The 57,671-nt window shown below is 58.4% G+C and carries 47 protein-coding genes and 1 pseudogene (2 of these 48 cut by a window edge); 18 read left to right on the forward strand and 30 right to left on the reverse strand.

Annotated features, from left to right (window positions below; all coding sequences use genetic code 11):
• A protein-coding gene (locus QA646_RS05555; protein WP_283058034.1) for an efflux RND transporter periplasmic adaptor subunit crosses the window boundary here: on the reverse strand, positions 1–318 show its 5' portion. It extends 792 nt beyond the left edge of the window; 318 of the gene's 1,110 nt are visible here — the first part of the coding sequence; it begins with the start codon at positions 316–318; its stop codon lies beyond the left edge, outside the window.
• A 263-nt stretch (positions 319–581) separates the two neighbouring features.
• On the opposite strand from QA646_RS05555, the gene QA646_RS05560 reads away from it, so the two are divergent.
• Positions 582–1,205 carry an SDR family oxidoreductase gene (locus QA646_RS05560; RefSeq protein ID WP_283058036.1) on the forward strand — a complete coding sequence of 208 codons (624 nt, stop codon included), beginning with the start codon at positions 582–584 and terminating at the stop codon, positions 1,203–1,205.
• Between the two features lie 178 nt (positions 1,206–1,383).
• On the opposite strand, the gene QA646_RS05565 is transcribed toward QA646_RS05560, so the two are convergent.
• The 4 genes and pseudogenes from QA646_RS05565 to QA646_RS05580 all read right to left on the reverse strand — a co-directional run.
• Positions 1,384–2,022 (reverse strand): FAD-dependent oxidoreductase, encoded by a 639-nt coding sequence (locus tag QA646_RS05565; RefSeq protein WP_283058037.1) that lies wholly within the window; start codon positions 2,020–2,022, stop codon positions 1,384–1,386.
• 31 nt (positions 2,023–2,053) lie between these two features.
• Positions 2,054–3,000, reverse strand: a protein-coding gene (locus QA646_RS05570) for an IS630 family transposase (RefSeq protein WP_283055531.1) whose coding sequence is annotated in 2 segments (ribosomal slippage) — positions 2,054–2,652 and positions 2,652–3,000 — 948 coding nt in all. Because the reading frame shifts where the segments join, the coding sequence is not laid out codon by codon here.
• 127 nt (positions 3,001–3,127) lie between these two features.
• A complete protein-coding gene (locus tag QA646_RS05575; protein WP_283058038.1) occupies positions 3,128–4,054 on the reverse strand; it encodes an SDR family NAD(P)-dependent oxidoreductase in 927 nt (308 codons plus the stop codon).
• Between the two features lie 126 nt (positions 4,055–4,180).
• Positions 4,181–5,055 (reverse strand): annotated as a pseudogene (locus QA646_RS05580) (efflux RND transporter periplasmic adaptor subunit); the annotation flags it as partial.
• A gap of 202 nt (positions 5,056–5,257) precedes the next feature.
• Between QA646_RS05580 and QA646_RS05585 the strand changes: the two are divergent.
• The 7 genes from QA646_RS05585 to QA646_RS05615 all read left to right on the forward strand — a co-directional run bounded on the left by QA646_RS05585 (position 5,258) and on the right by QA646_RS05615 (position 11,982).
• Positions 5,258–5,944 (forward strand): response regulator, encoded by a 687-nt coding sequence (locus QA646_RS05585; protein WP_283058039.1) that lies wholly within the window; start codon positions 5,258–5,260, stop codon positions 5,942–5,944.
• A 2-nt stretch (positions 5,945–5,946) separates the two neighbouring features.
• Positions 5,947–7,218, forward strand: a complete 1,272-nt coding sequence (locus tag QA646_RS05590; protein WP_283058041.1) for an ATP-binding protein — start codon at positions 5,947–5,949, stop codon at positions 7,216–7,218.
• A gap of 196 nt (positions 7,219–7,414) precedes the next feature.
• Positions 7,415–8,260, forward strand: coding sequence for a DUF3313 domain-containing protein (locus tag QA646_RS05595; protein WP_283058043.1), 846 nt, complete (start codon positions 7,415–7,417; stop codon positions 8,258–8,260).
• 73 nt (positions 8,261–8,333) lie between these two features.
• A complete protein-coding gene (locus tag QA646_RS05600; protein WP_283058044.1) occupies positions 8,334–8,702 on the forward strand; it encodes a hypothetical protein in 369 nt (122 codons plus the stop codon).
• A gap of 232 nt (positions 8,703–8,934) precedes the next feature.
• Positions 8,935–9,795 carry an MBL fold metallo-hydrolase gene (locus QA646_RS05605; protein ID WP_283058045.1) on the forward strand — a complete coding sequence of 287 codons (861 nt, stop codon included), beginning with the start codon at positions 8,935–8,937 and terminating at the stop codon, positions 9,793–9,795.
• An 86-nt stretch (positions 9,796–9,881) separates the two neighbouring features.
• Positions 9,882–11,090, forward strand: a complete 1,209-nt coding sequence (locus tag QA646_RS05610; protein WP_283058046.1) for an alpha/beta fold hydrolase — start codon at positions 9,882–9,884, stop codon at positions 11,088–11,090.
• A 1-nt stretch (position 11,091) separates the two neighbouring features.
• Entirely contained in the window at positions 11,092–11,982 is an 891-nt protein-coding gene (locus tag QA646_RS05615; protein WP_283058047.1) for an MBL fold metallo-hydrolase, read from the forward strand.
• A 408-nt stretch (positions 11,983–12,390) separates the two neighbouring features.
• On the opposite strand, the gene QA646_RS05620 is transcribed toward QA646_RS05615, so the two are convergent.
• Positions 12,391–13,320, reverse strand: coding sequence for an NAD(P)-dependent alcohol dehydrogenase (locus QA646_RS05620; RefSeq protein ID WP_283058049.1), 930 nt, complete (start codon positions 13,318–13,320; stop codon positions 12,391–12,393).
• Positions 13,321–13,535: 215 nt separating this feature from the next.
• On the opposite strand from QA646_RS05620, the gene QA646_RS05625 reads away from it, so the two are divergent.
• Entirely contained in the window at positions 13,536–14,111 is a 576-nt protein-coding gene (locus QA646_RS05625; RefSeq protein WP_283058050.1) for a PadR family transcriptional regulator, read from the forward strand.
• Between the two features lie 45 nt (positions 14,112–14,156).
• On the opposite strand, the gene QA646_RS05630 is transcribed toward QA646_RS05625, so the two are convergent.
• The 6 genes from QA646_RS05630 to QA646_RS05655 all read right to left on the reverse strand — a co-directional run bounded on the left by QA646_RS05630 (position 14,157) and on the right by QA646_RS05655 (position 28,556).
• A complete protein-coding gene (locus QA646_RS05630) occupies positions 14,157–14,318 on the reverse strand; it encodes a 4Fe-4S binding protein (protein WP_283058051.1) in 162 nt (53 codons plus the stop codon).
• A 194-nt stretch (positions 14,319–14,512) separates the two neighbouring features.
• Positions 14,513–15,475, reverse strand: a complete 963-nt coding sequence (locus tag QA646_RS05635) for an aldo/keto reductase (protein WP_283058052.1) — start codon at positions 15,473–15,475, stop codon at positions 14,513–14,515.
• Between the two features lie 722 nt (positions 15,476–16,197).
• Positions 16,198–17,520, reverse strand: coding sequence for a type II toxin-antitoxin system HipA family toxin (locus QA646_RS05640; protein WP_283058053.1), 1,323 nt, complete (start codon positions 17,518–17,520; stop codon positions 16,198–16,200).
• A complete protein-coding gene (locus QA646_RS05645) occupies positions 17,514–18,218 on the reverse strand; it encodes an HAD hydrolase-like protein (protein WP_283058054.1) in 705 nt (234 codons plus the stop codon). The genes QA646_RS05640 and QA646_RS05645 overlap by 7 nt, the downstream gene beginning before the upstream one ends.
• A gap of 820 nt (positions 18,219–19,038) precedes the next feature.
• Positions 19,039–25,152 carry a DEAD/DEAH box helicase gene (locus tag QA646_RS05650; RefSeq protein WP_283058055.1) on the reverse strand — a complete coding sequence of 2,038 codons (6,114 nt, stop codon included), beginning with the start codon at positions 25,150–25,152 and terminating at the stop codon, positions 19,039–19,041.
• Positions 25,149–28,556, reverse strand: coding sequence for an STY4851/ECs_5259 family protein (locus tag QA646_RS05655; RefSeq protein ID WP_283058056.1), 3,408 nt, complete (start codon positions 28,554–28,556; stop codon positions 25,149–25,151). The genes QA646_RS05650 and QA646_RS05655 overlap by 4 nt, the downstream gene beginning before the upstream one ends.
• 780 nt (positions 28,557–29,336) lie before the next feature.
• Between QA646_RS05655 and QA646_RS05660 the strand changes: the two genes are divergently transcribed.
• Positions 29,337–29,618 carry a hypothetical protein gene (locus QA646_RS05660; protein WP_283058057.1) on the forward strand — a complete coding sequence of 94 codons (282 nt, stop codon included), beginning with the start codon at positions 29,337–29,339 and terminating at the stop codon, positions 29,616–29,618.
• 557 nt (positions 29,619–30,175) lie between these two features.
• On the opposite strand, the gene QA646_RS05665 is transcribed toward QA646_RS05660, so the two are convergent.
• Entirely contained in the window at positions 30,176–30,664 is a 489-nt protein-coding gene (locus QA646_RS05665; RefSeq protein ID WP_283058059.1) for a hypothetical protein, read from the reverse strand.
• On the opposite strand from QA646_RS05665, the gene QA646_RS05670 reads away from it, so the two are divergent.
• Positions 30,663–32,531, forward strand: a complete 1,869-nt coding sequence (locus QA646_RS05670; protein WP_283058060.1) for an AAA family ATPase — start codon at positions 30,663–30,665, stop codon at positions 32,529–32,531. The genes QA646_RS05665 and QA646_RS05670 overlap by 2 nt on opposite strands.
• Before the next feature lie 494 nt (positions 32,532–33,025).
• Complete coding sequence (locus QA646_RS05675) at positions 33,026–34,384, forward strand: hypothetical protein (protein ID WP_283058061.1); 1,359 nt, start codon at positions 33,026–33,028, stop codon at positions 34,382–34,384.
• Here QA646_RS05675 and QA646_RS05680 read toward each other — a convergent pair.
• Positions 34,374–34,712, reverse strand: coding sequence for a hypothetical protein (locus QA646_RS05680; RefSeq protein WP_283058062.1), 339 nt, complete (start codon positions 34,710–34,712; stop codon positions 34,374–34,376). The genes QA646_RS05675 and QA646_RS05680 overlap by 11 nt on opposite strands.
• Positions 34,713–34,957: 245 nt before the next feature.
• On the opposite strand from QA646_RS05680, the gene QA646_RS05685 reads away from it, so the two are divergent.
• Both QA646_RS05685 and QA646_RS05690 read left to right on the forward strand, forming a co-directional pair.
• Positions 34,958–35,971 (forward strand): thymidylate synthase, encoded by a 1,014-nt coding sequence (locus QA646_RS05685; protein ID WP_283058063.1) that lies wholly within the window; start codon positions 34,958–34,960, stop codon positions 35,969–35,971.
• A complete protein-coding gene (locus QA646_RS05690; protein ID WP_283058064.1) occupies positions 35,949–36,863 on the forward strand; it encodes a hypothetical protein in 915 nt (304 codons plus the stop codon). Before QA646_RS05685 ends, QA646_RS05690 begins: the two co-directional genes overlap by 23 nt.
• Here QA646_RS05690 and QA646_RS05695 read toward each other — a convergent pair.
• From QA646_RS05695 to QA646_RS05720, 6 genes are all read right to left on the reverse strand, one after another.
• On the reverse strand, positions 36,860–37,741 hold the full coding sequence (locus QA646_RS05695) for an ImmA/IrrE family metallo-endopeptidase (protein WP_283058066.1): 882 nt from the start codon (positions 37,739–37,741) through the stop codon (positions 36,860–36,862). The two genes, QA646_RS05690 and QA646_RS05695, sit on opposite strands and share 4 nt — an antisense overlap.
• Positions 37,742–37,953: 212 nt before the next feature.
• A complete protein-coding gene (locus QA646_RS05700; RefSeq protein ID WP_283058067.1) occupies positions 37,954–38,178 on the reverse strand; it encodes a hypothetical protein in 225 nt (74 codons plus the stop codon).
• Positions 38,179–38,356: 178 nt separating this feature from the next.
• Entirely contained in the window at positions 38,357–38,722 is a 366-nt protein-coding gene (locus tag QA646_RS05705) for a hypothetical protein (protein WP_283058069.1), read from the reverse strand.
• Between the two features lie 292 nt (positions 38,723–39,014).
• The gene (locus tag QA646_RS05710; protein WP_283058070.1) at positions 39,015–39,569 is read right to left on the reverse strand and encodes a hypothetical protein; all 555 of its coding nucleotides are present in this window, start codon (positions 39,567–39,569) and stop codon (positions 39,015–39,017) included.
• Between the two features lie 22 nt (positions 39,570–39,591).
• Positions 39,592–40,176, reverse strand: coding sequence for a papain-like cysteine protease family protein (locus QA646_RS05715; protein WP_283058071.1), 585 nt, complete (start codon positions 40,174–40,176; stop codon positions 39,592–39,594).
• Positions 40,177–40,193: 17 nt separating this feature from the next.
• Complete coding sequence (locus tag QA646_RS05720) at positions 40,194–40,433, reverse strand: hypothetical protein (RefSeq protein WP_283058072.1); 240 nt, start codon at positions 40,431–40,433, stop codon at positions 40,194–40,196.
• A 158-nt stretch (positions 40,434–40,591) separates the two neighbouring features.
• On the opposite strand from QA646_RS05720, the gene QA646_RS05725 reads away from it, so the two are divergent.
• A complete protein-coding gene (locus QA646_RS05725) occupies positions 40,592–40,990 on the forward strand; it encodes a hypothetical protein (RefSeq protein ID WP_283058073.1) in 399 nt (132 codons plus the stop codon).
• Here the strand turns inward: QA646_RS05725 and QA646_RS05730 are convergent.
• A complete protein-coding gene (locus QA646_RS05730) occupies positions 40,900–41,268 on the reverse strand; it encodes a hypothetical protein (protein ID WP_283058074.1) in 369 nt (122 codons plus the stop codon). The genes QA646_RS05725 and QA646_RS05730 overlap by 91 nt on opposite strands.
• 1,387 nt (positions 41,269–42,655) lie before the next feature.
• On the opposite strand from QA646_RS05730, the gene QA646_RS05735 reads away from it, so the two are divergent.
• The 3 genes from QA646_RS05735 (at position 42,656) to QA646_RS05745 (ending at position 45,301) form a co-directional block, all read left to right on the forward strand.
• Positions 42,656–43,786: a hypothetical protein gene (locus QA646_RS05735; RefSeq protein ID WP_283058075.1), complete on the forward strand. Its 1,131-nt coding sequence runs from the start codon at positions 42,656–42,658 to the stop codon at positions 43,784–43,786.
• Between the two features lie 280 nt (positions 43,787–44,066).
• Positions 44,067–44,459, forward strand: coding sequence for a hypothetical protein (locus tag QA646_RS05740; protein ID WP_283058076.1), 393 nt, complete (start codon positions 44,067–44,069; stop codon positions 44,457–44,459).
• Positions 44,460–44,668: 209 nt separating this feature from the next.
• Positions 44,669–45,301 carry a hypothetical protein gene (locus tag QA646_RS05745; protein WP_283058077.1) on the forward strand — a complete coding sequence of 211 codons (633 nt, stop codon included), beginning with the start codon at positions 44,669–44,671 and terminating at the stop codon, positions 45,299–45,301.
• A gap of 138 nt (positions 45,302–45,439) precedes the next feature.
• Here the strand turns inward: QA646_RS05745 and QA646_RS05750 are convergent, their stop codons facing one another.
• From QA646_RS05750 to QA646_RS05790, 9 genes are all read right to left on the reverse strand, one after another.
• Complete coding sequence (locus QA646_RS05750; RefSeq protein WP_283058078.1) at positions 45,440–45,991, reverse strand: Mov34/MPN/PAD-1 family protein; 552 nt, start codon at positions 45,989–45,991, stop codon at positions 45,440–45,442.
• Positions 45,984–47,585, reverse strand: coding sequence for a ThiF family adenylyltransferase (locus tag QA646_RS05755; RefSeq protein ID WP_283058079.1), 1,602 nt, complete (start codon positions 47,583–47,585; stop codon positions 45,984–45,986). The genes QA646_RS05750 and QA646_RS05755 overlap by 8 nt, the downstream gene beginning before the upstream one ends.
• Before the next feature lie 185 nt (positions 47,586–47,770).
• Positions 47,771–48,910, reverse strand: a complete 1,140-nt coding sequence (locus QA646_RS05760; RefSeq protein WP_283058080.1) for a hypothetical protein — start codon at positions 48,908–48,910, stop codon at positions 47,771–47,773.
• Positions 48,911–48,912: 2 nt separating this feature from the next.
• Positions 48,913–50,415 carry an SAVED domain-containing protein gene (locus QA646_RS05765; RefSeq protein ID WP_283058081.1) on the reverse strand — a complete coding sequence of 501 codons (1,503 nt, stop codon included), beginning with the start codon at positions 50,413–50,415 and terminating at the stop codon, positions 48,913–48,915.
• A 572-nt stretch (positions 50,416–50,987) separates the two neighbouring features.
• Positions 50,988–54,797 carry a vitamin B12-dependent ribonucleotide reductase gene (locus QA646_RS05770; RefSeq protein WP_283058082.1) on the reverse strand — a complete coding sequence of 1,270 codons (3,810 nt, stop codon included), beginning with the start codon at positions 54,795–54,797 and terminating at the stop codon, positions 50,988–50,990.
• A gap of 90 nt (positions 54,798–54,887) precedes the next feature.
• Entirely contained in the window at positions 54,888–55,061 is a 174-nt protein-coding gene (locus QA646_RS05775) for a hypothetical protein (RefSeq protein WP_283058083.1), read from the reverse strand.
• A gap of 502 nt (positions 55,062–55,563) precedes the next feature.
• Complete coding sequence (gpt, locus tag QA646_RS05780; RefSeq protein WP_283058084.1) at positions 55,564–56,061, reverse strand: xanthine phosphoribosyltransferase; 498 nt, start codon at positions 56,059–56,061, stop codon at positions 55,564–55,566.
• Positions 56,062–56,348: 287 nt separating this feature from the next.
• Positions 56,349–57,191 (reverse strand): universal stress protein, encoded by an 843-nt coding sequence (locus QA646_RS05785; protein ID WP_283058085.1) that lies wholly within the window; start codon positions 57,189–57,191, stop codon positions 56,349–56,351.
• A gap of 115 nt (positions 57,192–57,306) precedes the next feature.
• Positions 57,307–57,671, reverse strand: partial view of a competence/damage-inducible protein A gene (locus QA646_RS05790; RefSeq protein WP_283058087.1) — the final stretch only. 409 nt of this gene lie beyond the right edge of the window; only the last 365 of its 774 coding nucleotides appear in the window; the start codon falls outside the window, past its right edge; it ends in the stop codon at positions 57,307–57,309.

Raw genomic sequence — 57,671 nt, forward strand, 5'->3', positions numbered from 1 at the left:
CGAAAGTCGCGCCAGCGTCTGCCCCTTGGTGACCACCGACCCGACATCGACGAGGACCTCGGTGATGCGCAGGCCGCTCGTCTCGGAGGCGATGATCGCTTCCTGCCACGGTTTCAGCCAGCCGCTCGCGGGAACGGTCTCCGGCCACTCCCGCTGCGCTGGCGCTGCCAGAGAGACAGTAAGCGCGGGTGTAGGCGCGGCGACCTGCTGGGCTGCGGCATTGCAACTGTGAAGTAGAACCGCCACCGTGATGCGTGCGGCGGCGAATGCTCTGGACGGCTTTTTCAACGATGCATTCCTTGCGAGGTTCGCCGGCAAAGGCGCAGGCTTTTATGCCGCGCGACCGATGCCGCCATGCCCATGAATAACCCGCCGAACGTTAAGTACGGTCAAGCTAGTGTTAAGTTAGGTAAAGTTGGGTGGAGCGCTCGCGTTTGTGCTGTATCACGGCCGATGGGAGCGTCAGGCGACATGACTCACTGCGCCCTTGCACCAGGATCTGCGCGTCAGTGGCCGATGGTTATCGCGATCCCAACCCATAGCAATCGGCGCTCCGACCATCCGAGCTCAGGAGATGTTCCATGAAAATCGCAATCATTGGCGCAACGCGTGGCATTGGTTTGGCTATGGCTCAAGTGGCGCTGGCGGACGGCCATGAAGTTACGGCGCTCGCCCGTGTGCCAGATCGCCTGCCAATTACCCACCCGCGCTTGCGCGTCATCGCAGGAGATGCTCAGGATCCCGACGCTATCGCGCGGGTGGTCGCGGGACAAGAGGTCGTCTGTGATTGCCTGGGCACTGCGAATGTAACGAAAACGATAAGCATGTTCTCCCGCTGCGCGGAAAACCTTGCGAAAGCTCTCAAGCGGGAACAATTGCTCATCGCCGTCACTGGCATGGGCGCCGGCGACAGCAAAGGGCACGGAAGCTGGCTTTACGACCGTGTCTTCCTGCCGATTGTCCTTCGCAGAATATACGCCGACAAGGATCGCCAGGAACGCATCATCAAGAGCAAAGTCGCCCGCTGGATCATCGTCCGGCCTGGTTTCTTGACGAATGGCCCCCGTATGGGCCGCTATCGTGCGCTGACCGATTTGCGTGGTATCCACGGCGGCAGGATCTCTCGCGCCGACGTCGCCGGTTTCATGCTCTCGCAAGCCAAGTCGCCGCAGTTCATCGGTAAAACGCCGCTGCTGATCTATTGAGGCATTTGGAAAATACAGCGCTGAAGGCTGCCGCAAAGGCACCTTCATCCGTGGGCTGGACGCGCCTGTCCGACATAACGGGCCGCGTCAAACCGCCAATTTGATGCGTCGCCAGCACCCCGGCGTTATCCTGCCTTCCGTTGCCGGTCATCTCGTGCAAATCCTTCGCAATCGATGCCTATTTGTAGCTTTCTATTTGTATCCTGTCCTTCTCAATACCCGCGCGGTTCAGGGTCTTGACGACAGATGCAATGAGCCTTTTCGATCCGCATACGTAGAAAATAGCACTATCGTTGCGGCCTTCCGCTACGTTCTTGACTGTATCCGCGAATGCCTCCGGTCGGACTGCGGTGTAGTCGGAGACAAGTGGCTCCAATTCCTTGCGATAGAGGAAATCGCCTCGCTGTACCTGGATCAGCGTCATCTGATGATTGCCTGTCTTGTGAGCCGCCAGGATCATCGAGCGGAACGGTGTCATCCCAACACCGCCCGCTATGAAAACCAAGCTTCCGGTTCCCCGTTCGGGCAGTTCGACATGCGCGCCTGTCCCAAATAGGCCGATTGTATCGCCGGGCTGGAGCGCGCTCATCTTTTCCTTGAATTTGCTATTGGATCCTACGTGCATGCTGAACATCAGCTCTGAATCTCCAGGAGCTGAAGCAAAGGACATCTCGCGGATCGAGCCCAGGAAGTCGAACCGAGCGCCGACCCTCAGATGGGTATATTGGCCCGCCTTATAGCTCACGTCGGCCGCATCGAAGAAAAACGAATAGACGTCGTCGTATTCGTGAACTTTTTTTGTGAAGGTTATTTTCATCTGGTTTCTTGTTTTCTAGAGCGTTTCCCATTCATGCTGGATCGTATCCACATGAGTTGAAGTAGTTTCGGGCCTCTTGTGGGTCGACCCGCCCAATCAGCTTGCCGATGCGATCCCATAGACCGGTTACGGTTCTCTCGGCAGCTTTTCGCAGGAGTGCCTTCAGCTTGGAGAAGGCCTTTTCTATGGGATTGAAGTCCGGGCTGTAGGGCGGAAGGAACATCATGGTCGCACCTGCCGCTTCGATCATCTCTCGCGCCGCCGGTCGTTTGTGGCTGGATAGATTATCGAGAATGACGACATCACCCGGCTTCAAGGTTGGAAGCAGGACCTGAGCGACATAGGCTTCGAACCACTCACCGTTGATCGGCCCGTCGATGACAAGCGGTGCCACTATTCCCGTGCTGCGTAGGCCTGCAACCAGTGTGGTTGTCTTGCGGTGACCATGCGGAAACCCCATTCGCAACCGCTCACCCTTGCGGCATCGTCCATGAGTGCGGGCCATATTGGTTGCCGTCCAGGTCTCGTCGATGAACACAAGCCGCTCCGGGTCGAGATCGAGTTGGTCCTCGAACCAGGCTTGCCGCTTTTCCAGGATGTCCGGACGGCTCTGCTCTACCGCATGGCCAGTCTTTTTTTGCGCGTCTGGTTGTGCCGAACGAGAAACCGGTGCAGGGCCGACTTGCTCGCGATGATGCCTTGGGCCGCAAGAGCGTCACGAAGCTCAAATAGCGTCCCATCCCGGTGCTCTGCAAGCCAAGCCATTATCAGATCGGCATGAGCTTCAATCTTATGGGAACTGCGGTCGCCACCAAGCGGACCGGGACGAACGTTTCCATGCCGAATTTGCAGGTTACGCCAACGGCTCACGCTGGCTGCGCTCACACCAAAACGCTCGGCTGCCTCCCTATGAGATGCTCCGCCATCGACGGCGGCAAGCACACGTATGCGAAGATCAACGGAAAGGGCTTTCGACATATCTGCCGACCTCCATCGGCAGATAGGTTGAATCAGAATGCAAGTGATTTGAAAAGCAATTCGATTCAATCAGTCAGGGAAGCGCTCTAGCCATCCGTCTTGTGTTCACCCAGAGCACCTATTTGCCCTAGCTCGCCCGATCATCGAGACCTACCATGGTCGCGCTTTCGCGCCACAACCTGATCTGGGCGTCTCGGCTTTGCGCTAGTTCGGAGGGGGTGGGAAAGGTCAGTTCGCCCTTGACCAGGGAGACGTAAATCCGGCCCCGCGGCGGGGTGACTTCCCCGAGAGAGACTTCGGCTAGTGCTTCGCCCGAACGTTCGGGCGTACCGATGACGTATTCGGGACGGAAGAAACCGACGACACGGAAGACGGTATGCATGAGGAGCATGACGAACGCGCGCATCAGACGCGGACTGTCACGGCCCAGCGATGTGCCGCCGGTCAGGCCGGGACTGAAGGCGATCACGGTGATCTGACGGGCCTTGACCTCGTCCAAGGCGGCGAAGGACTGCGCCGTCAGCAGGTTGCATAGCTTGGACGCTGCATAGGCTCGTATTCCCGAGCCTATGCCACTCTTGTCTGGATACGCGAGCCAATGTGGCTCGAGTGTCTTTGGGGCGATTGGTGTGACAGCGGGATCATGCGTTTCGCTCGTGGTAATGACGATGCGACCATGCTCGGCCAGGGACGGCAGTAGGAGCCTGGCCAGCAAATAATGAGCGAGGTGATTGACTGCGAATGTCAATTCGTAGCCGTCGACACTCCGCCCCTTGTTGGTCGAGGTTTGCATGCCGGCGTTAAGGACCAGTATGTCGATAGGGGTACCGGCAAGCCGCCATGTTACGGTCTCTGCAAATTGGCGGACACTAGCGAGCGAAGCGAGATCGAGCGGGATGACCTCCACGCGGGGTGGCACCGTTCGTCCGCTTCCCCGTGCACCGATGATGACGCGCGTATTTGGATGAGAGGCGATGTCCTGGAGTGCATGCGCGCCAAGCCCGGCTGTCACTCCGGTCATGACGACTACACGCTCTGACTTGGTTTGGTTCATGGCTGATTATCCTGTTTTGATTGGTCTTTGTTCTGGCGAGTGACGATCGAGGCTCAAACCCGGCCTATGATGGCGCATCGCAACGCGGCATCATGTCAGGGGTGCCATTTGGAGTAATGCACGGTTGCTTATCCCGTCCCGGAACATGACTGCGATCTCGGGAACGGCGATTCTGGAGTCGTCTGAAGTTTGACGTGGCCCGTGACGTAAAGACCGGCACGTGGATGAACATCGGGCGGAAACGCGACATAGACGATTGCCTGGGTATCCGCGCTGACCGAAGGTCCGACAAGCCTCACCTTGCCTTGAATTGGCCGGTCATCCGGCCCGTTGATCTCGGCGCTCAATCCTTCCGAGATGCGCGGTAGGTCACGTGCCGGAACTTCTGCTTGCCATTCGATGCGCTGCTGGCGGACCAGACGGAAGAGTTCCGCACCACCCGAGACGGCGGCGCCGAGTTCGGCGGTGCGGGAGGTTATCAGGCCGTCATCGACGGCCGTGATGGTCGTCTGGGTGAGCTTGACCTTTTCGCTGCCGAGTGCAGCCTCTTCCGATGCAAGGTTTGCGATCGCGATCTGCTCGTCTTCGAGATATTCGGCGATCCTTTCATCGGAAAAGGCGCCAGACGCGCGAAACTGCTGCGCCCGGTCCGCATTGGCTTTCGCTTTCGCCAGATTTGCCTTGGCGCTCACGACAGCCGCCTCCTGCTTGCGAATGTCCGCCAGTACGCTGTCCTGGGAGAGTCGAACCAGCGTCTGTCCCTTGGTGACTACGGATCCGACGTCGACCAGCACCTCGGTGATCCGGCCGCTCGTCTCGGAGGTGATGATCGCTTCCTGCCATGGTTTCAGCCAGCCGCTTGCCGGAACGGTTTCCGCGCAATCCCGCTGCGCTGGAGAAGTCAGCGAGATGGACAGCGCTGGTGCGGCGGCCTGTTCCATCATCGGGTTGAGGAAGGTGTAAAGAAGTGCAGCCGCAACGAATACGGCGGCGAACGTCATAAGCCACTTTTTCAACGGCGCGTCCCTTGTGGGGTTTCCGACAGGGCATGACTTATTCCCGCCGCGCGGGTCATGCCACCATGCTTACCAGTAGCCGGCCGAATGTTAAGTACGGTCAAGCCAGTGTAAAGTTAGGTAAAAGTTGGTTTCGTGCGCCGGTTTATATTGTATGGAGCACGCATACAGATGACGGGCGAAGTGAATGACCAAGGTTCTTCTCATTGACGATGATGTCGAATTGACAACGCTATTGCAGGAATATCTGGCCGAGGAAGGATATGATGTCGCGACGGACACGGACGGCCGAGTAGCCATTGCGGCGGCCGCCGGAAATACGGTTGACATCATCGTGCTCGACATCATGATGCCCCGGATGAACGGGATCGAGGTCCTGCAACGGATCCGGAGGCTGAGCCAAATTCCTGTCCTGATGCTGACGGCAAGAGGCGATGATGTCGACCGGATATCGGGTCTGAACCTTGGTGCGGACGATTATGTACCGAAGCCCTGCTCGCCAGGCGAACTTGCGGCGAGGTTGCGGGCCATCTTGCGCCGGTCGCACCAACCGGCAGCGGGGACATCGATCGATGCCTTGAAGGCAGGACAACTCATGATTCATCCAGCCAAACGAACCGCCGAGTGGCGTGGCAAGGCTTTGGATCTGACCGGCATGGAATTCACCTTGCTCGAAGTTCTCGCGCGCAACGCAGGCCAACTCGTGTCGAAGCAGGACATTTCGAAGCAAGCCTTTGGAAAGCCGCTTACGCCGTTCGACCGCCGCATTGACGTCCATATCAGCAGCGTTCGTCAGAAGCTGGGTCTTAGAGACGATGGCCAGCCCTGGATACGTTCCGTGCGTGGCCAGGGCTATCAGCTTCTGGTGGATTGACCATGCCTCAACTTTTCTGGAAATTTTTCAGGGTCATCTGGCTCACACTCGCGGTATCTGTTGCCGTCATAATCGGGATCGTCAAGTTTCTTCAGGCGGCTCCCTTCGAGCGAGAGATGGCAGAGGAGCGGCGGACGCTGGTCTTGAACCTGGCCGCGAACGTACTTGCAAAGGATGGCGAAGACGCCGCTACGCGCTTCGTGCGCACGAGCGAAGAGACGTTGCCGCTCGGGCTATCCATTTCAAAGGTCGCCGACGCTGCAGCGTGTGCGGCTAAGAGCGCCGCCGATACGAAATCCGTTGAAAGAGAGGGGGCTTGCTATCGAATTTCGGTGCCGAACCCAATGGGGTTCAGCGTCAAGGATCTTGCTCCACTGATACCCTGGTTTACCATCCTGGTCGCCAGCACGCTGTCGGCGGGTGCGCTGGCGCGTTACCTCGTTCGTCCGGTCGTGCATCTTCGCGACGGCCTGAGCGCGCTTGCACACGGCCGCTTCGACGTTCGTATCGGCGACAAGATGGGTCGTCGCAAGGACGAGGTCACCGCCCTTGCACATGATTTCGATTCCACGGCGGCTAGATTGCAGGAGCTTCAGGAGGCGCAGCAGAGACTTTTCCACGATGTATCCCATGAACTGCGCTCACCTTTGTCTCGCCTGCAGGCCGTCGTGGGCGTTTTGCGGCAGAGCCCGGCGAAGCTTAGTGCCATGTTGGACCGCATCGACCGCGAAGTCGAGCGGCTCGATGAATTGGTGGGTGAAGTCCTGACGCTTGCCAGGTTAACGGCTCGATCCACCAGTCCGCTGAAAACGCAGACACTGGATGTTATCGAGCTCATGAACGAGATTCTCGGTGATGCAGCGTTCGAGGCGGAGGCCAAAGATGTTTCAATCACACCAGATGTTGACGGCGTCTTCCTGGCCGAAGTCGAGGGCGAACTGATCTACCGGGCGCTCGAAAACGTCCTGCGCAACGCCGTCAAGTATACTGCTGAACATTCGCACATATCCGTCCTCTGCGAGCCCACGACCGATCTCCTCAAGATCTGCGTCACAGATCAGGGACAGGGTGTTCGGCGAGACGAACTCGAACGCATCTTCCAGCCATTTTCCCGCGGTAACGACGCGATGCCGAAAGGCGGATACGGCTTGGGCCTTGCGATCACCAGGCAGGCTATCGAGCGCCATGGAGGACGCGCATATGCTTCCCTGCCGCCGGGAGGCGGCCTGGCGATTACGCTCGAAATTCCTCGGAAGCCGGCGAAACACGCCTAACGGCCAAGCCTGATCGCAAATTGATCGATTAGTACGCACAGGCGGGGCAGCTAGATACCGTCTGTTTAGGGCTACGTAGGGATCGACTGCCCCAGGCGACGGCCTGCAAATTTTACCTAACTTTACACTGGCTTTACAGCAGTTAACGTTCGCGCTGCTAGATCTGGGTCATTACAACCACTCAGAGATCTCGCAAATGGGCTTTAATTTCCAGCTACCCCAAACACACGCGCAGACAATACTCTGTCTGATACTGCTATCAACGCTTTCGGCCTGTGCAAACGTGCCGCTACAACAAAAAGGCACGCTCGGCTCCTATACGGGTATGACTACGTCCGGGGGCGCGCTGACGAAAGCGAAGCTGCGGGTAGATCCGCAGCCAGTTCTCGCTGCGAAGACGGTGCGCATCTTGCGCACCTCCACGCAGATCGGCAACGCCAGCGCGATCCAGCCCAAAGATCTGGCGCTCGTCTCCAATGCCATCGACCGGACGCTTTGCACCGATCTCGCCGACCGCTTCAAGATCGTCAGCTCGGACCAACCGGCGGATCTCACCGTCCATGCTACCGTCACCGACATCGTTACCACGAATAAAACGGTGGCAGCGAGCTCTACGGTGGCATCTCTCGGCGCGACTGCCGCAGCACTGCCGGTTCCTATTCCCCGAATACCGGTCGGCCTTGGGGGCCTATCGGTCGAAGCAGAAGCGCTTGCTCAGGACGGATCGCAGAAGGCGGCAATGCTCTGGTCGCGCGGCGCAAACATGCTAACGACGCCCCGATACTCCAGCGTGGGCGATGCCTACTCCCTGTCATCTGCATTCTCCAACGACTTCAGCCGGATGCTGGTCAAGGGGAAGGACCCTTTCAAGGGAATGCCGGCGATACCGTCGATGCAAAGGATGCGAGTCTCGCTTGGCGGTGCTCCGAAATACGACGCCTGCAAGGCGTTCGGATCTGCCCCCGGCATCACGGGCGCAGTCGCCGGCCAGCTTGGCCTGCCGCCAAACTGGAGCGACAAGGGCGCCGCGGTCCGCCAATAGCAACAGAAAATCCATATGCCGCGGCGTCGTTCGCAATGCGGTTCGAGCAAATCAAGGAAGAGAGGACATCCACATGAAGATAGATCTCACGATCGTAGCGGCAGCGGCCATAATTCTTGCTGCGGACCACGTGTTCGCCGCACAGGAGCAGGCCTATCTGCAACCACAGAAGGCAGCCGCCATTCTCGCCGATGGCGCCCCCTGGTCGGCCGACGCGCCGAATGGCAGGTCTTTCAAACTCACCCTCAACAAGGACGGCACCGGAAGCATAAAGGGACCCATGTTGTTTTCGCTGTCTGTCAGTTGGAAGGTCAAGGGCGACACGATGTGCCTCAATAACACGATGATGTCGAAGTGCCTGCGATTCCGTGAGATCCCCGGTGGGCTACAAGGCTGGAACGGCGATGCGCCTGATTTGAAACTCACACGCCCGGCAAATTGATTCTGAAGTGTTGGTGCCAGCTACCCGACAAAGTCGTCGCCGCCGACAAGACGGCGACGACGAATGTGCAAATGACCAACATTCTTGCGAAGCCCAATCCATGAGCAAACGGAACCGCAACGTTACTTATTCACCGGCCGAGAACTTCGACGGGGTGCGTTTTGTGAATCCCGGACATCCGGGAACGGATCGCTCGGTGCGCGACGTTTTCCGTTGGCAGAGAGAGCGCAGAGTGCCATGGCCCAAGCGCATAGACGTTGAAACGACCGTACCGGAGCGCCGCGTTTCTGGCCTGCGCGCCACGATGGTTGGGCACGCGACGGTACTCATTCAGGCGGCCGGCCTGAATGTCTTGACGGATCCCGTCTGGTCTGAACGGGCAGGGCCTTATGGCTGTATCGGCCGAAGTCGGACCACCGCGCCCGGCATCACATTCGCGGATCTGCCGCCAATCGATGTGGTCCTGCTCTCCCACAATCACTATGACCACCTCGACTTGCCGACTTTGAAAAGGCTGCATGAGCGTAATGCCCCTCTTATCATCACGCCCTTGGGCAACGATGCCCTGGTCCGCCGCGTCATTCCCCAAGCCAAAATCGTGACGGGCAACTGGGGCAGCCGTTTCGACCTATCAAACAGCGTCTCCGCAGACATCGTGCCGGCCAATCACTGGTCGGCGCGTGGGCTGGGTGACCGCCGAATGGCCCTGTGGGGCGGCTTTATGTTGAGAACCCCTGCCGGCCTCGTCTACTTCGCCGGCGATACCGGATATGGCACCGGTGCGATTTTCGAGACCATGCGCGCGGCTTACGGCCGACCCGATCTGGCACTGATCCCGATTGGCGCCTATGCGCCTCGCTGGTTCATGGCGCCGCAACATGTCGACCCCGCCGAAGCCGTGTTGATCATGCGGTCGCTGGAGGCCCGCAAGGCTCTGGGCATCCACTGGGGCACCTTTCGGCTGACAGACGAGCCCTGGGACGAGCCGCCTCGATTACTTGCTCAGGCTCTGGCGTCGCACGGCATGATCCCGACTTGCTTCGAGGCCTTCCGGCCGGGGCAAGTTGTCGATGTCGATGCGGCATCAGAATAGGAATCGGGAGTTTTCGCACTGGCCGATTTCGAATGGAATTCACGGGGCGCAACTTCTCTATCGTGCATCTAGGAAGGAAATCAAATATGTCAGACGCTCAAAACACGGTTCATTGGACATCCTCCAAGTTCAGCGAGACTTTGATGATGGATGCCCTGCTGAAACATATCCTCGGCCTGATGCAGTACGGCATGTCCGACCTCGGCGAGGTCTTTGAAGTCATCGGGCAGTTGGAACCCAACAATGAAGAGTGCTGGATCAATGCGTGGAGCGCCGTAGCGCGCCGTCTGCAAAGCCGGGCCGAAGCGGCCGATCGGGACGGTAGAAGACACACTGCCTCCACGACGTACCTCCGCGCAGCGACGTACTGGCGCGCCTCCTTGATGTACTTCAGCCATCCTGAAGATTGGCGTCTCAGCGAACATGCGTGCGCCAGTTCCAAGTGCTATGGGCGATACCTGGAGCTATCTGGATATCCTGGAAAGCATGTCGAGATCCCTTACGAAGGTACATTCCTTCCAGGACATTTCTTCAGATCTCCTGTTGCCGGAGACACCGCTCCGCTGCTCATCATCACGCCGGGTCGCGACACCTGGGCTGACGACACGTGCTGGGTCTACGATGCCGCCATCCGGCGCGGAATACATTGCCTGGTGTATGATGGTCCAGGCCAAGGGTTCTCATTGAGGCTCAACAATCTGTATTTCCGGCCCGACTGGGAGAACGTCGTCAAACCCGTCGTCGATTTCGCGCTGGAAATCCCTGGGGTCGATCCGTCGAGGATCGGCCTTATGGGCTTGAGTTTCGGCGCCTTCCTTTCCGTACGAGCCGCAGCTTTCGAAAGACGCCTCAAGATATGTGTCGCCGACCCCGGATCCTTGAGTTGGGCAGAGGCTATTCTCAACCACTTCCCACCACCCATTCGCCAAGTTCTCATCGGAGACGGGCCAGACGTTCTTCGAGAGGCGTTTACCTGGACTGCCCAGCACACTTCCCTCAGGTGGCTCGTCAGAGATTATGCTTGGAAACACGGTGTACGGGAGCAGGATGTGTTCAAAGCGCTCCTGGCCTATGACAACACATCCGTGGTCGAGCAGATCGAATGCGAGACACTCGTCATTGACGGCACGGAAGAAATCGCGAGAGGCCAGGCGCAGAGGCTCTTTGATGCTCTCAAATGCCCCAAGCACTACCTATTGTTTGACGCGGATTCGACCGCACAGGCTCATTGCCAGATCGGCGCTTACTCCACGGCCTCGGCATATTTGTTCGACTGGCTTGAGGAGCGGCTTTGAGATGGCAAATGATAAGCCGCAATCGCCCTCTCTCGAAGATATCCGACGCTATATCCAGAGGTGGGGCGAGGAGCCGTTGGCGGTTCACAGGCTACGGAGTAACGTCTATTGGGCTGACGGTGCAGGCGGAAATTCCGGCATCGTGGTTGGGCGTCACGGCGTTATCGTCATCGACGCCAAGGTCTGCCCCGATGCAGGGAAAAGGCTTCTGGAGGAAGTCGCTCGGATCACATCAAATCCCGTCACGCATGTCATCCTCACGCATGGCGATGGCGATCATGTCATGGGGCTTGCGAGGTTTCCCGCAGGCCTGACCATCATTGCTCACGAGAAATGCAAGTCGGACATGCAGGCTGCCAACGCTACCGGCCTGATGGGCACGCTGCCTAGTGCCGCTCTGCCGAACCACACCTTCACGGCAAGTGAATCCTTAACCCTCGAGGGTGTCCGCTTTGAACTTCTCCACTTCGGCCCGTCGCATACTGGTGGAGACGCCGTCATCTACCTCCCGGATCAGAAGGTGATTTTCTCCGGTGACATTCTCGCCTGGGGCGGCAGTCCAACTCCCACCATACATGAAGAGAAACATGGTTCGGCGATCGGCTGGCTGACCACCGTGCGGGAGATGCTCAAGCTCCCTGCGGACACCTTCGTGACCGGGCACGGCGACGTACAGACGAAATCGGAGGTCCAGCAGAAGCTCGATCAGTTTCAGAAACAGTATGATGAGATCAAGGCCATGATTGCGCGGGGGAAATCCCTGGATGAGGTGGAGGAGGCAATGGCCGCAGATACGACCGCGCCACCAGCGGGAGGTCTCCGGCTACCTAGTTTCGCCTCGGTCGCTTATCATCAGCTTACGAGATTCGAGGATACGCCCCTCGAGCGGTAGAGGGCCCCGCGCAAGTCGGCGCCCAACGCTTTCATCGAGCTTATCCGCGATTGGCACTTGGAGCGCGTCCTCCTTCGCAAGGGACGCAATATGAAATTCACCCTTGTTGCAAAGCACTGTTCGACTTGGCCGCGAATGGCTCTATGAAGCACGGTGTTTCTCGCAGACCTACGAATCCAGCATTGCCACTATAGTGCGCGACATCCGGCACGACGGCCTTGCCGAAGGATTCGCCTGCGCCCGCCGCCGCGTCGAATGCTTGCTGCAATTCCATTCGTCTGGGTGCCGGATCACGACGCGCGGCTGATGCGAAGGCAAGAGAATCTCCAGAAAATGGGAGAACCAAAGCTAAATCCGGCTTTATGTGATGAAAAAGGAGCCGGATCTTCAGAAGCTCTCCCCTATGCCTCATAAAGCCAGAACGACTTTGCCCGGAATTCGTGTTCCTGTTTCGACCGCCGCGATCGCGGATAAGGCATCGGCAAATGGTACTACAAGGCCGATAGTCGGGCGCAATGCACCCTCGCTCGCAAGCTCCGCGATTGCCGACAGGTGCTTGATCCCCATGGTCGCGAAGGCGAGCTTGTAGCGTCTGGAGAGCATCCCACGCATCATCCTGCCGGGCGTAGGATTGATGTCGACAAAAACGCCGTCCTTCTTGAGCATCGCGAGACCTTCGCCAATGGCCAACGTCCCAAGCGTGTCGAACACGGCGTCGAATTTTCCATTCTGAGCCTGCAGTTGCTTGTCGGCGTAGGCAAATACAGGATCGACGCCGGCTGCTTTCGCACTTTCCACGGAAGCCGTGCCGCATGCGCCGCTTACTTTTACTCCACGAGCTAGCGCCAACTGCACGGCGGACGCGCCTACAGCACCTGTACAACCGTGGATGAAAAGGCGCGATCCTTTCGAGGCTTTGGCTTTATCGAACACAGCGGCCCATGCAGTCATTACCGGAATTGGCAGGCACGCCGCCTCCTGGAACGAAAGCCGTATGGGCTTTTTCGCCACCAAATGAGAATCCAGGACGACCTCCTCCGCAAAGGCGCCGGATTCCTTGAAGTCCATCGTTCCGAAAACTTCATCACCGACACTGATGTCCCTCACATCACTGCCGACAGCGGCAACGACCCCGGCGAAATCTGTTCCCATACCTTTCGGAAACTTCCTGCTCATGAACAATTTCATAACGCCTTTGCGCAGCTTCCAATCAAAAGGATTTATTGCCGCGGCACTTACGATGACCCGCACCTGCTTGCTCCCGAGCTGAGGCAGGTCGGCTTTGCCGATATACATCTTCTCCGGGCCGCCGTAGCGGTCATACTGTACTCTTTTCATGTTAGATCTCGTTCTTCGGTCCGATATGGTCTTAGCTATTGTTGTGCCGCTTCCACCCGGCAGTGGCGTCCGCAAAGAAATGACGGACGCACTGCTCCATTGCTCAGACTCGTCGGAGCTGATTTACCCGCATATGCGGTTCCATCGAGTTTGAATGTGGCGCAAACGCATGTATACTCCTATCAGAATACTCTCGCAGGAGCAATAGAGAGATTATGTCATCGATCAGGCTTTTCATCCTATCTTCCTTCGCCGATCTCGGCCCGATGCACGGTCATCGTCTGAGGCAGGAGGCTGAGCGCAAGCGTGTGCCGTTTTGGACCGACATTCCAGTCGGGGCGGTCTACGGGGCCATGAACCGGCTCGCCACTGAGGGTCTGTTGCGCGAGGCAGGGCGTGAGCAGGAAGGCAATCGCCCCACTCGTCAGCTTTACGAAATCACTGATGAAGGAAGGCGCGTTTTGACTGACCTCAGGCGGGATGGCTTGACGGAGATCTGGTTTAAGTACGATCCGTTCGACCTCGCGCTCACTCGCACCGATCCAGCCAAGTTGGATGAGCTTCCGACCCTCTTGGCGGACCGACTTGCAAGGATGAAGGCGCTGCTCGAAGAGCGGCGGGGTATGATTGAGCAAGCCATGCCCTTTATCGGAGTGGCGGAGGAGTGGGCGGTCCGCCATACAGAGCGCCGGATGGAGGCGGAGGTGGAATATCTTGCCGACCTCGTCGCCGCTCTTCCGGACCTCATTGCCGATGAGCTGAATCCCCGGCCGCGCAAGGAAAAGCCGTAGGCAAGAAGACAGCGAGCCGCCGGAGCACCTGCTTGCGGCACGAGTTCAGGCGCTGGCGCGTTGCAGGCGAATGGCGCGCTCGGGGCAGGCGGAAACGCAGAGGCCGCAATCTTCGCAGGCGGCGGTGTTTAGTGTGGCGGCGAATTTGGTAAAAAGCGGCTGGCCTTCGAACGTGTCGGCGAAGATGCGAGACAATCTCGAAGACATCCACAGGGCATACCTCCAACAGGCGGTCTTTCCCTCTCGCATCCCATAGGATCACCACGGGGCGCACGACGCCCGGCTGCTGGCGACGTTTGTCCCTGGTTTCCGTTTCCATGGGAAGTTTTTTCTTTGAGAAAATTTGGTATTCCAGAGTCCCCATCTGGAGAACTCCTCGTGGGAGATAAAGAGCTCGTTGATCAGGCGAGCTCGGCCAGGTCTTCTTCCTTCAGAACAATGTCGGCGGCGGCCATGTTTTCTTCTAGGTGAGCAATGGACCCGGTGCCGGGGATGGCAATCATTACCGGTGAGAGAGCCAGCAGCCAGGCGAGCGCAATCTGGTTGATTGTTGCCTGATGACGGCTGGCGATCCGCGCCAGGCGGCCGTCGTCGATGTGCGTCATTCCTCCACCGAGGGGAAAGAACGGGCTAAAGGCGATATTCTCGGCTTCGCAGGTCTTTACAAGCGCGATATCTCCGCGTTTGGCAATATGAAAGTTGTTCTGCACGGCGACAACCGGCGCAATCGCGCGCGCTTCGGCAAGATGGTCAGCATCGATGTTGCTGAGGCCGAGGTGACGGATCAGGCCTTCCTCTTGCAGTGCTGCAAGAGCCTGGAAACGTTCGGCGATTGACTCGCCGTGGGGTGGAGCCATTTCGCCGATGCGCAGATAGACTAGATCTAGCCTGTCCAGACCGAGGTCTTGAAGGTTTTCCTCGATCAGTCGGCGCATGTCGACGCCAGTCGCGGTCCGATGGCCACCATCCGGGTCGAAGACGTGCCCGACTTTGGACGCGATCACGAGGTTCGACGGGTACGGATGAAGCGCCTCTTGAATTAGCCTGTTCGCGCGAACAGTTTTGTCGCCGCTATGATAGAAGGCGGCGGTATCGATGAGATTGGCGCCGAGCTCGACGGCGCGGCGCAGCACAGTGCGGCCGGTAGCGGGATCGCGCGCCGGGCCGCGGAATCCTTTCGCCGCAAGGCGCATCGCGCCGAATCCCATCCGCTTGATGAGTAGGTCTCCACCGATCCGAAATTCGGTAACTTTGTACGATGACACAGCGTTTACTCCAATAAGGTCGGCAATTTTTTCAGCGACGAAATAGGTTTCCGTCAGTGATGTTGATCTGATCGGCGCCCCGACAACGGTCAGTGCCACGTACGCACTCGCGTATTCCGATCTTAATCGGAGCTACCTGCGTCGGCTGCGAACTGGCTAATCAAGTAAACTCCTGCATGATTAATCTCATAGGAGTAATTGATTGTCAATTCCCGCAAGCAAGCCGAGATGGCAGCCACTCTGTCGGCTTTATATCCGCCTGCGCTAAGACCGGCGCGACTTCCTCGCGACCTTGCTTCGACGTGCACGAAGAAACCTGGGAGACGGGTCCTTCTTAAGTGTAGCAGGATGGCGAACCATTCTCCGATCGAGAACTTCAACCTTTCGCTAAAGGTTGAGTCGCGTTCCCGGAGCAAGTTTCATCGACGACGATGGGGCGCGACCGTTCGGCGGTTGCGGCCCTTTGCGGAGGATCTTGGAGGCGCCGACGTCATCTCCTTCAACCTTTATGTTGGTTCTAACGGTCGGCCGATTCTGAAATCATGCGAGATGTCCTCGTCGAAGGTCGTGGAGTTCGTGATCCAGTTTCGACCGGAACACCGCCGATGAAGACGGAGATTCCGCTTCTCCGCGCGGGACTGATGCCTTTCGAGACTGCCGGATATAGTCAAGGCAGTCCATTTTTTGGATTGATCGAACCAAAAAATGGATCAAATTTTTGGGCTGCTGCCGTTCGCCCAAAAAGGCAGCTTTTCCATGCCTTCCGGCACTTATCCTTCAAGGATTCCTGGAGATTGGCAAGTTCGAGACAGTGGCAATTTTTAGGAGCCTTCGCCGGCGATCAGCGCATCCCGCGCGGCACGGAATGCGTCTTGCAACACATTGTGACCATCCAGCCCGTCTAGGGCGTAGTTGTTGAGGAACTGGCGCCCGGCGAACAGCTTGCGGTCGACGGGGTTGAGATCCGCTTCGTCGCAGACCGCCTGCCAGTGTTCGGCGATGACGTTGATCTGCCGTTCGATCAGCGCGGACGCTTCCGCCTCTTTTAGGTGATAGTCCGGCGCGGCCGCAAGGCAGGTCGCCAGCGTGCTGGCGCGGACATCGCCCTTGATCAGCATGGCCTGAGTGGCTTCGTTGCCGGTACGGCCTTGCGGACAGATGTCATAGGCCGGCGTCAGTGTCAGCATCCTTCCGTCCCAGAACGCCGCATGGTTGCGGGCATGATCGTCGGTATTGCCGCACAGCACGTTGAAGCAGATCCGCCCGTAGAGCTCCTTGAGCGTGTCCTTCGGGGCGGTGAAACGGTGGCGGATCAGTTCGGCCAAGTCCTCGTAGGAGGCGTAGCGGGCCATCATCTCGTCAAGGCCGAGCATGGTCAGCGCCGAGACCATGGCGTGTCTCGTCCAGCCATCCTTCGTGTGCGTACGGTCGAAGCGCTCAATAAGCAGCACTTCCTTTTGCGCGGCACGAGTCATCGACACGGATGCCGCATCAAGCCCGCAGGCGCTCGCGAGCTTCATCGCGATGAACTCGGCCTTCACGACGCTATACGTGTCGCTGGTTGCCGAGAATTTGGCGATGAACTTCTTCGTGCCGTCATCGATCAGCGCCTTGGGGCGAGCACCGCCGATCGAAGTGCGGTAATTGAGAGCCTGGTCGAACGCCGGGGGCAGGGGGACGCCTTTTTCGACGAGGTCGGCCGCTTCCATGAGCTCGACGAGCGATGCTTGCGCCGCAAGGCGCGGGACATATTCCGTGGCCGACGCCTGAAAATCGAGCGCGCCAATCCGGTCGGATCCTGACTGGAGCAGAAAGGTCAGCTCGCTTGTCTCCGCCACGCTGGCGGCGTCAGGTCTTTTGCCCGTCAACCTGTTGATGATGACCCGGCGCCCCCAGGCGTCGGGCGAGCCGTCGCGAATGCAGCTCGGCATCGACAAACCGTCGATGGGCGCGATGACGCCTTCCTGAAGCGGCAGTTCCGGTTCATAGATGGAAATGGCGTTCTGGCGGCGCCGGTAGCTTGCGCCATAAGTGAAGAGCAGGCGCTCGCCGTCCTGGTCGAGGCGGCCCGCCACCACCGGTTCCGTCGCCCCCGGCAGCCATGTCCAGACAAAGGCTTCAGTGGCGTCCGCTTTAGTCACCATCGACCTCCTTCACCGTGCGGCGGACGACGGGAGAGCGCCACGTCCGACCCGGCTAGCGACGTCAATTCGGCCGGTGCATCAACGAGGAGATCCGCGCCGGCAAGCTCAAGTTCCTCTCGGCCGCCGTAACCCCAAAGGACGCCGACGGCGCGCATCTGGTTCGCGTGAGCCCCGGCGATGTCGTATTTTCGATCCCCCACCATCAGGCAGTCCTTGGCGGGCAACCCGGTATCCTGCAGGATATGCGCCAACAGCTCAGGCTTATGGTCCAGGCCAGCTCCGGGCACCGAGCCGTATATCCCTTGAAAGAGACCCAATAGGCCGTGATTTTCAAGAATTCGTTCTGCGAAGGTTTTCCGTTTGGAGGTTGCCAGGAAGAGACCGACGTCTCGAGAATGCAGCTCGACGATCGCCTCTCTTATTCCAGGGTAGAGCTCACTTAATAGGAGGCCGCGGGTTCCGTAGTCGGCTCTGTAGGCTTCCACCGCTTCGGTGACACGATCATCGCCGAAAGAACTGAGAAGATACCGCATCACGTCCTCGATCGGCGGGCCGATGATCGAGCTGATATTCATCTCCGGGTCCGTTTCATGGCCGAGCACCCGCAGCGCCGCGCGGCAGCTCGAGAGGATGCCCGGTTGGGAATCAACCAGTGTCCCATCGAGATCAAGGAGGAGGTTCGAAGCGGCATAGGGCACGGCGTCTCGCTTTCGTATCATGCGGGTCAGGATAGAGCCCGCTATAAACATGGTCATCGTGGAGCGGGTCAAGAGAAGCCACTGTAGGAAGCGGATGCCTTCAAGGTTTCTGCAAGTCTTAACGTTTTGGCGATCAGCCAATATCAACTGCTAGAAAATTGGCAGCCAGTCCGTGGATCCTTTGGTCTCCATCGCACCGGCGAAAAAGTTCACTGAGCAAACTTTCGGCCCACCACTCATTGGCTGAGACCGTAGTCCTCGTAGACTAATGCGGGATCCAGCGGTCGGCCTCGAATTGGGACTTGTCTCGTTCACTTTCGACCAGTACGGGCACATCGGCGCCGCAATCCGGAACCTATGGCCGGCCATCTGGTGGATAACCGAGTTTACCTCCGCGCGCGCGTATCAATCCCGCGTCCTTCCTCGTATGCGTACCCTCGGTGTGATGTCGTGCCTCTGTTGCGGGCGCTCCCTATCTTCGATGGACGGTTGCGGGATTTGCGAAGAGTGTCTCGCACCATGAGAAGGCAGACCACCTCAATTCCGGAAGTGCCCGAAGGCGCGGAGACGACGAGGACCTTTTCGACGCCTCGTCGTCATGGCTCTTCGCAGGGTGGGGACATCGCCGCGTTGGATTCCGGCCTTGTCGTAAGGGAGAACGCGCGAGTGCTGGAACTTTTCCCATAGTGTCGCCTCCGCTTGGCGCCCGTTGCTATTCGACTGTGATCACATCTGACCTCAACCGCCGAGGTTGAGCTGTCTGACCCGAGCGGGTTCAGAGTAGGCGCGACGGCATTCTCGATCACTCTACAACAGCCGTCTAGTCCCTCGTGGCAACGAGGTAGGTGGGACCGAATCCACCTTTGCCGACCGATGCGCTCGAGCGCGCTAGCGCATCTGCCTGGCGTTTGGGACTGGAGCGGAAGTCGTGCAGTGACAAGTTCCCGGTCGAGGTAACCCGCCACGCTCCGAAGCCTTGGTCGAAGACGACCGTGGCCGAGGCGCCGTCCTCGAATTTTAAGTTCATGTAGCGTCCATGTGGAACCTGCTCGAATCGCACCGTCAACGCTACGCCCTTCTGGATGGCATATTCAGCGAAAACGGCTTGCGCATCGAGGCTATCCCGCCAGTCCTCGTGAAGACGCATCGGAAGACCGGATTTTCCACCCGGCGCGCTTGTGGACAACGTGACGGAATGGCTCGGGGACCCTTTCACCAATGCCGCGACAGTATCGATGAACATTTTCGCTGTGAGAGGAGATTTGACGTACGGGTCGCTATAAACGATCGACGTCACCTTGATGTTTGCAGAGATTCCCAGGGTTCCCAGAAGGCCGCGGATGCGAGATGCCATTGCTCCGCCGAACAGCGTCAGTCCGCGATCGAGTTCACTGGTTATCTTGTCGAACTTCGAGCTTGGAGAGGGGAGCAACGACGACTTTTCCAACGGCTGCTTTTGCGCAATCCCGTCGATCGTGCCTCGGACGATGGGGCAGGTCGCCGCCTGCCCCCAGTCCGCCGACACTTCCCACGACGCCGGATCCCTTGTCGCCCATGCCGTGGTTCTCGCTGCGCTGGTTACGGCGACGCCGGCGACCGCGCCTGTCTTGAGCTTTAGGGGTTGTCCGACGTGCACGGGGAAGGAGCCGCCTGCCTTCATATAACGCTGCCCCAGATCGTACAAAGCAATCAGCCCTCCGTTGTCGCCGCGGTGGACGATGCTTTCGGGGACCACGAATACGACCTCCTTGCTGTGGCGTAGCCATTGCTCCAGAGCCGTGTTAGCGGGCCAGTTGGCAAGCTGTCCAAGATCTGCCGTCTCGGGAAGGTAGACGTAAACTGAAGGTCTGATCGACTCCATTAAGATCCGATCGACCTCGTCTTCAACATTGATGGAAACCACTGCATCTTTGGATATGCGGTCCTCTCCGGACAGCGCGCGATGGAGCGACAGATGCTCGTCGAGGAATTTCAAAGCCGAGAGACGGTCGAGACTTCCTTCTTCGAAGGGCGCGTCTGGCACGAGCACACAGGCGGCACACCCCGTGGTGCAGCCGGTATTCGGGCAGTCGAGGACGCTGCGAGCTTCAACGAACACCTCTGGGAGGCGGTCCGCGATCGACGCCGCGAAACCCGCACCACCTGCAGCGCGGTCGAATACAAGCATTGAACGGGAGCGCGTTCCAAACTGGGCATCCGCCACCTGCGTCGCGAAACCCATTTCGTCGGCTTCGATGCCCAGGATACGGGCGATACCTTCGCGCATCGCGATCACCAGCGCCGTTGCCGTAGCCTTCGTCGAAGGCATCGATGGCTGAAGCTCGAAGACGTCGGTCGAGATCTCATAACCGAGATCGAGATTTCGCCTTACAGCCCACGCATTGTTGTTACCCTCGCAGACTTGAGCGTTCTCCCCCTTCTTCCATCTGAGTGGTGCGTGCAAGGCGAGGGGCGACGCCACGGTCTGATCCACGTCGCCATTGTCCAATGTCGGGTAGTCGGGAGATGCGCGGCCGCAATGAAGGCAAAGTGCGTATCCGTTCTTCGACTGCCCTCGATTGCTGTAGTAGACAGCACCTTCGCGGCTGCTACGAAAACGTCCGAGATCCGGGATCGGAAGCGACGACCAGGGACTCGCCCTGACTGAGACGCTGGGTTCCTCCGGGGCGACATAGGAAATGATGTCCGTTTCTGCATGCGGCTTGTCGCGCACGTCGACGGAGAATCCCGCAGGTCTAAGATAAGGATTGTTCGTTACCGCTCCGGCGCATACAGGACATTCTGTAAGCTTCGTTCGGCTGCTATCGCTCGTCCCGCACCGCCGGCAGGTCCAATGGACTTTCAGACTCTGGACGTCTCGTATGCTATCTTCGCTGGCCGGACGCTTCCAGTTCAGGAGGACACCTGCAGACTTGTGAACCAATCCGTCGAGAACGATCTCCGATCCAGGGGCATAGTCCCTGATCGCGAGATCGAGCGATCGTTGCGGTCCTGTCAGCCGGGTCGTCCTTCTCCCGTCCGGGGGCGTGTCATTCCGCTGCTTGTGCGGAAGGAACGTGACAACGCCGGTCGGAAAACCATGCCCTGGCAGGAAGCCTCTGTCTGCCAGGGCGCTCAGCAGGAATTCCTCACAGAGGCGCTTCAGCTCGAAGCCCATCCGGCTCTTTCCAGCGTCCTTCACTCCTTCGTCCTTTGCCAATGCCTGAAGGCCCTCCCACTCGCTCTCGAAATTCGCCTCCAGCTCGGAGATGATCTGAAGGCAGGTGTCGACCAAGGTCGTCTCACCCTCCAGGACCGAGTGCTTCACCAGCTTCTCGAGATTGGGAGACACCATCTTCAGCGTCGAGGGTGCCTTGAGCCACTCCTTGAAGGAGTGAACAGGACGTTGATCGAGTGTGATCCGCTTTTCACCCACCACTGCCGGCGTGCCGATGAATGGGCCGATCATCATACGGATAGGGTCCCCGCCACGGTCGAGCATGAAGCATCGGAGGAGGTAGGCGTTGACGTGTCGCTGGACAATGGGCCGACTGGAGAGCGCAACCTTGGGGGCGGCAAGGTTCCTGTTGAGGTACCCGGTAGGTGAGAGGAACGCTTCCCGATCGAGCGGGCGGTCTCTGCAGAACGTGAATGCGAGTGAGAACGGCTGCCCACGACGGCCCGCCCGGCCGACGCGCTGCTTGTAGCTCGCGATAGACGGCGGAACGTTTGTCATCATCACGGTCGAGACGGAGCCGATGTCGACGCCCATCTCCATCGTGGTCGAGCAGTTCAGTATATTGATCTCGCCGCCTTTGAACTTCTCTTCGTAGCGTCGGAGCAGGGCGCTTTCTTGCTGTGCGGAGTGTTCGGCGGAACGTGCATAGTCGGCGAACATCGCGACACGGTCGGAGATGTTGTTCCAGGCTCCCTCGTCTCGGAGCTTCTTAATCTGGTCAGACTGCTCTAGCCATTCCTTAATCGCGGCTCTGCCGGCATCGACGTCGATGTTACCAAGCAATGGCCTCGGAAGGACTGGTAGGCGGACGCGTTCGGCATTGCGCCTCGTAGCGTGTCTCGCGGCCCGAGACACCGGGCTGAGGCCGAAGGGCGCTCCCTCAAGAATTCTGCGGGTGAGGGGGCAGAGGAAGCCTTCCGTCATCGGGGCGATGTATGCCTTGCGTATATCGAGCGCCCGGTTCTCTGGATCGCTGTTGAACAGCGTTTGGAGCTGTTGCCACGCCCGGTCGAAGCACTCTTCGATATCGGACTTGTGCTCCTGATTGGAGATATCGAGCCCGAGCCCGTTGATCAGCAATATCTGGGGCGTCGAAAGTGTGGCTGCGTTCTTAGGAGCAAACGGCCACGCCTTGTAGCGCTTGTCCCCGTTGGACTTCTGACCGGGGCCGAGCAGGTACTTATTCTTCGCCCGAGGGGTGATCCAGTGCATCAGCTCAGAATGTACCGCCACCGCCGCGTTAGCGCGCATGAAGTACGTGGTGATCGCATACAGGAACGCCCGCCAATCCTCGATCGTCTTGCCATAGCGAGCGAAAGCAGATGGCATCGTATGTTGATCGTCGATCTCTTTGAACCGGAGCCGTGCCAATCCCAGTGTCTCGATCGAGAGCGCCTTGCGCGGACGACGCGCAAACTCTCGCATCAGCAGGAAGTCGGCAAGCTTGATGCTGTCGTAGAAGAGACGGCCGTCGCGCGGTTCCCAGACGTCCTTCATCCAGCGCTCGACTTCGGGACGGCGGGCGAGCCTCTCTACCAGATCCTGCCATTGAATGCCGGACGAATTCGTACCGCGTGCCTTCGTCAGTTCCTCTTTCATCTTTGCGAGCAGGTTTTCGACCGTCACGTTCGGCGCTGCCGCCAGCGCCAGTTCCAGACCTGCGATGTCTGCTTCCAGCTTGCTGGTGTCGGCGCCGGCTCCGGTGGTCAGCGAGTGTTGTACCGAGTGGTAGACGAACGAGCGAACGAAGTTTCGCTCGGCTTCTGCCTGCATCTTCGCCGACATCCGCGCGGTGCCTTGCCGGCTGTCAGTAAAGGACAATAGGCGACGTCCGTGCGAGGGAACGGTTCCTTCTTCATGGCTTGGATCGACACCTTCGAGAAGGATCGGGGCGGCGTTAGTAATCATGAAGGGAGCGCCGAAGCGCATCGGTCGGAGCAGCCTGTCGATACCCTTGCTGGCGTTCGTGGCACAGCAGGGGCAGGCGTCGCCCTTCAGCTCATATGCGACGGCGACCGTTTCGTCGGTCTGGAAAGGCGCAATCCGCCAGTCCTTCGTCGACAAATACATCGGTCGAAAACGGCCGCTCGCTTCGCCGCCGAGAAGAATTTTCTCATGGATCGATGGAGCGGGAGCTTCAAGTTCCTCCGCCTCGTCGTCCTCGGCCTCCTCCTGACCATCGTCGTCGCGGGCGGCTTCGAATTCGAACTCGTCCTTGTCTACGACCCGGCGCGTGGGAAGGATTCGATCGTTCGCGGCATCCTGTTCTCCTTCGAGAAGCACCTCGCCGCAGTCGTTGCAGCTAATCACCTCTAGGACAGGCGCGTCGCAGGCCGGGCACTGGTCTCGCCTATCCAGGAATACATTGCCGAAGGACCAGCCATTGGCCGAGCCGGGGCATTGCGGATTCACGCAGCTCCAGACTCCGGGGACCGCGCGCTCAAAGGTATGGATTCTCATCGGCGCAAGCCTTTCATCCTCGCCCGTCCTGGGATGTGGTCGGGCCGCTTGCGATAGGACATCGAGGAAGCTCTCGGCGTCGAGGCCGACGCCGCGTGCGATCCGCTCGAACTCTCCCAAAGGCTGTGGACTCTCGAAAAGCTTTTTCTCAATGAAGTTCCAGACCGCGTCGTCCGCGGCCAGCGTGTCGAAAAGCTGTTTGGGAGCCAGCGTTTCAAGCTGGTCCAATGCCGGAAGCTTACCGCGCTTGGAGGGCCGGTCGGGAAGCTGCCGTTTGCCTTCGACCACGTGCACGTTGGCATCTGCAATGCCGGCTACGTCGGCGAGGAAGCGCTTCAATTGGTTCTGGACATCACTCCCACTTCCGATGGTAGCCGACGTTGCAACGAAATGAACCTCTTCGGGTTTGCAGTCGAAGGCCAGTAGGACGCGACGAAGAAGCAGGGCTATTTCAGCAGCGGCCGCACCGACGAGCGAATGCGCCTCGTCAAGTACGATCCATTTCAGTTTGCCCTTCGACTTCTGGATGATCGGCTGATCCTCGGAACGGGCCAGCATGTACTCGAGCATGGTGACGTTGGTTACGAGCACGGGAGGCGGACTTTCGCGAAGCTGCTCGCGATCGATCTGTTGTTCAGGTTTCGCTCTGCGGTCGCTAGCCGGAAGCGACTTCTCGAGGTCGCCATTGTAGAGGCAGTATCTGATCTTCCCGCCGAACGGCTTCGTCCAGGCCGAAAGGCGCTCGCGCTGGCTTTCGATGAGGGCGTTGAGAGGGTAGAGCATGACAGCCTGCACCCCTTCAAGCGACGACGTCGTCGAAGTGGCCTGGGATACGAGATCGCTCAGGATGGGGAAGAGAAAGCATTCAGTCTTTCCCGAGCCGGTTCCGGAAGTGACGAGCACGGACTGCGGCGATCCGGAAGCCGAGAGATGCTGCCAGGCTTGCAACTGATGCCGGAACGGGAGTCGGGTTTTCGGGAACCGGTAGTCGCTGCCAGCCGGGAGGGCGTCGAGCGCGGCCACGAACTGCGGGTGCAGCACCGACGCCGGCACGCCTCCCATGTTCGTCTCCGCCGGGACGAACGGATGCGCACCTTCGATTATCGGTTGCTGCAGCAGTCCGCCATCCGAAGCGTTCGCCGAATTGAACATCCGGCGAAGCTCTTCGATCAGGGCAAGGTTCCGTATGTTGGCCTGCGAGATGATTGCCTCCGCAGACCGACGGCGGATATGGGAGAGTGTCGAAAAGGGCTTCAAGTACGAACCTCGTAAAAGCGGAGAAGATGCGGATAGGCGGATGAAATGTAGCGGGCGTGCTCCCGAAGCGTCTTGCGAAGCACGAGTTCGCACTGGGAGGTCAGGGTGAGCCGACCGGCGGCGACGGCGGCGAGCGCGGCGGGCGCTGCCATGCCCTCGAAGTCGTTCACGCTGAATCTGTCGAACTCGGCCGGGAGCTTGATCGCGGCTTCGGTCAGATGCTCGAGAACGAGATTTCGCTGCGACGGTCTGTAGGGACTGTCGTCGTCGTACATTCGTTGGTCCTTGATGTATCCCTCGAGCGCGCTGTGCAGGGAAGGGAGGGTCGAAGAACCGACGCCGAGTTGTGCGAATCTCAGATCCAGCGCCGGCTCGAGTGAAACGAGCTTCTCCCTGAGATTCTTGAAATGGCCGACGATCAATTCATTTCGAGTGGTGTCTGGAAACGAGGACAGGGCGGTCATGAGACCGTCGAACTCGGCCGCAAGCACCGCCTGCCAATCCTTCGTCGGAAGCGTCAGCCATATGAACGGCAGCTTCTCCTGAAGGGACCAAACCGCCTGCCTCTCGACGTCGCTGCCTGCCGACGTCAGGAGACGCAACAAGGCTCTGGGTCGACGCGCGATTTCCTTCAGGATGTCGAAGGCCGTCGCTGGAAGGCCATTGAGGCCGCAAGCCAGCGCAAGGAGGTAGCGGACGTCGTCGACTGCAAGCGTGCCGTCCTCGAACGAAGTAAGCACGGTCGCCATTTTCGTCACTCGTGACGGTACGTGTGTCTCTGCGAGTGCCGACATCATCGGCGAGGTGGTCGGCCCGCGGACTGGCAGAATGACGAGCAGCGGGCGCGCGACGACGTCCGGGCCGTCGCGGAGATAGATCAGGCACGGGCCCTCGCACCATGCCGGGATCAAGTAGTTTCCATCGCTCGCCCTCTGCAGGAGATGCTCTCGCTCCGGCTTCAAGATCATCCTGACCACGGGAGTTTCGGTGAATTCGGCGCCGAACACGACAGCCCCATGCACGAAGGCCGGGCGGGGATAGCGGTACTGCTTAAGCTTTATCGGCTGGCGGCTGTCGCCCAGAAACTCCAACTCGAGCATCGCGTCCTGATCCGCCATGGGAGCCATAAGCTCTTCGACGACCGGTTTGAGCGCTGCCAACGGGAACTCGCCCGAGAATCGGAACTGCAGGGAGTTGGAGCGCGCGTTCCGCGGAGAGAGCGTCAATGCCGTGGCATGCGGTGAGGCGGCGATCGCGCCCCGGAGCGCGGTGATGTCCATCTCCTGACCTGGGCCGACTACGGAGCCGTCGCTTAAAAGAATGGAAGCTTGGCGGGTCTTGAGCGGGACGACGATCTCGAAGGGCCGTCCGCCCGGCGGCCGCAACGACGCGTCGATCCGGAAGCGGGGTCGACCTGTAAAACTGAAGAGCGTTTCATTAACTCCTCGCTCGGTCTCGACGCCGTTGTCGATTATGTCGATGTCCCATCCGGGAAGACGGTCTAGCGCAATCCGACCGTTGGTCGCGCTCTGCATCTCGCCGAGGATTCGAGCGCCGGCCGGAACGATGGCAATCTTTCGCCTTTCAAGCTGGATGTCGGCGATTGGATCGCGCCACGATATCTCGTACACGCCCGGCATCGTAAGCTTCCTGTCGGCGAGTGCCCTCCAATTTTCGCCGGGATTGCGTACGCGAAGTTCTCCCACTTTGGGTTGGCGAATGCTCCCGCCCGCAAGGATGCCAAGCATGACCGGGCCTTCCAGAATTTCCAGGTCACCAGTCGTCTGGATGGGCGATGACCCGGCGCCGGAGATCTCGAGGCTTTCCTGGCGCTCGTCCTTGCCGGCTTCCACCCTGTAACGTTCGTCCGAACCCGCGCCGGGTTTCATGAAATAGGTCGTTCCCAGGACCTCGTGGACAGTCTTCTTTCCGCTCGCCGGCCACTGTCGGCCGGTGGGGGAGTCGTCGCCAGGAACGGCCGACCAGCCTGCCGGAACCAGAACGTAGACTTTCGCAGCCGGAAGGCTTGCCGATCCCGTCTTCACCAGCCGTAGCTTTTTCGGCACCCCGCCCTCGGTGGCGTTCTCAGGCAGGAACGACATGATCGGAGACATCAGACCGGTCCCGCCAGGCCACGCAAATGGGACCGCATCTGAGCCGCAAGTGAGATTAACCGTGATGTTTCGATTGAGTTCAAGTCCTACCAGGAGCTTGCCGAGGGGCGTGACGGACCGTACCCGCCACGTCGGCTGGTCGTCGGTCGGTGGTTCGAAGAGTGCGATCTGACTAGGCAGGAAATTTGCAAGGTCGCCCGAAGGGCTGGCCTTCCATCTGCCCATCGCGGACAGGCCTGGTAGCTTGGCGGCAGATATCTCGCCTTCGGCATTTAAGAGTAGGGCGGGAAGGAAGCGCTCGCCGTCATACGAAAGATACCGTTCGGCAGTAATGCCGGACGCAACAATCGATCCTGCCTTCTCCGAAAGAAGTCCTCCCAAAAGGCGGCGGGCGATCTTCTCGTTATCGGGCGGCACGTAGATAGGGAGCGAGCTCCTCCACTCCGGATTCTGCGCGTCGAGATAGGAGACGGGATCGATCCCTGCAGGGGCGGCATCAGCTATCCGACGCCATTCGACGAGCTTCATGATCAGTTCGCAGCAGAGGTCGATGAATCCTTCCTGACGGTACGAGACGCGCACCATCCAGGACATGTCGTGAGCATAACCGCTGACGTGTTCGGCCGCCGCGCTGGCGAGCGCGAAACGCATTACCGTGCGAAGGTAGTCGGAAAGCCACGACGACCCGCCTTCGGAGATCACGTGCGACGAAATCCCGCCCTCGAGAGCAAGCGTTAGAAGAAATTCGCGTGCGTTGTCCGATCGCACGAGTTCACGCCCCCAGAACTTCAGGCCGATTTCAGCCAGACGGCGGCGGGTACTGTGCGGAATCGCGTCGAAGGCATCGGAATTCAGTTGGTCCCATCTCAAGAATAGGGAGGTCGCTTCTCGTCGAAACCACTCGGCGCAGAATACCACGAATAAGCTCGCGGCGACGCCGTCCTCCCGTAGGAGACGGTTTGTCGAATTGCGCAAGAGTCCTCGAAGCTCGCCATATTCGCCGTCGTTCATGCGATAGCGGTGCAGCGGACGTCCATCGGGCGACTGCAGACTCCGTCTAAACAGATAAGATGAAGTCCAGCGCGCAAGGGTGTCGATAGTCGCAGATGAAGGCTTGGACGTCTTCCTGAGGGCCGTCAACGCACTGACGACCTCGAGCTGAAGGTCGAAGGCATCGTCGGAATCGCGTACCTTCAATTCGTTGTTTATGGCTTCCAGTGTTGAGAGATCGCTTCGCCAGCGCTCGAACTCCTCCCGTAGCCTTTCGTCCGAATACCCTGATAGACGCAACAGATCCCCCTGTGTTGCGTGAGCAAATTACAGATCAACTGTTACCATAAGTTGAAATTCGCATGCAATCACTTGCCTGTAAACTGCTCACAGAGGACATGCTGAATATTTTTTGTGCCGGCCGAAACATGAAGGTCGAATGTTGCTTGGCGAACGTCTGGGATTGGACCTGTCGATCCGGAAGGCGGAGGAGGGCTGCAGTCTCTTCTATTGGCACCTCGAAGGCAAGCTTGCCGTCAGCCTGCCTGAGATCGTATTAGCGGACTGGTCGTCGTCGGGACGGTTTCCACGCCTACTACGTGAAGCGTCGGCAGGTGCGTTCGACGTTGCGGACGTTCCTCGACCAACTGAGCGCCGGTTTCGGAATAGGAAGACAGCGTTCGTTTCCGACGATTCGCGCAACTGCGGATCGGACTATCATGCCGTTGGCGCAGGTGTCTCCAGCGCCCAGATATGGACATCGACTCAAAACCTCGAAAGTGCGTCGCCTGTTCTTTATGTCTGCGGGGATAAGCGACGCCTCGCAGGCATCACCCTCCATGCGAAGGTCAATAGTGTCGACGACGCCGATGGCGCCTGTCTTCCACTGCTCGGCAAGTCGCCGGCCGTTAGTCCATGTCGATCCCGTCGACCGAGAGTCCGGCATCACTCATGCGAACGCCGCGCGATATTCGGAGTGCTAGGGTCGCGGCTTCAAGTCGGACCAAGAACTGTAGAATCATCCAATAGACAGCCGCCGACTGACTCGGGATACCTTCCCGATCAACAAGGAGACCTCACATGGGTATTACTGTCTACGCGTACGCAGTCGAGCCAGCCGCCAGCACAGCCACCGGATTCGGCAACTCGATAGAAGGCGTTGCCGCAGAGCTGCGTAAGGTGAGGGCGGAGATTGCGCTCGAAGACGGATATGAAGTCCCGATCTCCGAGATCTATGCCTTCGATCTCCACCGTCCGGATATCGACCAGATCCTCGCTGTTCTCAGCGGAGATGCGGATCTCCGCGACCTAATTCTTAAGAACAAGCGGCTTGTGATGACCATATCGGATGAGTCTGCTTGACCCCTGCCAGAACGAGAGCGGGTCAATATCTGCGAGCTCTACTCCGACAAAACCCCATCGGCGGCTCGAAATTTCCGGCTTCGGAAACGAGAATTACTGGCCCCGCCGGGGCATGCCACGCCGAGCCGCATCAACAACGCGCACATCTGCGAAACTCTCATACGACGTGCAATAAGCGCAAATTGTTAGGTTTTGGAACGCATCTGGCCTCTTGCTCCGGTGTCCGAATGGAGCCCACTTAACTAGAACGCCGCGTCATGTGATGGTTACTAACGAATTCCGTTTGGGGCGCCTTGACGCCGTAGTTTATGTTCTTTATTTGTTCCATTCATGATTAGGACCCGTCGACAACCGCAACAACGCTGAGAACTGCCGCAAACGCGGCGGATCCCGAAGTGTTGTTGTGGAGCAAGACGATGAATCCTTCCGATGCAACGGGGCGGTCGACCCTCGACGCCGTCCATCAGCGGCCTGTGCGGTATCGCCCCTACGGCACCGTCAGGTGCTCGAATCCTTCCTATTTCCGTAGTCAGCTCAGCCGTGATCTAGGTTGCCTCCTAGATGTCGATGACGCCGTCGTTGCCTGGTGCTGCCGACCATCCGGGCTCGACGACATCCTCCTGGACATCGGCTGGAAAGGCTCGCCTCCAGATTTTCTGGCTACCTATGCCGACGGTCGTGACGTCTATCTGCACTCCGTCGAAGGGGAGGGCGATCCTGAGGTTACAGAAGCAGCCGCATGCCGCGCAATGTTGCATCGGTTTGCGACGGCAACGGAGATCCGTACCGGACATCGTCTTCAGAATGCCAAGGACCTCCTTCGATACACCGACTGCCAGGCGCCGCTGGGCGACCGCATACGGCTCCTTGCGGCGTTGGAACAAGAAGGCACGGCCACGGTAGCCGAATGCCTGACGGTCTTCCGGGAAATCAATCCCATGGCTGGCTTGGCATCTCTCGTCCTTCATCGATTTGTGAGTATCGACCTCGACGCGGAACCAATCGCTCCACATACGACGGTCCGAATTTTCAAGGATAGTGATCATGCATAGAAGCTTTGATGCCGACAATTCCTCTCCCGTCCTTGCCCGTGTCACATGTTCGCTGGCCCTTCAGAAGTCTCTCCGGAGTCACCCGCCGGTTTATAGCGGCGAGCCATTCACGCTGGCGTTGTTGATCCCGGTGGAAATCAGGAAGGATTTCGAGCGCGGGTTCTATGACCTGAAGAATTCGGAAACGGTTCTTGCCGACGTCGATCTTTGTCGGGCGACGACCACCATGAGAGGGAGGTCCGACTACAACGATGTCAAGGCGTCGCTCAGGATGAATAAGCGCGTCGTGATATTCCTGGAGAAGCCGGACGACATACCGGCATTTGTCATCGCTGCTGCGGACAAGATCGAGGCCGTCCATCCATTCGATGAGACCGTGCTTACCGATGCCGTGAAAGCGGTGCACGAAATCGCGCTCGACCACGAGGACGCGAAGCGAATGTTGGCATATCCCATTGTGGATGTCCTCGCAGCGCTACGTCCGGGACGAAGCCACACTGACACGCTGAAGCGGCTTGAGGCTGCGAGAGATAGCACGCTCGACCGGAAAGTTCGTCCCGTCGAGGAGCTTGCGGGGTACGGCGGCGCGGCGGATTGGGCTCGGATCCTCGTCTCCGAACTGGCCGACTGGCGAAAGGGTGAGTTGCCGTGGGAGGACGTAGATACCGGCGTGCTCCTGAGCGGGCCGCCGGGCGTCGGCAAGACACTTTTCGCGAGATCCCTGGCAAGAAGCTGCGAATGCTCGTTTGTCGCGTCATCGCTTGCGCAGTGGCAGGCGGCCGGTCACCTCGGCGATTTGCTCAAGGCCATGAGGGAAACCTTTAGGCTAGCCGCCGAGAGAGCCCCGACGGTGTTGCTGCTCGATGAAATCGACAGTATCGGCGACAGGAACACGTTCGCGGGCCACAACGCACAGTATTCCACGGAAGTGGTCGCGGGATTGCTGGAGTGCCTTGACGGAGCCTATCGTCGAGAAGGCGTTGTCGTTGTCGGAGCGTGTAATCATCCGGATCGCATTGACAAGGCTCTCCTTCGTCCGGGCCGGTTGGGAAGGCACTATCCGCTGTCGCTGCCCGACACGGAGGCGCGCAAAGGAATCCTGCTCACGCACCTTGGCGACGCCCTAGGGGCTGAAGATCTCGATCGCATTGCGGCTGCGACGCTGGGGTTTTCAGGAGCAGATCTCGCACAGCTCGCCAAAGACGGCCAGCGCATGGCGAGAAGGGAGTCGCGAAAGATCGCCGTGGACGACGTCCTTTCCTGTCTGCCGCCTGTGGCGCCGATCAGCGGCCCGCTCCGCGACCGCATTTGCATCCATGAAGCCGGTCACGCTGCGGCGGTGCTCGCTCTCAATGTCGGGCGTCTGACCGGCATTGTTGTCATGGATGGATTTCGTCATGGTGTCGGCATCGGCGGCGGCGTCCATTTCGAGCGGGAATCTCAGCTTCCGACGACGGAATACTATCTGAATTCCATCGTGGTCCAGCTAGCTGGGATGGCAGCCGAAGTCGTTCTTTTCGGAGACCATCTCGAAGGATCGGGCGGGCAGGTCGGCAGTGACCTGCAGCGGGCAGCCGATCTCGCCACGAGCATGGTCGCCCAGCTTGGGATGGGCGGGATCACGAACTTCCTCTCAGCGGAAAGCGTCGACGACCTCGACAGGATCCGGCGCTCGATTCCCAGTGTCAACCAGCGGGTCGAAAAGATGCTCGCCGAACAGTACGAGCGGGCGAAGGAGCTCGTAATCAAGAACGAGGAGTTCATCTGCGAACTAGCTGTCATCCTCAACTCGGAGGGCGGTGTCGATGGTGATCGGGCGAGGGCATTGTTCGATGCGATGGAGGAAGCCGATGGCGCGTGAGTGGATTCGCGAAATCGCTGCTCGGGGATCGGTTTCCGGAGCAGACGGGCTCGACAAACTGCGAAGGATCCTTTCGAGAGAATGCGGAGCGGCTTACAGGCTCCGGGATGCTCGTGCCCGGCTACTTTTGCTTTCGATCGCAGTCCTGAGCGGTCAACCAAAACTCATCGAAGTCGATGGCCGGCTCTTGGTAATGATGTCGGTCAAGGATCTGAGGGAAATTGTCTGCCAGGGAGAGTTTGAAGCCTTTCTTGCGGCGGCCAAACTCGTCGCTAGCAAAGGACTAGGGCGACGTAAGGTGAAAAACCGATAGCAGCTCGCTCTCAAGAGACCCACAGCCTGACTAAAATGCGGATCCGCCAAGGTGGCTTTTGTTAAGGCTGAAAAATCGAATCCGCGAGCGATAACTCGTTCTTTACCGGCGGCAGACATTTTCCCTCCGAGGCGGCACGTCCTTAAGGTCCTCCGAATTCTTCAGAGCAAATGGCGTTTTGATGAGCAACGAATTGTCGATTGAACAGCTTTATGAAAAGGCGAAGGAAAATCCTCACTCCGACTATCTGGCCGAGGCGGTCCGATGCTTTAATGCGAAGGCTTATCGCGCATGCATTATCATGACGTCCAACGCGGTGTTCACCTATATGCGCGAGTATATGCAGGAACTAGGTAGCTTGCAGGGAGGCGAGGCCAAACGCGTCACCGCGGCGGTGAACCAGGCCGAATCTTCCTCGAAATCATACGAAGGCGCCTTGTTAACAGCGCTCAGAGAAAAAGAAGCACTTTGTGTGGATGATCAGCTCGCCCTTAGAGACATCCTCGACAAACGGAATACCGCGGCTCATCCCAGCGGTTCGAGTGCCACCCGTGACGACGCGTACTACATGTTCAAGAAAGCAGTGGAGCAATTCCTGAGCAGGAAGCTACAATTGCCGGGCATTGCGGTCGAACAATTGCTGGAAGACATCGGACATAAGACCTTTTTTGTCGATTATGCGCTCGATGACGTAGCTCGAACCGTTGCCGACGCCATGCGCACGATCGATCCGTCTACTTATCCGCGGCTGTTAGGAAGACTCCGCGAAGACATCGAGGCGAAGGATGGAAATGCTGAATCGAACTCTCTGATCTTCCTCTGTGGTCTTGCCAAATTGGATCTTCCAAACGTCAACACACAGCTACACCGCAGCTTCTTTGAAAAACGGAAGGGCTTCGATCCGGTCCGCGACGCTTTCCTCATCGATCTTTGCTTCTCCTGGCCAGCATTTCTTTCGATGACTGTGCATGAGCACCGTTATCGGCTGGACGACATGTTCGCCAATGCGTTCGAGGGGCTTGATGAACTACCGGCGTGCGACGTGGTCCGCAATCCAGTCGCTCTCCTGAATGCCATCATCATGGAATTTGGCGCGGGTTCAGCGCGAGCAGCCTACCCTAAAACAACGAGCGTCATTCTTCGCCGTTTCTGTGATGCTGAAGAATTGGCCCATCTAGCATCCACGGAGCTTAGACCGGATCTTGTGCAATCGATCCTGGATCTCTTAAACTCCGGAAATCCTGGTGCCGAACCACGTGTGGCTTCGTTTCTGAAATCGGCGGACTGGGTCTTGGCGAGATCGCTTACCCGTCATGACGTGGAGCAGATTATCCGAACGTTGATGAAGCCCGAATTCCAGGGCGAGGCGCTCGAAATGCGAAGGAAGGTCTACAGCGATATACCCCATCTACGGGATATCGTGGCGAAGCCGATGCCTCCCATTACGCAACCATTTCGCGCCAAGCACGGCAGGTCTTCGTATTTCCGGCTGGAGGGCGAGAACTTCGTCCTCGCCCGGCGTGAGTACGCTACCGCCTGAGACCGGTTCCGCAGTTCGGCTGCATCAGTTCGTTCAGCTCTTCCTCGCTCGATATGCATTCTTCTCTGTTGTTCTCGAAGAAATATCTCATCATAGCGTTGTATTCTTCCGTCGTGAATCCCAGGGTGAGAACGTCTTGAAGCGAGAAGATGCCGACCCCTGTTTCGGCGATCGTGTCCTTGCAGGCAAAGGACTCACCCAATGAGTGATTGTAGTAGACGTACCGGCTGTTAAACCGGTCCTCGACGTCCGCCACCGGGTTGCCGTCTTCGTCGAGCCAGTGAAGAACCTCCAGCGAGGTGAACATTTCTGATCGTTTCTTTCGCATTTTCACGCCTCCTGTTTCCAGAAGCGTGCGAGCCGGCGCCGCAAGGAGAAAGCCCAACTGCAACGAAAGTCGCTCGCAAGGATTTCGCCGAATCGAAATTCGCGCTCGCCCCCTTCGTTATTGCCGAGCGCTGTTTTGAAAATTGGCGCCACTGAATACTCAAATCTCAGGTTGAGCATTCTTTAATGAATTGCAATCTGAATAGTGCTGGCTAAGATACTGCCGGTTATGGCTTCGAGGGCTCCGTGGAAATCGTGCAGGAAGGAATCGACGACGTCTTGATGACGCTATATCCGGCGCTCCTCACAACGGGTGCTGCGTCCGAGGGCACAAGGGGCGGCATCCTTGAAATACTCGGCGTCACGCTTCATCTGACAAATCCGCTTGCGCGCGTAAGCAGGTCTCAAGACAGGGGAAAGCCGTTTTCTGCGTTGGGCGAACTCCTTTGGTATCTTCATGGCTCCGACAAACTCGAATTCATCGAACCTTATATCGGTCGCTACCGTGACGACGCTGAAAACGGGGTCATCCATGGTGCCTACGGTCCGCGCTTTCACGCGATGCGAGGCGATATCAACCAGATCGGAAACATTATCAAGCTGTTGACCGATAACCCGAATTCTAAGCGGGCCGTCATCCAGCTTTTCGACGCCGCCGACATCACTCGCCGCTTCAAGGAAATTCCCTGTACGACCACGATTCAGTTCTTCGTCCGGGAGGGGCGGCTTCATCTGTCTGTGACGATGCGTTCGAACGACGCCTACCTCGGTCTGCCGCACGACGTTTTCTGTTTCACCATGCTCCAGGAAATGATGGCCCGGAGGTTGGGCTGCGAACTCGGCGAATACTATCATTACGTGGGTAGTATGCATGTCTACGACGCCAGCGTGGCGTCGATGCGAGAGTATTTCGATGAGGGCTGGCAACGAACTTCGGTAATGCCCGAAATGCCGAAGGGCGATCCCTTTGCGACTGTGAAAAAGTTGATCGCGGTCGAGCAGAAGATAAGGCAGGGCGAAGAAGTAGTGGCCGCAAAGGAGTTTTCCGATCCCTATTGGGCAGACGTTATGAGGCTGATCCAGGTCTATTGGGCGACGAGGCTCCGCAAGACCACGGATATGGCGAAGCTCGAAGCGTTGCGCGCCGAATTCGACAACGACTTCTTCCTGAACTTCTTGTTGCGGCGTCGGAGGATGCGACAGCGCGCTGTTGTGCCGATCAAAGGAGAGAAGCCCGATGTGGCCGAAAAGGCAGGCTGAACATGAGCGACTGGTCGAGGCTTTGCTGAACCATTCCCAGACCACCCGTAATCTGCCGGGCGTCGGCACAGCGGCCGCTCGTGAAACCCTTGCTATGCAGTTCATTGCGAGCCTCCGGAGGGAGGACTACTACCGTCTCATCCAACGAAAGGACGTCGATCCGCGGAAGGCGGATCCCAACTCGGGCGTCTTCGATCCTGAGAGGGCCGTTGCGTACCATATGCAGAATGGCGACGTGGAAGAAGCTGCGTGGCTGGTATTCCTTATGACGGAGTTTGCACGACCCGTATCGGGCTGGCAGCGCCTGGAGGATGTCTATGGAAAGCTGGGGGCGGGGATCTGGGACTGGGGGACGATCAATGCCAACCCTCAGACCATGATCGACTGGATGGCGCAAAACTGGCAACGTATTGGCGGGAAATTCGGCAACCACCGGAAATATGAAAGTCTACGACCGGATTCCAACAGGAATTTCGCGAACGTCCTTACATCCTACCTCGACTGGATCGGCGAAGATGGGCATCGTCGCTTTTTTGCGAACGTGGTCCGAGAGAACGGCAACGATCCAGGGGTGCTGTTCGACGTGCTGTACAAAGGCATGAACGTTGCGACCTTCGGGCGTCTCGCTCGGTTCGACTATTTGTCCTTGATCGGCAGATACGGCATCGCTCCGATTGAAGCCGGGTCTGCATACCTCGACAGCGCGACCGGCCCAGCGGCCGGCGTCCGACTCCTTTTCCTGGGCTCCAGAACCGACAAGACGCGCGATCGAACCCTTCAATCATGGCTAGATGATCTCGACAAAGATCTGAGAGTTGGCATGGCGGTCATGGAGGACGCTCTATGCAACTGGCAGAAAAGTCCGTCTACGTTCGTCCACTACAAGGGTTAGGGAAGCGCGGGGTCGATCTCTTCCCATTTCCAGCGCCGCTTCAAATAGTTCAGCTTGCTTTTGGGGATCATATCGCGATGTTGCATCTGGCCCACGGTCAGGCCGGGCGCGATGCCGATCGAGACGCTGAATCGGATTACTGAATCTTTGTCCGGAGTCAATCGCTCGAATTCGGAAGCTCTCAGCCCCGGAATGATGCAGCTCTCGGCGAACTCGTTTGCTTCCTGTTCCTTGTCGTTGAAGGGTGTCTCGTCGCCGTCCAGAAAAGTATTGGCCTTGTGCAGGACAAGGTGCCCGATCTCGTGAAAGACGGTAAACCAGAACTGATCATCGCTCCGGTAGCGGAAGCTTAACAGGATCATCGCCTTGTCGGGGTCGACCATCCGCGCTGCACCGCTGGCCTTGCATCCCGTCGGCGGCCTTACGATGACGAGCGCAACACCGGCTTCGGCGCAGAGGGTCCTGAGTTTCGGCAGGAAGCTTTGCGGATGCCTGACTCTGGAGAGTTTTCTAATCGCTTCAAGCCGATCCTCGAGATTTCCTGGATTCCAAGGACGGGTGTTGATCATGTCGGACTCCAGTTCGCCGCGGCGAAGCCAGAGAAGTGTATCTTCATCAGTCGAAGAGTAAGTGTTCGACGTCCTGAAATCAGTATTGCCAATCAGCCGACCATATCTGGACTCCCACGTGCCGACAGTCGGCACGTTGAAATAGACCAAGCGCCGGCGGATCTCCGCCGCCTTCTTCTCGTCCGTCATCTTGCCGCGTGGCTTCGAGCCGGGAGCGGGTATGGAGAGTACGAGATCGTCGTCCTCGTTTTTGCGAATGCGCTCGACCGCTCGAGTCACCGCTTCATCAAAGTTTTCCTGGCGTTTCATCCAGAATTTCGGGTTGGCACCGAGCATCGTCGAGAGTTTGACGGCGTCATCCTCCTGGATCGCCGCAGAGCCGTCGAGAAGCGCTCGCACTCGTATCATACCATCCTCAAAGAGGCCGGCCAGACGATGAGGGTCGATGTCACGCCGTTGCATGACCGCGCGAATGGAATCGCCGGGCTTCGAGAACCAGTCGGGTATCGAGCGCTCTTCCATCATTGTTGCCCCGAAATTTCAATCAGCTTCACATATTGAACGGTGGACCAGTCGACCTGTCCAGCGTTATCGACCTCCTGGTACTGGTCGATCGCCACGAAGGTGGCCGTGTACACCGAACTAAACGACACTTGAAAGGACATAGTTGCTTTAGACACCAAATCCTCCCCAAGGAATTCAAGCCAGTCACGGGCTGTTTCGAACGCTTCCGCTTCAGCGATCATCGTCGTTAGCCGTCCAGCATTGGTTCGCCCATACGCGATTTCGGCGTCCTCCAATACGAGGCAACGGCACTTCAATATACTGCTGGCGAACGAGATTTGCATGCGGGCGCTTATACGAATCTCGCGAGTCGCAGTCTTGCGAGCGAGGCTTGCGCGGCACTGTAGCGTCCGAATTCCATCATTGCGGAAGGGCCGATCCTTGCGGCTTCGCTGCCTGTTTCGCGCGGATCTTGTCGATGCGGGACCAGTTGCGCGCGAGCTCAGTTTCGGCGGCGTGGTCCATGTCGACGTTCTGCGCGTTGCAAAGGGCCGCTAGAGTCACGAGAACTCCGCCAATCTCCTGAACGACTTCTCCTTGATCGCGAGAGAACACATAATCAACGAGTGCTTGGGCATCGGCCCGACTGCATCCGGAAGCCTGCGCAAGTTCCAGCGCCTCTTCGAGGAAACGATGCGCGCGCTCATGACTGTCGTGATGTGCCAATGGCGGGAAGCAGCTCACGATCCATTCGTGAACTCTTGCCTGGAAGCTATTCGTCTTCAAAGATTCCTCCGTTATGGTCGGCGTGCGGAGAAGGACTCACGCTTCTAGGTACACGATAGCACGGGTGCCCTCATAAACAACGACTGCGTGCCCGTCCTTGAGCCTGCCCACATCAGAATTTTCGTTCCGATGCCGAAGCGTGCCGCCCCGCGATTAGGCGGCTAGCGGCAGCCCGCACGGAAGGAGCATGAGATGGAGCGCTCATGGTCAAGTAGTTTCCCCACAGGGACAGATTCGCCGATCCGTTCGCGCTCGCGAGGCCGATCCCATCTGTGGGGCGAGAGCTGTGAACTTAGATCTTCGGCGTGTTGCTGTCTTCGCGGATGTTTCCGGGCTGTACAGGCGCGATCAGCTCGAAGAAGCTGTCTTGAGTGAACCGACGTATCGGCGTTAGCTTCCCGAATAGGAGCACCGGGTATATGAAGGTCTTATGAATGCTACGGACCAACATGGCGCAGGTTCTCAACTGGGGAATTTCTAGCATTCCGGCGTCGAATTCTTCCGCCGAAGTGCCGCAGTCCGCATCGATCTGATTGAGGACTGCCTTATACGCGCTTGCAAAAGCGCCGCGGCGGACGGAAGTGAAGGTCTTGTTGAAGTCGTCGCTCGTGTCCACGACTGCAAGACCCAGCGAATCCATGATGAGATACTGCCATCCAACCGATTGCGCCTGCGACAGGTCGGCGTCGATTGCTGTTCGACGGCTCATAATGAACCGGCGCAACGGAGGTAGGTGGCCGTATTCGCGGTTCTGCGGATCTTGATAGGGATGGCTACCAAGAGCAGACATCGCTCGTTCAAATGTTGCCGTGGCTACCATCGACGGGATGCTCAGTCGGAACGTCATGTCAGGCTTCTTCTCAAAGAGGTCATGGTGCTTTCACGAAAAACGTATGGGTCCATTCACCCGGCACATCCCAGTAGTTTGCCAGCACCCATTGTGTCGGGTTCTCCCGTTCCCAGACACTCGGATCGACGCCTGGATCCTCGACAGTGTAGTACTCGTTGTCATCATCATCGATCCGACATCCTGAAAGTGCGATGGCGTGCCCGCTTCCGTCATCCCATTCGATCTGCCCTAACACGGGACGTCCGTTCCCCAACTCCCAGATCACGCTACGAAAACTTACCGGACCAATTTCGATCGAAGCAAGGCAAAGCACAAACTCCAGTGCCTCGCGGAGGTGCCCCTCCTTGTTCCATTCATCGTCGAGCTCCGCTTTTTCGTCGAAGCCATGCTGCTGGGCCACAATTTGTTTCTGCGTCACCGGATATTTTCTGTCCAGGTAGAACGATACGCTGGAGGCCGCCGCGGCCCAACACCACAAGGTCATTATCTGGCTTTGCATCTCGAACTGAATCTGCAAGCCTTGCTTCGTCCGAACGGGTGAAAGAGGGTACTTCTTCCAGGCCCATGACAGGAGTGTCGTCACTGGCTTAAACGTCAATGTCATCGGTATCGCTCTTATAGCTATTGATTGATTTCCGTTGCATGTCCGCTAGGCGACGGACAGCACGGGCGCAGCAATTTAGTGCCCATGGACGAGGCGGCCGCCGCTCGAAACCATCTTCCAATCCGAAAGACGTCCTTGGGCGCGCAGAAGATGGCTAGCCCCGTCGCCTGCACCATAGCGATGATCTGCTGCTGAAGCTCGATGATCCGCTTCATTGCAGCGGAACGCGCCTGCGCCCACGGGTCGATGTCGGCCATGTGAAGTGCCCCTTTCGGGACGTCCATACGACATCGGATGTTTCAGGGCCGGTAAGCGGATCGGTAAAATGCGAGCGATCTCAATGGATTCGCTTGGTTCTCCATTTTCGGATCGTTAACCGGAACTCGGTATTCAACCGAGAACGGAGGGACTTAGCATGCATCCTGATATCGAGGTCATCGAGATGAATTCTGATCCGCGGACTGGGAAGCCCTGTGTCGTCGTGCGTCTGGACGGCGAAACCCTAGGCATCTACGGATCGTTAGAACAGGCGCGGAAGTACTTCGGAAATCCTGTGAACGCGCGCGCGCTGAAGAAGAAGTTGCTGCCGGGTATGGTTTGTGGCACCCGGCTCGTGCGGTCGTTCGGCAAAATGCGGAAGCACGCCGTCCTGGCGGTGATCGACGCCGATGGCGAAGTGCTTTACCACATCGTCGTCACGCCGGGTAACGTGTACCCTGGATCCTACGCCCTCGACGCTGCACTTGAACTCGCCGGAACGCTCGCGACGGAATACGACGCCTCGCCGGACAAGACGCCGAACCCGCGCGACTGAGCGGCGAAGCGGTTCTTCAACAGACCCTTCTTCAGCATCTCGACGTTCGCTGGATCGTCCCAGTTCATGAGTGCGCCCTTTCCCGCGACGACTTCATGTTCGATCGCATCGATCAACCGCATCAGAATCCGCGCGAGCTCGCGAACTTCTTCTAAGGTACCTTCGTCTGCGATGTCGTTTCCTATTGAATCTATCAGCGTCTTCATCACTTCGACGTCGCCGCGTCGCTCGCTTCTTTTCAATGCGTTCAAGGCCGCTTCCTGAAGTCGTTCGCCCATAAGTCTCTCCCGGATCCATTCGAGATTTTCGAATGTGTTGCCGCCGGCGGCAACCCTTTCAAACGGGCATCCGAAACGAGCTTTCCTGCGCCGCCCCCGAAGGATTCATTGTCGCTGTCCAGCACCGCCCCGATGTCGCTTAGCAATGGGACGCCCGCAAGTTCGTCTGCCGACACGGCCTGCGCCTTGTCATTTGCCACGATCCAGTTTCCTACGGGGTAGGACCGCCCGAGGTTCAGGGCGATGCGGCTGAAGACGCCATTCAGCGTGCTCTGGAGCGCAATGGCTACCCCTTCCGATGAGAGTCCACGCTATTTGCAAAACGCAGGCGCTCAAATGTCGGATATGCCGCCATTTAAGACTCGAGGGGAGCCTCTTTCCCGTGGCGAGCAAGAATTCGGATCTTGATCTTAAGGATTTAGTCGAAATCGAGTTTACAATTTGGGCGACAGTAAGCTATAAGTGGTGTTCTGAGGTCCGTATTCTAGTTTATGCATTTGAAAATGCTCGATAGACGGATTTAGTCTTACCTTAAGTTCTGATTTTCCCTGAAGTATTGCGCTGCCTGACGCGATTTACTCCGCAGGCGAGGTGATTTCGCATGCCCATCGTTGTGAGCAATCAAACCTAAAGTTTTGTTGTGGAGGGGGTGGCAATGAAAACCAGAATTGTTTCATACCTGATGTTTTTTGCGTCAGTTATTCTGATGGCATCGCCCGTTAATTCACAGTACCTTCAGATCATTTTTGTGGATCCGAACCTTGGGCCGATATGTACCGGTCCGATAGGTCCTGGTCCATGTCCCGCAGTTCAGAGCTGGATGGCCAGTCATGGAATGCTAGGGAACACTGGCGCTCCGCCGCCGCCATCCGTCCCACCTTTGATTCAGATCGCAAATGACCCAAACTTCGGGCCAATCTGCGCTGGGCCGTTGGGGCCAGGACCATGCACAGCCGTCGCCCAGTATCTCCAGCAGCGATATGGCCAACTACCTCCGATCCAGCGGCAGGCAATTCCGAACATCGTTCAGATCGGCAACGACCCGAACGTAGGCCCGATTTGCGTGGGTCCGCTTGGGCCCGGACCATGTGATGCTGTCCGCGCCTACCTTGCACGGCTGGCCGCGCCGTCGCCCTCAGTCGTTGGCGACCTCGGCGCCGTCACCGTCACTGCAAGCAATGTCCCTGGGATGGACGCGATGTGTAGGGGTCCGACAGGCCAGCAGCCCTGTTCGCTTCTGCAGCAGTCGGTTGTCGACTCCGGTCGTCCTCCGACAATCGGGACGCTACCCAACGCGCAGAACTTACCTCTGGAGGATCTCGCGAAACAGTGCGCTCAGCGGGCGGGCCTGGACGTCGTGAACTTTGCGTCATGCACCGGTCGGGAAATGATTCTTACTGAGCGGCAGAAGGAGATTGTCGACTGCGCTAGTACTTCCAATGACAAGATCGCCTTCGGCTCTTGCGCGGCAAAATCGATGGGATTCGCCTTGAACGACCGCCAGCAGAAGCTCTTGGACTGCGCACATGATAACTCAGCGAACATGGACGATTTTCAGAGCTGCGCCGGGGCCGCCATCCTAGGCTCGCGAGCTTCCGGTACCTTGAATTGCTTCGGGGACGCCAATGGCGACACCGAGGCTTTTGCGGAATGTGCAGGAGGAAAGCTCCTCGGCGATGTGCTGACCGATGATCAAAAGGAGGCGATAACTTGTGTCGCGAAGTCGTCCGACGCATCCGATCTTGCGCAGTGCGCCGTCGATCAGTCGGGTCTCTCGGACGACCAAGAGGCCGTAATAAAATGTGCGGTGCAATCTCAAGGTACCGCTTCTGGCTTCATCAACTGCGCCGGAACAGACGTCGTCGAAAAGTACATGGGACGCGACGCCTCCGCAGTCCTCAAGTGCGGTGTCGACTCCGGCGACGCCGATGATTTCGCCGCTTGCGCTGCGACCGACATTCTAGGACAGCATGCCACTCCGGAACAGAAGGTCGCGCTCAAGTGTGCAGCAGAGTCTGGGGGTGACATCGAGCAGATGGGCGTTTGTGCGGGTGCGAACATGCTCAACATGAAGCTCGATCTGAACCCAGAGCAGCAAATAGCTGTTCAATGCCTGGTCTCCAGCGGCGGCCAGCCCTACGCTGCCGCAGGGTGCATGGGAACGAGGTTGACCGCAAGGGAATTGACGAAATGCTTCACCGACGGTGTCGGTGGTCACGGATGCTTCGGAGATAACAACGATCTGGTCGGAAAGAATGGCTGGGTCGCTCAACGGCTCAAGGACCTCGCGGGGGGACCGAACTCCGTCATAAACAATCCGGACCAAATTTGGGGCGGGAACAATTCGTTCGTGCGCAATCCCAGTCAGATCTGGGGCGGCGACAACTCCTTTATAAGGAATCCGAGCCAGATCTGGGGCGGGCCGAACTCCGTATTCAACAACCCAGGTCAGCTCGCTCCACAACCCATTCAGCTCGGCAAGATTGGAAACACCCGGATTTGTCTTCCATGGTGTTGAACACCTGGCGCGCTTCGGGAGTCGATATTCAGAACTTTTAGCCGACCTGCAGAGGGACATGCATGTGAAATCTCTCACGACGCTAGCATGCGCAACTCTATCCATGGCGCTATCCACCAGCGCCGCCGTATCGGCGGATACCGACTACTTGGTTGTATCTGCGAAAGTAAACCCAGTACAGCACCCAAAAGGGCCCGGAGACCTTCTCGGGGAGTGCGCACGGAACGATGCTTGCTCGGCGGTGGTCAAGGCAGGCGCCGCGTACTTAGGAGTTCCTTCCATGGCGGTTTCAGCCGCGCTCGCTTTGGTAGCGGGAGACAAGCCATCAGGCAGCGAGGAGGGTAGGTTCAGGATCTCCCTCCCTGCTGGATACGTGTACTGCCGATCGCAGATACGCATGAATTCCGTCGTTCCGGCTGATGGAAAAAGGGCTTCGATTTTCAGTGCGTCCAGCGATGAAAACGGAATGTCGTTCTACACCTGGACTCCGAAGCGCGGTGTTGGCCAGGGAAGAAGCTGGGTTGACGCGGACGTAACCGTATATGGTGTCAAGGCGAGTCTCGTACAGCAGGCACAAGCCGACAAGAAATGCACGGTCTGGGGCAAGAACATAGAAAATTGCCGAGGAAACGGCAGCGGCGACAGACCTGAATGCAAGAGCGTCAACGACTAGAACGGGCTCAATGGAAGCTTTCCAGAGGTCGAGAAAATTCATTCCAGCCGTGTCGGCAGCTTGGGTGTTATCGCTAGATTACGCACGTTCCGCCGATCTCGAAGAAATCGATCTCGCCACGAAGGAACGGCTGAAAAACAAGCCGCGGCCGTTGCCGAAAGACCACGATTGCGTGGAACCTAGTCATGATGTGAAAGGCGGGACTGACGATGAAGGCGTTAGCAAGACTCTGGACATGGATCGGAAACCTGTTCGTCCCGCTCGCGATAGGCTGGGCCGTCTATGTGCGCAACGGCCTCGCCGACAAGCCGCCGCCGGACGGTGTGCTGGTTTCACGGGCCTATTGGGGCGCACTGGTAGCTCTGGCGGCCGCGGCCGCGATGGCATGGACGCTAGCTCTATATGTTCATCTGGCGAAAACCGAAGACGAACCGATCCTCGTACCACCCAATACCATGTTCGAGGACGACGAATCGAGAAACCACATCATCTCCTGGGGGACGGTCGCGGTCTTCGTGCTAGCGGTTGTGGCATCGCTCGCCGTGTTCGGTGTCAGGTATTCGGAGAGTCAGATTCACGGGTGGAACGATCAGCAGCCTCTTCAATCCAACTTTCTCGGAAGTCGAGCAAGGGCGTTCGAGCGTGGCTGTGACGCCCAGCCGTGTTTTGCCGTGGCGCAGCGGGTCGATGCGGACGACAATCCCATTTTCGGAGTGAACGAATATATTTTATATTTGACGGACGGCGTCCTCGTGTTTTTCGCGCTACTTGCGGCGTCAGGCCTTATCTTTCTAATGTGGCAAATACTGATCCATCGAAGACCGCGGCCGTTCGAGTTGTGAGCGGCGATTCTATGCCGCTTGCTAAGAGAACGTTATCGGAGCGTTGCGGCAGCCGCCTTGCTGGGTAGTTTCAGTCAGGGGGGTCTCACTCGCTAAACGGCCACCGGTGCTGATTCCCATCCTTGGCCAACGGCGATATCAGGGTGTACCATTGACCTTTGTCTCAGGAGCGGTCGAGCGATCGGTCCTATCGTCCCGAGGCGACTGGACCGGCCGAAGCCTCAGGAGCCGACCATTCTCGAGGACACTGACGGATATACGAACCGACGCATCGGACGTGCCCGCAATGATCATGATCGGTTTCGGACATCCGTAGCTGGTGTCCATCGAAATCGACCGCATTTCCCGGATATCGTTGCTGCTCGGATCAGGGGCGCCGCCGGGATGGGAATGCCACTCGCCGAGATAGTATTCGCCATAGGCCCACCGGGCGCGAAGTTTTGCTGTCAGTCCGCTGATGCCCCTCTGAAACCAAGCCCTTCCGGAACTAGAGTCAGTGGGGCGTTCCGTGGCTGCGGTGACGACTGCCACGTTCCCATCATTTCCGTACCGCCCAATGAGGATGCCACCCGTCTCCTTACCAGTCGACGCAAGGGACTCTTTCTCCATCAATCGCAGGGCGGCGTCAGTCAGACGAACTTCTACGGTCGCGCTGATAGCTTGAAATACCACCACAATCTTCTCAGCCATTGAGCTTCTCCACCGTGCCGTCGAAGCCTTGTCGATAATACAGGCAACGGCGCCCCGGATGTCTTATGGCCTCCAAGATGGCCCTTGCTCCGACTGCGCCCCACATGCGGACATCTGCTGCCGTCGCCGGAAACACAGGATGCCAGCATCCGATCCCTTCCATGCGGGCGTCGCCGAAATCGGTCGGTGGCACATTCATCTCGTGGAAGCTTTCCTTTGCATCGATTGCCGGGAAGGTGGCTTCGGACGCAGTGAACACCAAGAGCCCTTCGGCCCGCCAGGTCATGGCCAGACTGACGAAGGTCGTCTCGCCGCCCCAGTCGAACTCCGCCAGGGCATCAAGGACCGCATCCGATCCAGTGCAGTCGATGATGACATCAAACGATCGCAGCTCGTCCGCGAGTTCATTGGTATCCGGAGGAAAACTGGCGACGATACCTTTGACATCTGCGTCCGGCATGATCAACGATAGAGCGTTTGCAAGCGCGGTAGCCTTGTCGTGGCCAACCGCATCCATGCCAAGCACATGCCGAGTAAGGTTGCCGACATCCAAAATGTCAGGATCTAGTATTCCCATCCTTGTCACGCCCATACGTATAAGGTTCTCGGAAACGGCGCCACCGAGTGACCCCGCGCCGATGATCAATACCCGCTCTGAAACCATCCCGGTGCCGAAGCCGGAGCGCGTCCGGATCTGGTCGGGTTCCCAATTGACCGTCCGCAGCCACGTCAATGAAGAATTTGCCATCGGTCGGGTGCGATCAATGAAGCGACGGGTCTGCTCGTTCGCGCGAAAGCCATTCTTCTTGGCCTTGCGATCAGACAGTTCGACTGATCCGACAGCGATCCAGTGGTATTTCGAGGGAGCCTCACCGATCAGTTCCGCGAGCGGGAATCCTAGAAACAGCGTGACCATTCCACGATCGTCTTTCCGCTGCCGGCGATCGGCGCCAGCGACCTCGAACACATCAGCGAGCTGAACGCCCTGGCTGTCGAGGTGGGAGGAAAGATCCGCCCACGTGCGCGGCAGTTCCCAAGGTGCCAGCACTGGCAGGTTATCGAGCGAAATCCAGAGGCCCGTTTTTGCGGGAGCTGCTTCAGCTATTGCCCGCCCCCATACCGACTTTCTTATCGGCGCCAACTGGCGGTCCCGGAAAGTCGTCATCGCGTAGCTAATCTTCGCGCCCGGCAGGTTGGCAAGGTCGACCCATCCCCATTCATTGGTCCGATCCTGCCAGAATGTCAGGTCGTCGGCTGAGCCAACGAAACCGATAACCGGGAAGTTTGTCTGCCCAGGCCCGGACGGCAGCTCCAGCGGCTCACCTTCGATCGCGAGCTCGCCCGTGGCGGCCGCGTCGATCCAGATCAGAAGGCGTTCCAGATGCCAGACTATCTTCTCGTCGATCGTGTCAGGTTGGCCATTCCAGGAGGCGCGCCCGAATACACCCGCTGGACGATCAAGGCAGGGATTTCCCAACCTCCACGGCAGTGATCCACTTCCTTCGCGGTTGAAGGACTGGTGCTGGAAGGTCGTCGAAATCCCACCGATCATCGCTGGATAAACGGTGATGGATTTCGTCCGCGGAACAAACACGACATACCATGCCGTCTCGGCCGAAATGAACTCGGTCGAGGCGCCGCTCAGGACGGCAACGAAGGGCAGGGACCAGCGGCCTTCCGAATCCGATGACCACGTAGCGGTGGATCGGATTCGGGGATGATCGGCGATCTGGTCGGAAACGCTCTGAAGGACTTCGGGTACGAACAACTTCAAGCACCTCACGCGAACCGATCAGTCCTCCGCGGCTCGGCAGGCTGCGACGGAGGAATGAAGAACCCCGCCTTGCGGTCACCGCCATTCGGCCCAGGGAGCGGAAACTTGCTCCCAAACAGCTTTTGCCACAGCTCGCCGCTCTTCTGCGCATCATCCGAATCCAGCGCCTCGCGCGCCTGTCCGGCAGCCGTCGAGATAGCGGTGTGGAAGGCTCCGAAGTCCTCCGCCGAGAGCCGCTTCAGCACGTTGTGCTCCGGCACACCATGGTCAGGGAGTTCGGGTACCTGACCGAGGATCGCTGGGATACGCCAGGTGTCTCGCATTGTTTCCAGAACCTGGACTAAGCCGGAAGCAATCGAAGTGGTGCCATCGTTCAGGACGTGGCCGATCATGTGTTCGAGCGGATATCCCTTCGGGTATTTGGGCAGGCTCAGTGCGTTCTGTTGGCGCCACCATTTGGTCGCGCGCACCAGGTTCACGTAATGACCATTGCAGGCGCGGTTCTTGGCTGCCGTCCATTGGATCTGAGCGAGCGGATGTGTCCGGCCCCAGTTACCAACATCGCGATCTGGCAGGAACAACGGATTTGGACGCCAGTTGCCTGCCGGCGCGTCATCTAGCGCCAGGGGCTGTGTGCCGAAGGGCGTGGGCTGCCAGCGCTCGTTGAGGCGCCAAGTCGCGTCTTCTTCCAGCGCGTTGTCCGTCAGGACCGACTTCGAACGGTACAACCGCTCCATCGCCTGCCTGGATGCGGGATCGGTCGGCAGCGCGGTGATGACCAGATCGATGTCGACATAGGACAGTTCGATCCCGAACGACCGTCCTTGCGGGCGCCATTTCCCTGGATAATGGCGCTCCAGGAAGGGAACGAATTTGTCCATCGCCTGCTGTGGCGTCGTCTCATGGTAATCGATGTCAGTGACCACGACGATATCGACGTCGGGCCGCTTGTCTCCGGTCGGACGAATGGCGGTCGAACGGCGAATGCTTCCTTGCAGGAAGGTGGCGACCACGATTGCATTCAAGTCTCTGTCGGCCGACAGTCGTGACCGGAGCGTGTTCGCTCCTGCCTTCCAATCTTCCTTTTGCCTGTCCGTAGGGCGGATGTCGCGGAGGAATTCAGTGAATTGCGCTTTAAGTTCCATACTCAACCAATCCTGAAAGAGGGGTGGTAGCTACCGTCTACGGCACCCTTGAAGTCGAACTCGTACAATGTGACTGGCCCTATCGCGTCGCGATGCTGACCCATGAAAAATGTGAAGGCATTCGGCGCGGAGATGAAGAAATGCCGCCTTGATCCGAAGGCTGGGCGGAGAGCCTTCACCGCAGCCGCGATCTGATCTGCAAGGTCGGCCGCGTGTTCACCCCCAGCCAGGGACTTCTGGCTGGCACCGTTCGCTGCGACGACATGAAGAATCCGGCCGACGCTCTGAACACGCGCCTTCACATAGGCCTCAACATCATCCATGGCGTTCCGAGAAAGGCTCACGACTACCGCAATATCGTCTCCGTCGCCGACCTGTATGACTTCTGTCGTCGCCGGCTGTCCGCTCTTGCCGTCGTCCGAACGCCAGACGGATGTAGGGCCTCGACCCTTCTGATTGAGTTCGACGTGCGTGGTCGTCTTGAAGCCGAGCATGGCTCCGGCAAGGAAGGCGACTGAGGAGTGAGTGTCGAGAAACAGTCGGATATTCTTGTCGGTCTTACGCACACGCGTGAGGAAGTCTTCTACTGCGGACCTGACTTCCGTGTTCCAGTCAGCACCTGCCTGGAGGTGGCGGACGTCGAACATGTGAAGAAGCGACAAGGTGTTCTCGGAGGTGGCATCGAGGTAGTCTGTTGGGCCATCGCTGAACGACCTTATGGAAATGTTCTTTCGATCTTCCGGCTGAGTGGATTTGATCCAGCCCTGTTCGATGCAAAGCTCCTCGAAGGCCTCCCTGGTTAGCACATTGCGCTCGGTCGCCTTGAGCGCACGGGCCGCGCCGTCGAACTTGAACTCGAGACTGTTTCCTCCGGTCGACAGGCCCACTACCTGGAACCGAAGATCCACGTCCTCCCGCATGTCTTGCAGAGAATGGTAGCCCTCCATGATATGGAAGGTATCGAGGATCGCGAAGAGTTCCTCGTCAGTATCGAGCTTGAGATGCTCTCGCCAGAGCTTGCGGACCTCACCCATCTCGCTTCTCTCGGTTTTGCCGACGGCGAGTTTCTCCAGGTCCAGAGACTTGTCGGCTGTCTTGAGGAGCTTCGACAGTGGATCATCATCTCGTACACGGTCGGTCGTAACCAGCGTGAACGTGGAACGGGGAGGGGCTTTGTCGACAGCCTCCTTCAACCGTTCCAAGATCGAGAATGCTGTAGCGCCGATGAATTCAGGCTCAACCAGATCCTTGAAGCCGAACCGTCCAGCCTGATTGACGTGGAACTTCACTTGATGGTGAGCGGTCTCGACCCTGAACGAACGACGCCCAGCCTGACCCGGATTGTAGCGCACGACGACATCGTCGAAGCCCTTCGGACCGTCCGCCTCATATGAGACCTCGACAACATGTGCCTTCTCCGGATCGCGTAGACCCGAAGCATGTATCCAAAAGAACCGGGCCTGGTAGTCGTGCCCATCCCAGTTCGCAATTACCGCGTCGGCCATGCCCTTTCACCTGTCATAGTTGATTCCTGTTTTGTTCCTTGAGGCATTTCCGGGCACTGAAGTGCCCGGAAATGTGTCTGCTTGTCCGCCAAAAAGGTCGCTCTAGTGACATCAGGATCGCGCAATGACAACCTAGTGGCGCGCTACACTCCGCCATGGATCACGTCGCTTCTTCCTTCCAGGCCTTAGTTTCGAAGGCTCTCACTTTCGAAAATTCATGCCTTCAACTGGTGAACGACCCTTCTTCGGGAGGGTCGTTTTCTTTAAGTAATTGCGCACATTAGATAATCAGCGTGCCCTAATGTGGCGCAGTGTCAAACCCAATGGCACGACACAACAACTAGCGACGCCAGAACCGCTCTCGTTATCGGTTGTCACGCCGCAAGTGTCGCATTTCTTGCAGGTGCCGTAGCTGGACAGTTCACTTGAACCCGCTTCGCGCAGACATATTCAGTTTCATCCCAACCAGGCGCCGAAGCGCCTGGACTTTTTCCGTGAAGCGTTTGCGACATGTTTCACGTCAAAACGACAAACTTCGTGTCATCGTACAGCCTGTCGACCGGGCTGAACGCTTAGCTGCACCCGCTCGTCGCGCCGCACGTGTCGCACTTCTCGCAAGTCCCATTCCGGACCATCGTGAAGTTCTGGCATTCCGTGCACATGTTGCCCGTGTAGCCCTGCATGATGGAGCGGGCGCGGCGTTCGGATTCCAGTTTCTTGGCTTCCGACTTCGCCGTTGCCACGTCATCTGCTGCCTTGTCGGTGAAGAGGGCAGTAGAGGCTTCGGCGGTTTCGTTTGCCAGTTCCTCGGCGATCTCTTCGGCCAGCTCCTTGGCGCGTTCCTCATAGTCGCGCTTGAAGGCGACGACTTCCGAGGTGGAGATGGCGCCGGCCGGTTCGAGCTTGCGCGCGGTGTTGCCGGCGATGGAGGTGATTGTCGCACCGGAAGAGGCCCGCGCTGGGGCTGCCGTTGCCGAACCCTTGACTTCGCCTGCCTGGCGTTCGCCTGACGTCGGCACCAGCGTCGGCTTGTAGCCGCGGGTCAGGCCCTTGGAGACGACATCCGCCTTGCCTTCCGATACGCCGCGTCCAAGCGCCGTATTGTTGAAGTCCGAGGTGTCGACATGGGCGAGGTCGTGGCGGCCGAGATAGGAGATGGCGAGCTCACGGAACACGTAGTCGAGGATCGACGTGGCGTTCTTGATCGCGTCGTTGCCGGTGACGATGCCGGCCGGCTCGAACTTGGTGAAGGTGAAGGCATCGACATACTCTTCGAGCGGCACGCCGTATTGAAGGCCGAGCGAGACCGAGATTGCGAAGTTGTTGATGAAGGCGCGCAGCGCCGAACCTTCCTTGTTCATGTCGAGGAAGATTTCGCCGAGGCGGCCGTCGTCATATTCGCCGGTGCGCAGGAAAATGGTGTGTCCGCCGATCTTGGCCTTCTGGGTATAGCCCTTGCGGCGACCGGGAAGCTTTTCCTGGCTGCGGACAACCTTTTCGATGACGCGTTCGATGATCTTCTCGGTGACGGTGACGGCCTGAGCGGCAGCCGGGGCCTGCAGCAGTTCTTCCACTGCATCCTCGTTATCGTCGTCGTCGATCAGCGAGGCATTCAGCGGCTGGCTGAGCTTGGAGCCGTCGCGATAAAGCGCGTTCGCCTTCAGGCCGAGCTTCCAGGACAGCATGTAGGCGTTCTTGCAATCCTCGACGGTCGCTTCGTTCGCCATGTTGATCGTCTTGGAAATGGCGCCCGAGATGAAGGGCTGGGCGGCGGCCATCATGCGGATATGGCTTTCGACCGAGAGATAGCGCTTGCCGATCTTGCCGCAGGGATTGGCGCAATCGAAGACGGCGAGATGCTCGTTCTTCAGGAACGGTGCGCCTTCCAGCGTCATTGCACCGCAGACATGGATGTTGGCCGCTTCGATCTCCTTCTTGGAGAAGCCGAGATAGTCGAGCAGGTTGAAGCTGATATCGGCCAGTTGCTCGTCGGAAACCTTCAGCGTGCCCTTCAGGAAGTCGGCGCCAAGCGTCCACTGGTTGAAGACGAACTTGATGTCGAAGGCGCTCTTCAGCGCGGCATTGACGGCATCGACCTTCTCGGCGGTGAAGCCTTTGGCCTTCAGCGTCGAAGGATTGATGGCCGGCGCCTGGTTCAGGTTGCCGTGGCCGACGGCATAGGCCTCGATCTCGGCAATCTGGCTTTCGGAGTAGCCGAGTGCACGCAATGCTTCCGGAACGGCGCGGTTGATGATCTTGAAGTAGCCGCCGCCGGCAAGCTTCTTGAACTTCACCAACGCGAAGTCCGGTTCGATGCCGGTGGTGTCGCAATCCATGACGAGGCCGATCGTGCCGGTCGGCGCGATGACGGTTGCCTGAGCATTGCGGTAGCCATGCTGTTCACCGAGGCTCAAGGCCTTGTCCCAGGCCGCCTTGGCATGGGCAACGAGATCCTGGTCCGGATTGTCGCTGTGGATCAGCGCCACCGGATTGACCGACAGGCTCTCATAGCCCGAGGTTTCGCCATAGGCGGCGCGGCGGTGATTGCGGATGACGCGCAGCATGTTTTCCCGGTTCGGCTTGAACATCGGGAAGGTCCCGAGTTCGGACGCCATTTCGGCCGAAGTGGCATAGGCGATGCCGGTCATGATCGCGGTCAGCGAGCCGGCGATGGCGCGGGCTTCGTCCGAGTCATAGGGAATGCCGGAGGACATCAGCAGGCCGCCGATATTGGCATAGCCGAGGCCGAGCGTGCGGTATTCATAGGAGAGTTCGGCAATGCGGCGCGACGGGAACTGCGCCATCATGACCGAGATTTCGAGGACGACGGTCCAAAGGCGAACGGCATGCTCGTAATCGCCGATATTGATGCGTTTCGTCGCCGCATCCTTGAAGGTCATTAGGTTCAGCGAAGCGAGGTTGCAGGCTGTGTCGTCGAGGAACATATATTCCGAGCACGGATTGGACGCGCGGATCGGGCCGGCGGCCGGGCTGGTGTGCCAGTCGTTCATCGTCGTGTTGAAGTGCAGGCCCGGATCGGCCGATGCCCAGGCGGCATAGGAGATGGATTCCCAGAGGTCGCGCGCCTTTACCGTTTTGATGACCTTGCCGTCCTTGCGGGCGGTCAGGTTCCAGTCGCCATCCTTCTCGACGGCGCGCAGGAAGTCGTCCTTGATAGAGACGGAATTGTTGGAGTTCTGGCCGGAAACGGTGAGATAGGCTTCCGAATCCCAGTCCGTATCGTAGGTCTTGAATTCGAGATCCTTGTAGCCCTGGCGAGCGAACTGGATGACGCGTTGGACGTAGTTTTCCGGAACCTGATCCTTCTTGGCGGCGCGGATTTCGCGCTTCAGGGCAGGGTTCTTGGCCGGGTCGAAGCAATCGTCATTGTCGCCCTCGCAATTGACGGCAGCCTTCATGATCGCCTTCAGGTGCTTGGCGACGATCTTCGAACCGGTGACGAGGGCAGCAACCTTCTGCTCTTCCTTGACCTTCCAGTTGATGTATTCCTCGATATCCGGATGGTCGATGTCGACGACGACCATCTTGGCGGCACGGCGCGTCGTGCCACCCGACTTGATGGCGCCGGCAGCGCGGTCACCGATCTTCAGGAAGCTCATCAGGCCGGAAGAGCGGCCGCCGCCGGAAAGCTTTTCGCCTTCGCCGCGCAGCATCGAGAAGTTCGAGCCGGTGCCGGAGCCGTATTTGAAGAGGCGCGCTTCACGGACCCAGAGGTCCATGATGCCGCCTTCGTTGACGAGATCGTCCTCGACCGACTGAATGAAGCAGGCATGCGGCTGCGGATGTTCGTAAGCCGACTTGGACTTGGTGAGCTTTCCGGTGAAGGGATCGACGTAGAAATGGCCCTGGCCGGGGCCGTCGATGCCGTAGGCCCAGTGCATGCCGGTGTTGAACCACTGCGGCGAATTCGGCGCGACGCGTTGGGTGGCGAGCATATAGGCAAGCTCGTCGCGGAAAGCGGAAGCATCTTCCTCGGAGGAGAAATAGCCGCCCTTCCAGCCCCAATAGGTCCAGGTGCCGGCGAGACGGTCGAAGACCTGGCGCGCATCGGTTTCGGAGCCGGCCTGGCTTTCCTTCGGCAGATCCTTCAGCGCCGCATCATCGGGCACGGAGCGCCACAGGAAGGAAGGAACGTCGTTTTCCTCGACCTTCTTCAGCTTGGCGGGCACGCCGGCCTTGCGGAAATATTTCTGCGCCAAGATATCGGCGGCAACCTGCGAGAACTGCGCCGGCACGTCGATGTTTTCGAGGCGGAAGACGATCGAACCGTCAGGGTTCTTGATTTCGCTCGTCGCCTTGCGGAATTCGATTTCCGCATAGGGTGACTGGCCGGCCTTCGTAAATCGACGTTCGATGCGCATGATCCCATACCTCATTCGTTGGCGCCCGTCCTCGTAACGGAGGCGCAAAAATCCTGATCCGGCTTCGCGGTTTCAGCGCGCAGCCAGTGTTCAATCCGCTTCCTGACAGGAGGTGTCATCCGGAGATGATTTCCTGTATCTTGTGGTGATGGTGGCTGTAAACACTAAATATAGTATTAACAGCTTATTGCCGCCAGTCCCCGCATGTCTTTTTTTGGCAGCATCGATATCGGCACAAAAAGCCCCCGTGGCGCCATCAGTCATGATGTATCGCCCTGATTCCAAATCCGATTTCGAGTTAAGGACCAGCCCCCGTAATTTCGTCCGGTCCAGTCGCCGCCGCAACGTCAGTCATTAACTTTGAAAGACCCGATTCCGTCAAGGGGTGGTCTGCAACGGATTTTTAACCACAATATCTTGTGGGCTTGCCTGTGGAAATTGGGGAAACGCCAGGAGTCCCGAAGATTCAAGCGTTTGGCGGAAATTGCTCGCCTTTCGCGCGACCGCTTGCGAGCCGAACGCTAGCCGCAACGGAAATAAACAAGACAATATTGTGACCGTGACTTAGAAACCATTGGCAGAGGGGCAAAAGCATGCAGCAACCCCTCATGATTCGCGCGGAAGGCCTTGAATCCCACGAAATCTTGGTATCTCGACAACCACTAAATATAGTGGGCGCCGAAGCGCCCACCTCTATTGCTGATGCCTGTGTCCGGTTTTGGCACACCCGCAGAATCACAAGTGATTCGCGTGAACCCGTATGAGGTCAGCCGCGGTGACCCTTGGCGATCGGCTCCTGATAGGTGAAGCCCATGTCCCAGGGGAAGTAGATCCAGGTGTCCTGGCTGACCTCGGTGATGAAAGTGTCGATGGTCGGCACGCCCTTCGGCTTGGCGTAGACGCAGGCGAAATGTGCCTTTGGCAGGAGGGTGCGCACTTCGACCGCCGTTTTGCCGGTATCGGTCAAGTCGTCGATCACCAGCACGCCTTCGCCGCCGTTGGCCGCCAGCTCCGGCGCGATACCCTTGAGCAGGTTCATTTCGCCCTGGCTCGAATAATCATGGTAGGAGGCGACACAGACGGTCTCGATCAGGCGGATATTCAGTTCGCGTGAGATGATGGCGGCGGGAACGAGGCCGCCGCGGGTGATGCAGACGATTGCCTTGAACTCACGATTGAGTCCGGCAAGCCGCCAGGCAAGGGCGCGGGCATCGCGATGGAACTGATCCCAGGATACGGGAAAGGCTTTATCGGGGAGGGACATGGCTCAGAGGCTCCGGGAGCAGAAGATAATGACGCACCGGCGCTGCCGGCGACCCTGAGCAGACCCCGCGACGGGCGCGGACCACGGACCAAATCCTGAAACGCGATTCGCTGGCTCTCCGATCGAACATGCCCCTCCAAAACCGTTTTGGACTTAGGGACAATGCTTGACGAACCACGCGAATGGGTTCCCTGGCGGGAATTCTCTCATCGGTCGCTGCTTTCTGCTGGATTTGCGGGCAAAAGGCAAGAGCCGCAGCTTCACCGCCCGTCCGGCAGAGCCATGCGTCAGCGCGCCAGCAGCGTCATCGCCGTCATCGATTGCAGCAGCGTGCGCGTCGTGCCGCGGAAGATCAATTGCCAGAGCCAGGAATGTGTATAGGCACCCATGACAAGCAGATCGATGCTATCGTCGGCGAGGCGGTTTTCGATGACCTGCGATGGCGTCTTGCCGCCACAAGTCGCCGTTTCCAGTCTGGCGCGAATGCCATGGCGGACAAGCGTGGCCGTGATCTCTACGCCGGTCTCCCTGGGCGAATGCGTGGAACTGTCAGACGTGTCGACTGAAAAAACCTCCACGGAATCGGCAGTCTTCAGAAACGGTAGAGCATCGAAGGTGGCGCGAGCCGCTTCCTTCGACCCGTTCCAGGCAATCAGCACGCGCCGGATCGGCTTCGGCTCGGTAAAGATGTAGGGGATGAGCAGCACCGGACGACCGCTTTCGAACAGGAAGCTTTCGACATCGACATGCGAGTCGGAAGATTTGGATGGATCGGGCTGTACGGCAACGAGCAGATCGGCGCTGCGCGCCGTTTCCATCAGCGGCTCCGAACCATAGCCGACGGTGCTTGCGAAATTGCGCCATTCATAGACGAGGCCCTCACGCTCCATTTTCGCGCGGAACAGCCGCTCGATGTCGACGGCCTGACTGTGCGCCATGTCCTGCAGAGCCTGTACCGCGACCGGGTCGGGGATTTCCATCGGCGCCACCAGAGGCACGGCCGAGACGATTTCCGCATGCAGACCCACAATATGAGCGTCATGTTCCCGAGCGAAAGCGGCGGCGAAATCGACCGCCACACGCGTATTGTCGGGGGTATCGAGTATGACCAAAATGGTTTTATAGGGCATGACGTGATCTCCCATGAGGAAAGGTCCTATCGCTCCATTATATCAGTGTTCCGCCTGATAAGAATGCACCGATATAAGAGCGGTTCCCTCACGGGCTAAAAGCACTCGCTGAACGTCAGGCCTCAGCGGACTGATTTTCCTTTGCTTTCCCCTGCCTTATCGTTTCGATCATGGCGCGCACCTCAGCCGCCACGCTTTCAACCAATTCGACGGAACGGGCCCGCACGACGATCTCGGTCGAGAAGAATTGGCCGACATAGCGCGGGTAGGAGCCGATGCTGGTATCCGGATGAGCTTTCTGGATGGCGCCGAGCGGCGTGCCGATCTCGCCTTCGCCGTAAGGGCAGGAAATCGCCGCCGAAAGCATGCGGGCGCCGGTGCGCAGGGTCGGGACGACGTTGTCGAGCATCGCCTGAAAAACCTGCGGCACGCCGGCCATGACGTAGACATTGCCGATGTTGAAGCCCGGCGCGGTCGAAA

Source organism: Rhizobium sp. CB3090 (genome assembly GCF_029714285.1).
Taxonomy (GTDB): Bacteria; Pseudomonadota; Alphaproteobacteria; order Rhizobiales; family Rhizobiaceae; genus Rhizobium.

Excerpts from the sequence above, each read along its gene's own strand:
- QA646_RS05560 (WP_283058036.1), top strand. The coding sequence starts at position 582 with ATGAAAATCGCAATCATTGGCGCAACGCGTGGCATTGGTTTGGCTATG.
- QA646_RS05565 (WP_283058037.1), bottom strand. The coding sequence starts at position 2,022 with ATGAAAATAACCTTCACAAAAAAAGTTCACGAATACGACGACGTCTAT.
- QA646_RS05575 (WP_283058038.1), bottom strand. The coding sequence starts at position 4,054 with ATGAACCAAACCAAGTCAGAGCGTGTAGTCGTCATGACCGGAGTGACA.
- QA646_RS05585 (WP_283058039.1), top strand. The coding sequence starts at position 5,258 with ATGACCAAGGTTCTTCTCATTGACGATGATGTCGAATTGACAACGCTA.
- QA646_RS05590 (WP_283058041.1), top strand. The coding sequence starts at position 5,947 with ATGCCTCAACTTTTCTGGAAATTTTTCAGGGTCATCTGGCTCACACTC.
- QA646_RS05595 (WP_283058043.1), top strand. The coding sequence starts at position 7,415 with ATGGGCTTTAATTTCCAGCTACCCCAAACACACGCGCAGACAATACTC.
- QA646_RS05600 (WP_283058044.1), top strand. The coding sequence starts at position 8,334 with ATGAAGATAGATCTCACGATCGTAGCGGCAGCGGCCATAATTCTTGCT.
- QA646_RS05610 (WP_283058046.1), top strand. The coding sequence starts at position 9,882 with ATGTCAGACGCTCAAAACACGGTTCATTGGACATCCTCCAAGTTCAGC.
- QA646_RS05615 (WP_283058047.1), top strand. The coding sequence starts at position 11,092 with ATGGCAAATGATAAGCCGCAATCGCCCTCTCTCGAAGATATCCGACGC.
- QA646_RS05620 (WP_283058049.1), bottom strand. The coding sequence starts at position 13,320 with ATGAAAAGAGTACAGTATGACCGCTACGGCGGCCCGGAGAAGATGTAT.
- QA646_RS05625 (WP_283058050.1), top strand. The coding sequence starts at position 13,536 with ATGTCATCGATCAGGCTTTTCATCCTATCTTCCTTCGCCGATCTCGGC.
- QA646_RS05630 (WP_283058051.1), bottom strand. The coding sequence starts at position 14,318 with ATGTCTTCGAGATTGTCTCGCATCTTCGCCGACACGTTCGAAGGCCAG.
- QA646_RS05640 (WP_283058053.1), bottom strand. The coding sequence starts at position 17,520 with ATGGTGACTAAAGCGGACGCCACTGAAGCCTTTGTCTGGACATGGCTG.
- QA646_RS05660 (WP_283058057.1), top strand. The coding sequence starts at position 29,337 with ATGGGTATTACTGTCTACGCGTACGCAGTCGAGCCAGCCGCCAGCACA.
- QA646_RS05670 (WP_283058060.1), top strand. The coding sequence starts at position 30,663 with ATGCATAGAAGCTTTGATGCCGACAATTCCTCTCCCGTCCTTGCCCGT.
- QA646_RS05665 (WP_283058059.1), bottom strand. The coding sequence starts at position 30,664 with ATGATCACTATCCTTGAAAATTCGGACCGTCGTATGTGGAGCGATTGG.
- QA646_RS05675 (WP_283058061.1), top strand. The coding sequence starts at position 33,026 with ATGAGCAACGAATTGTCGATTGAACAGCTTTATGAAAAGGCGAAGGAA.
- QA646_RS05680 (WP_283058062.1), bottom strand. The coding sequence starts at position 34,712 with ATGCGAAAGAAACGATCAGAAATGTTCACCTCGCTGGAGGTTCTTCAC.
- QA646_RS05690 (WP_283058064.1), top strand. The coding sequence starts at position 35,949 with ATGTGGCCGAAAAGGCAGGCTGAACATGAGCGACTGGTCGAGGCTTTG.
- QA646_RS05695 (WP_283058066.1), bottom strand. The coding sequence starts at position 37,741 with ATGAAACGCCAGGAAAACTTTGATGAAGCGGTGACTCGAGCGGTCGAG.
- QA646_RS05700 (WP_283058067.1), bottom strand. The coding sequence starts at position 38,178 with ATGATCGCTGAAGCGGAAGCGTTCGAAACAGCCCGTGACTGGCTTGAA.
- QA646_RS05710 (WP_283058070.1), bottom strand. The coding sequence starts at position 39,569 with ATGACGTTCCGACTGAGCATCCCGTCGATGGTAGCCACGGCAACATTT.
- QA646_RS05715 (WP_283058071.1), bottom strand. The coding sequence starts at position 40,176 with ATGACATTGACGTTTAAGCCAGTGACGACACTCCTGTCATGGGCCTGG.
- QA646_RS05720 (WP_283058072.1), bottom strand. The coding sequence starts at position 40,433 with ATGGCCGACATCGACCCGTGGGCGCAGGCGCGTTCCGCTGCAATGAAG.
- QA646_RS05725 (WP_283058073.1), top strand. The coding sequence starts at position 40,592 with ATGCATCCTGATATCGAGGTCATCGAGATGAATTCTGATCCGCGGACT.
- QA646_RS05730 (WP_283058074.1), bottom strand. The coding sequence starts at position 41,268 with ATGGGCGAACGACTTCAGGAAGCGGCCTTGAACGCATTGAAAAGAAGC.
- QA646_RS05735 (WP_283058075.1), top strand. The coding sequence starts at position 42,656 with ATGATTCTTACTGAGCGGCAGAAGGAGATTGTCGACTGCGCTAGTACT.
- QA646_RS05740 (WP_283058076.1), top strand. The coding sequence starts at position 44,067 with ATGGCGGTTTCAGCCGCGCTCGCTTTGGTAGCGGGAGACAAGCCATCA.
- QA646_RS05745 (WP_283058077.1), top strand. The coding sequence starts at position 44,669 with ATGAAGGCGTTAGCAAGACTCTGGACATGGATCGGAAACCTGTTCGTC.
- QA646_RS05750 (WP_283058078.1), bottom strand. The coding sequence starts at position 45,991 with ATGGCTGAGAAGATTGTGGTGGTATTTCAAGCTATCAGCGCGACCGTA.
- QA646_RS05760 (WP_283058080.1), bottom strand. The coding sequence starts at position 48,910 with ATGGAACTTAAAGCGCAATTCACTGAATTCCTCCGCGACATCCGCCCT.
- QA646_RS05765 (WP_283058081.1), bottom strand. The coding sequence starts at position 50,415 with ATGGCCGACGCGGTAATTGCGAACTGGGATGGGCACGACTACCAGGCC.
- QA646_RS05770 (WP_283058082.1), bottom strand. The coding sequence starts at position 54,797 with ATGCGCATCGAACGTCGATTTACGAAGGCCGGCCAGTCACCCTATGCG.
- QA646_RS05775 (WP_283058083.1), bottom strand. The coding sequence starts at position 55,061 with ATGACTGATGGCGCCACGGGGGCTTTTTGTGCCGATATCGATGCTGCC.
- gpt (WP_283058084.1), bottom strand. The coding sequence starts at position 56,061 with ATGTCCCTCCCCGATAAAGCCTTTCCCGTATCCTGGGATCAGTTCCAT.
- QA646_RS05785 (WP_283058085.1), bottom strand. The coding sequence starts at position 57,191 with ATGCCCTATAAAACCATTTTGGTCATACTCGATACCCCCGACAATACG.